This is a genomic window from Nesterenkonia haasae, assembly GCF_010119385.1.
Lineage (GTDB): Bacteria > Actinomycetota > Actinomycetes > Actinomycetales > Micrococcaceae > Nesterenkonia > Nesterenkonia haasae.
This window is the reverse complement of sequence record NZ_VFIE01000018.1, coordinates 263,580-321,250: the sequence shown is the minus strand read 5'-3', so window position 1 is coordinate 321,250 and position 57,671 is coordinate 263,580. Positions and strand designations below refer to the sequence as shown.

55 protein-coding genes and 1 tRNA gene (1 of these 56 only partly in view) are annotated in these 57,671 nt (G+C 61.2%); 43 read left to right on the top strand and 13 right to left on the bottom strand.

The window, feature by feature from the left end; translation table 11 throughout:
• The 11 genes from FH975_RS04835 to katG all read left to right on the top strand — a co-directional run.
• A protein-coding gene (locus FH975_RS04835; RefSeq protein ID WP_162320316.1) for a response regulator transcription factor crosses the window boundary here: on the top strand, positions 1-127 show its 3' portion. It extends 554 nt beyond the left edge of the window; only the last 127 of its 681 coding nucleotides appear in the window; its start codon lies off the left edge, out of view; the stop codon is at positions 125-127.
• 71 nt (positions 128-198) lie between these two features.
• Positions 199-1,833, top strand: a complete 1,635-nt coding sequence (gene purH / locus FH975_RS04830; protein WP_162320315.1) for a bifunctional phosphoribosylaminoimidazolecarboxamide formyltransferase/IMP cyclohydrolase — start codon at positions 199-201, stop codon at positions 1,831-1,833.
• 141 nt (positions 1,834-1,974) lie between these two features.
• A complete protein-coding gene (mgtE, locus tag FH975_RS04825) occupies positions 1,975-3,309 on the top strand; it encodes a magnesium transporter (RefSeq protein WP_162320622.1) in 1,335 nt (444 codons plus the stop codon).
• A 60-nt stretch (positions 3,310-3,369) separates the two neighbouring features.
• Positions 3,370-5,589 carry an NADP-dependent isocitrate dehydrogenase gene (locus FH975_RS04820; protein WP_162320314.1) on the top strand — a complete coding sequence of 740 codons (2,220 nt, stop codon included), beginning with the start codon at positions 3,370-3,372 and terminating at the stop codon, positions 5,587-5,589.
• Between the two features lie 32 nt (positions 5,590-5,621).
• Positions 5,622-6,164: a gamma carbonic anhydrase family protein gene (locus tag FH975_RS04815; RefSeq protein WP_162320313.1), complete on the top strand. Its 543-nt coding sequence runs from the start codon at positions 5,622-5,624 to the stop codon at positions 6,162-6,164.
• A gap of 94 nt (positions 6,165-6,258) precedes the next feature.
• Positions 6,259-7,239 carry a TIGR03885 family FMN-dependent LLM class oxidoreductase gene (locus FH975_RS04810; RefSeq protein WP_162320312.1) on the top strand — a complete coding sequence of 327 codons (981 nt, stop codon included), beginning with the start codon at positions 6,259-6,261 and terminating at the stop codon, positions 7,237-7,239.
• A complete protein-coding gene (locus FH975_RS04805) occupies positions 7,239-8,930 on the top strand; it encodes an alpha-amylase family protein (protein ID WP_162320311.1) in 1,692 nt (563 codons plus the stop codon). The genes FH975_RS04810 and FH975_RS04805 overlap by 1 nt, the downstream gene beginning before the upstream one ends.
• A gap of 154 nt (positions 8,931-9,084) precedes the next feature.
• On the top strand, positions 9,085-9,954 hold the full coding sequence (locus tag FH975_RS04800) for a hypothetical protein (RefSeq protein WP_162320310.1): 870 nt from the start codon (positions 9,085-9,087) through the stop codon (positions 9,952-9,954).
• A 27-nt stretch (positions 9,955-9,981) separates the two neighbouring features.
• Positions 9,982-11,001, top strand: coding sequence for a hypothetical protein (locus FH975_RS04795; RefSeq protein ID WP_162320309.1), 1,020 nt, complete (start codon positions 9,982-9,984; stop codon positions 10,999-11,001).
• A gap of 111 nt (positions 11,002-11,112) precedes the next feature.
• Positions 11,113-11,559 (top strand): Fur family transcriptional regulator, encoded by a 447-nt coding sequence (locus FH975_RS04790; protein WP_162320308.1) that lies wholly within the window; start codon positions 11,113-11,115, stop codon positions 11,557-11,559.
• Between the two features lie 65 nt (positions 11,560-11,624).
• The gene (katG, locus tag FH975_RS04785) at positions 11,625-13,895 is read left to right on the top strand and encodes a catalase/peroxidase HPI (protein ID WP_162320307.1); all 2,271 of its coding nucleotides are present in this window, start codon (positions 11,625-11,627) and stop codon (positions 13,893-13,895) included.
• 142 nt (positions 13,896-14,037) lie between these two features.
• Here katG and FH975_RS04780 read toward each other — a convergent pair whose 3' ends face one another.
• The 4 genes from FH975_RS04780 to glyA form a co-directional block, all read right to left on the bottom strand.
• A complete protein-coding gene (locus FH975_RS04780; protein ID WP_162320306.1) occupies positions 14,038-14,241 on the bottom strand; it encodes a hypothetical protein in 204 nt (67 codons plus the stop codon).
• A gap of 358 nt (positions 14,242-14,599) precedes the next feature.
• Positions 14,600-15,637 (bottom strand): LLM class flavin-dependent oxidoreductase, encoded by a 1,038-nt coding sequence (locus tag FH975_RS04775; protein WP_202923025.1) that lies wholly within the window; start codon positions 15,635-15,637, stop codon positions 14,600-14,602.
• Between the two features lie 13 nt (positions 15,638-15,650).
• Positions 15,651-16,538, bottom strand: a complete 888-nt coding sequence (locus FH975_RS04770) for a bifunctional methylenetetrahydrofolate dehydrogenase/methenyltetrahydrofolate cyclohydrolase (RefSeq protein WP_162320620.1) — start codon at positions 16,536-16,538, stop codon at positions 15,651-15,653.
• Between the two features lie 11 nt (positions 16,539-16,549).
• A complete protein-coding gene (gene glyA, locus FH975_RS04765) occupies positions 16,550-17,821 on the bottom strand; it encodes a serine hydroxymethyltransferase (protein WP_162320305.1) in 1,272 nt (423 codons plus the stop codon).
• 111 nt (positions 17,822-17,932) lie between these two features.
• On the opposite strand from glyA, the gene FH975_RS04760 reads away from it, so the two are divergent.
• Positions 17,933-19,096, top strand: coding sequence for a serine hydrolase (locus tag FH975_RS04760; protein ID WP_162320304.1), 1,164 nt, complete (start codon positions 17,933-17,935; stop codon positions 19,094-19,096).
• 141 nt (positions 19,097-19,237) lie between these two features.
• Here FH975_RS04760 and FH975_RS04755 read toward each other — a convergent pair whose 3' ends face one another.
• Positions 19,238-21,037: an ABC transporter permease gene (locus FH975_RS04755; protein WP_235928455.1), complete on the bottom strand. Its 1,800-nt coding sequence runs from the start codon at positions 21,035-21,037 to the stop codon at positions 19,238-19,240.
• Positions 21,030-22,037, bottom strand: a complete 1,008-nt coding sequence (locus FH975_RS04750; RefSeq protein WP_162320303.1) for an ABC transporter ATP-binding protein — start codon at positions 22,035-22,037, stop codon at positions 21,030-21,032. Before FH975_RS04750 ends, FH975_RS04755 begins: the two co-directional genes overlap by 8 nt.
• Positions 22,038-22,224: 187 nt before the next feature.
• Here FH975_RS04750 and FH975_RS04745 point away from each other — a divergent pair, with 187 nt between their 5' ends.
• The 4 genes from FH975_RS04745 (at position 22,225) to FH975_RS04730 (ending at position 26,543) form a co-directional block, all read left to right on the top strand.
• The gene (locus FH975_RS04745; protein WP_162320618.1) at positions 22,225-23,019 is read left to right on the top strand and encodes an ABC transporter ATP-binding protein; all 795 of its coding nucleotides are present in this window, start codon (positions 22,225-22,227) and stop codon (positions 23,017-23,019) included.
• Positions 23,016-24,299: an ABC transporter permease gene (locus FH975_RS04740; protein WP_162320302.1), complete on the top strand. Its 1,284-nt coding sequence runs from the start codon at positions 23,016-23,018 to the stop codon at positions 24,297-24,299. Before FH975_RS04745 ends, FH975_RS04740 begins: the two co-directional genes overlap by 4 nt.
• Positions 24,300-24,362: 63 nt before the next feature.
• Positions 24,363-24,989, top strand: coding sequence for a hypothetical protein (locus tag FH975_RS04735; protein ID WP_162320301.1), 627 nt, complete (start codon positions 24,363-24,365; stop codon positions 24,987-24,989).
• An 81-nt stretch (positions 24,990-25,070) separates the two neighbouring features.
• The gene (locus FH975_RS04730) at positions 25,071-26,543 is read left to right on the top strand and encodes an MFS transporter (RefSeq protein ID WP_162320300.1); all 1,473 of its coding nucleotides are present in this window, start codon (positions 25,071-25,073) and stop codon (positions 26,541-26,543) included.
• On the opposite strand, the gene FH975_RS04725 is transcribed toward FH975_RS04730, so the two are convergent.
• Positions 26,536-26,874 (bottom strand): hypothetical protein, encoded by a 339-nt coding sequence (locus tag FH975_RS04725; protein WP_162320299.1) that lies wholly within the window; start codon positions 26,872-26,874, stop codon positions 26,536-26,538. The two genes, FH975_RS04730 and FH975_RS04725, sit on opposite strands and share 8 nt — an antisense overlap.
• 69 nt (positions 26,875-26,943) lie before the next feature.
• On the opposite strand from FH975_RS04725, the gene FH975_RS04720 reads away from it, so the two are divergent.
• From FH975_RS04720 to menC, 4 genes are all read left to right on the top strand, one after another.
• Positions 26,944-27,510 (top strand): hypothetical protein, encoded by a 567-nt coding sequence (locus FH975_RS04720; protein WP_202923024.1) that lies wholly within the window; start codon positions 26,944-26,946, stop codon positions 27,508-27,510.
• Between the two features lie 90 nt (positions 27,511-27,600).
• Positions 27,601-28,488, top strand: a complete 888-nt coding sequence (locus FH975_RS04715; RefSeq protein WP_328821783.1) for an exodeoxyribonuclease III — start codon at positions 27,601-27,603, stop codon at positions 28,486-28,488.
• Positions 28,489-28,646: 158 nt separating this feature from the next.
• Positions 28,647-28,925, top strand: coding sequence for an Lrp/AsnC ligand binding domain-containing protein (locus tag FH975_RS04710; protein ID WP_162320298.1), 279 nt, complete (start codon positions 28,647-28,649; stop codon positions 28,923-28,925).
• A gap of 5 nt (positions 28,926-28,930) precedes the next feature.
• Positions 28,931-30,043 (top strand): o-succinylbenzoate synthase, encoded by a 1,113-nt coding sequence (menC, locus tag FH975_RS04705; protein WP_162320297.1) that lies wholly within the window; start codon positions 28,931-28,933, stop codon positions 30,041-30,043.
• 33 nt (positions 30,044-30,076) lie between these two features.
• Here the strand turns inward: menC and FH975_RS04700 are convergent, their stop codons facing one another.
• Positions 30,077-30,913: a hypothetical protein gene (locus FH975_RS04700; protein WP_235928452.1), complete on the bottom strand. Its 837-nt coding sequence runs from the start codon at positions 30,911-30,913 to the stop codon at positions 30,077-30,079.
• Between the two features lie 195 nt (positions 30,914-31,108).
• Here FH975_RS04700 and trpS point away from each other — a divergent pair, with 195 nt between their 5' ends.
• Together trpS and FH975_RS04690 are read left to right on the top strand one after the other, a co-directional pair.
• Positions 31,109-32,176, top strand: coding sequence for a tryptophan--tRNA ligase (gene trpS, locus FH975_RS04695; RefSeq protein WP_407938612.1), 1,068 nt, complete (start codon positions 31,109-31,111; stop codon positions 32,174-32,176).
• Positions 32,177-32,181: 5 nt separating this feature from the next.
• Positions 32,182-33,306: a YihY/virulence factor BrkB family protein gene (locus FH975_RS04690; protein WP_162320295.1), complete on the top strand. Its 1,125-nt coding sequence runs from the start codon at positions 32,182-32,184 to the stop codon at positions 33,304-33,306.
• A 71-nt stretch (positions 33,307-33,377) separates the two neighbouring features.
• On the opposite strand, the gene FH975_RS04685 is transcribed toward FH975_RS04690, so the two are convergent.
• The 4 genes from FH975_RS04685 to sdhC form a co-directional block, all read right to left on the bottom strand.
• Positions 33,378-34,166, bottom strand: a complete 789-nt coding sequence (locus FH975_RS04685) for a succinate dehydrogenase iron-sulfur subunit (RefSeq protein WP_162320294.1) — start codon at positions 34,164-34,166, stop codon at positions 33,378-33,380.
• On the bottom strand, positions 34,166-35,953 hold the full coding sequence (gene sdhA, locus FH975_RS04680; RefSeq protein ID WP_162320293.1) for a succinate dehydrogenase flavoprotein subunit: 1,788 nt from the start codon (positions 35,951-35,953) through the stop codon (positions 34,166-34,168). The genes FH975_RS04685 and sdhA overlap by 1 nt, the downstream gene beginning before the upstream one ends.
• A 64-nt stretch (positions 35,954-36,017) precedes the next feature.
• A complete protein-coding gene (locus tag FH975_RS04675) occupies positions 36,018-36,527 on the bottom strand; it encodes a succinate dehydrogenase hydrophobic membrane anchor subunit (protein WP_162320292.1) in 510 nt (169 codons plus the stop codon).
• A 1-nt stretch (position 36,528) separates the two neighbouring features.
• Positions 36,529-36,933 carry a succinate dehydrogenase, cytochrome b556 subunit gene (gene sdhC, locus FH975_RS04670; protein ID WP_225973219.1) on the bottom strand — a complete coding sequence of 135 codons (405 nt, stop codon included), beginning with the start codon at positions 36,931-36,933 and terminating at the stop codon, positions 36,529-36,531.
• A gap of 243 nt (positions 36,934-37,176) precedes the next feature.
• Between sdhC and FH975_RS04665 the strand changes: the two genes are divergently transcribed.
• The 21 genes from FH975_RS04665 to ilvA all read left to right on the top strand — a co-directional run bounded on the left by FH975_RS04665 (position 37,177) and on the right by ilvA (position 57,079).
• Positions 37,177-38,346, top strand: coding sequence for a mannose-1-phosphate guanylyltransferase (locus FH975_RS04665; RefSeq protein ID WP_328821782.1), 1,170 nt, complete (start codon positions 37,177-37,179; stop codon positions 38,344-38,346).
• On the top strand, positions 38,336-39,619 hold the full coding sequence (locus tag FH975_RS04660; protein WP_162320290.1) for an amidohydrolase: 1,284 nt from the start codon (positions 38,336-38,338) through the stop codon (positions 39,617-39,619). The genes FH975_RS04665 and FH975_RS04660 overlap by 11 nt, the downstream gene beginning before the upstream one ends.
• Positions 39,620-39,628: 9 nt before the next feature.
• Positions 39,629-40,033 carry a cytidine deaminase gene (locus tag FH975_RS04655; RefSeq protein WP_162320289.1) on the top strand — a complete coding sequence of 135 codons (405 nt, stop codon included), beginning with the start codon at positions 39,629-39,631 and terminating at the stop codon, positions 40,031-40,033.
• Positions 40,030-41,346: a thymidine phosphorylase gene (locus FH975_RS04650; RefSeq protein WP_162320288.1), complete on the top strand. Its 1,317-nt coding sequence runs from the start codon at positions 40,030-40,032 to the stop codon at positions 41,344-41,346. The genes FH975_RS04655 and FH975_RS04650 overlap by 4 nt, the downstream gene beginning before the upstream one ends.
• Before the next feature lie 10 nt (positions 41,347-41,356).
• Complete coding sequence (locus FH975_RS04645) at positions 41,357-42,088, top strand: DedA family protein (RefSeq protein ID WP_162320287.1); 732 nt, start codon at positions 41,357-41,359, stop codon at positions 42,086-42,088.
• Between the two features lie 30 nt (positions 42,089-42,118).
• The gene (locus FH975_RS04640) at positions 42,119-43,258 is read left to right on the top strand and encodes an adenosine deaminase (RefSeq protein ID WP_162320286.1); all 1,140 of its coding nucleotides are present in this window, start codon (positions 42,119-42,121) and stop codon (positions 43,256-43,258) included.
• A complete protein-coding gene (locus FH975_RS04635) occupies positions 43,255-43,656 on the top strand; it encodes a MazG nucleotide pyrophosphohydrolase domain-containing protein (protein ID WP_162320285.1) in 402 nt (133 codons plus the stop codon). The genes FH975_RS04640 and FH975_RS04635 overlap by 4 nt, the downstream gene beginning before the upstream one ends.
• Positions 43,657-43,715: 59 nt before the next feature.
• Positions 43,716-45,008 (top strand): phosphopyruvate hydratase, encoded by a 1,293-nt coding sequence (eno, locus tag FH975_RS04630; protein WP_162320284.1) that lies wholly within the window; start codon positions 43,716-43,718, stop codon positions 45,006-45,008.
• A 229-nt stretch (positions 45,009-45,237) separates the two neighbouring features.
• On the top strand, positions 45,238-45,864 hold the full coding sequence (locus FH975_RS16890; RefSeq protein ID WP_162320283.1) for an FtsB family cell division protein: 627 nt from the start codon (positions 45,238-45,240) through the stop codon (positions 45,862-45,864).
• 11 nt (positions 45,865-45,875) lie between these two features.
• Positions 45,876-46,496 carry a DUF501 domain-containing protein gene (locus FH975_RS04620; RefSeq protein WP_162320282.1) on the top strand — a complete coding sequence of 207 codons (621 nt, stop codon included), beginning with the start codon at positions 45,876-45,878 and terminating at the stop codon, positions 46,494-46,496.
• A complete protein-coding gene (locus tag FH975_RS04615; RefSeq protein WP_202923023.1) occupies positions 46,493-47,467 on the top strand; it encodes a Ppx/GppA phosphatase family protein in 975 nt (324 codons plus the stop codon). The genes FH975_RS04620 and FH975_RS04615 overlap by 4 nt, the downstream gene beginning before the upstream one ends.
• Positions 47,464-48,948 (top strand): S8 family peptidase, encoded by a 1,485-nt coding sequence (locus tag FH975_RS04610; protein ID WP_162320281.1) that lies wholly within the window; start codon positions 47,464-47,466, stop codon positions 48,946-48,948. Before FH975_RS04615 ends, FH975_RS04610 begins: the two co-directional genes overlap by 4 nt.
• A gap of 87 nt (positions 48,949-49,035) precedes the next feature.
• Positions 49,036-50,412: an NAD(P)/FAD-dependent oxidoreductase gene (locus FH975_RS04605; protein WP_162320280.1), complete on the top strand. Its 1,377-nt coding sequence runs from the start codon at positions 49,036-49,038 to the stop codon at positions 50,410-50,412.
• Positions 50,413-50,468: 56 nt separating this feature from the next.
• Positions 50,469-50,542: transfer RNA gene (locus FH975_RS04600), tRNA-Leu, on the top strand.
• Between the two features lie 71 nt (positions 50,543-50,613).
• Positions 50,614-51,132, top strand: coding sequence for a TetR/AcrR family transcriptional regulator (locus FH975_RS04595; protein WP_162320279.1), 519 nt, complete (start codon positions 50,614-50,616; stop codon positions 51,130-51,132).
• 79 nt (positions 51,133-51,211) lie between these two features.
• The gene (locus tag FH975_RS04590) at positions 51,212-51,835 is read left to right on the top strand and encodes a biotin transporter BioY (protein ID WP_162320278.1); all 624 of its coding nucleotides are present in this window, start codon (positions 51,212-51,214) and stop codon (positions 51,833-51,835) included.
• Positions 51,832-52,542 (top strand): energy-coupling factor ABC transporter ATP-binding protein, encoded by a 711-nt coding sequence (locus FH975_RS04585; protein WP_235928450.1) that lies wholly within the window; start codon positions 51,832-51,834, stop codon positions 52,540-52,542. Before FH975_RS04590 ends, FH975_RS04585 begins: the two co-directional genes overlap by 4 nt.
• Positions 52,539-53,177 (top strand): CbiQ family ECF transporter T component, encoded by a 639-nt coding sequence (locus tag FH975_RS04580; RefSeq protein ID WP_162320276.1) that lies wholly within the window; start codon positions 52,539-52,541, stop codon positions 53,175-53,177. Before FH975_RS04585 ends, FH975_RS04580 begins: the two co-directional genes overlap by 4 nt.
• Positions 53,178-53,225: 48 nt before the next feature.
• Positions 53,226-54,182, top strand: coding sequence for a Bax inhibitor-1/YccA family protein (locus FH975_RS04575; RefSeq protein WP_235928448.1), 957 nt, complete (start codon positions 53,226-53,228; stop codon positions 54,180-54,182).
• 135 nt (positions 54,183-54,317) lie between these two features.
• Complete coding sequence (locus FH975_RS04570) at positions 54,318-55,811, top strand: AI-2E family transporter (RefSeq protein WP_162320275.1); 1,494 nt, start codon at positions 54,318-54,320, stop codon at positions 55,809-55,811.
• Positions 55,808-57,079 carry a threonine ammonia-lyase gene (ilvA, locus tag FH975_RS04565; protein ID WP_162320274.1) on the top strand — a complete coding sequence of 424 codons (1,272 nt, stop codon included), beginning with the start codon at positions 55,808-55,810 and terminating at the stop codon, positions 57,077-57,079. Before FH975_RS04570 ends, ilvA begins: the two co-directional genes overlap by 4 nt.
• A gap of 21 nt (positions 57,080-57,100) precedes the next feature.
• Here ilvA and greA read toward each other — a convergent pair whose 3' ends face one another.
• Positions 57,101-57,604, bottom strand: coding sequence for a transcription elongation factor GreA (gene greA / locus FH975_RS04560; RefSeq protein ID WP_162320273.1), 504 nt, complete (start codon positions 57,602-57,604; stop codon positions 57,101-57,103).
• Between the last annotated feature and the right edge of the window lie 67 nt (positions 57,605-57,671).

The window sequence follows — 57,671 nt, the reverse complement described above, 5'->3', positions numbered from 1 at the left end:
CTACGTCGGAGATACCAAAACCCTTGATGTGCATGTGAAGCGGCTGCGGTCCAAGGTGGAAACGGACCCCGCCAACCCCCGTCTGCTGGTCACCGTTCGTGGCCTCGGCTATAAGTTCGACGACTGAGGCTCCGGAACAGTCTGGGCATCGGGCTAGACTGGCCCATGGTCCAGTTCGGAGATGTATAAGGAGAGACGATGACCAGTTCAGAAGGCTTCCACCCGATCAGGCGGGCGCTCATCTCCGTATTCGACAAGACGGGTCTTGCGGAGCTCGCCGCTGGTCTGCACCAGGCCGGAGTTGAGATTGTGTCCACTGGGTCCACCGCGGCGCGGATCACGCAGGCGGGCATTCCGGTCACCGCAGTGGAGCAGGTTACCGACTTCCCGGAGATGCTCGACGGCCGAGTCAAGACCCTGCATCCGCGCATCCACGGCGGCATTCTGGCTGACCGGGACAATCCGGAGCACGTGAAAACCCTGGAAGATCAAGGCATTGCCGCGTTCGATCTGGTGGTCGTCAACCTCTACCCCTTTGCCGAAACCGTGGCCTCCGGTGCGGCTGAGCAGGAGATTATCGAAAAGATTGACATCGGCGGTCCATCGATGGTCCGCGCCGCGGCCAAGAACCACTCCTCCGTCGCAATCGTGGTCGACCCGCTGCGCTACCGCGAGACCGTCTCCGCCGCTCAAGGCGAAGGGTTCAGTCTGGTGGCACGGAAGCGGTTGGCCGCACTTGCCTTCGCCCATACCGCGAGCTATGACACCGCAGTCGCCCGCTGGACCGCAGCAGAGTTCGCTGATGATGTGGACACCGCAGACATTCCCGCGCCGGCAACGCTGAGCGAGGGCAGGAAAGTGGAGTTCCCGCGGTTCGCGGGGCTGGCGCTGGACCGCGTCCAGACTCTGCGCTACGGAGAGAACTCCCATCAGCCGGCAGCACTGTACGCCGAACACAACGGCACCCCGGGTCTGGCCCAGGCCAGCGTGCTGCACGGCAAAGAGATGAGCTACAACAACTACGTCGATGCAGACGCCGCAGTACGCACCGCATATGACTTCGACGGCCCTGCTGTGGCCATCATCAAACATGCCAACCCCTGTGGGGCGGCAGCTGCGGCCACAATTGCTGAGGCGCACCGAGCGGCGCACGCCTGTGACCCGCTCTCCGCATTCGGTGGCGTCATCGCCGCCAACCGCGAGGTCAGCGCGGAGATGGCATCAGCCATTGCAGACATCTTCACCGAGGTCGTCGTCGCCCCTGCCTTCGAGTCGGAGGCACTGGACATCCTCAAACGCAAGAAGAACGTTCGGCTGATCCAACTCAGCCCAGAGCACAGCCGTGACCCCGTCGAGTACAAGCAGATCTCCGGCGGCATGCTGCTGCAAGCATCGGACCGTTTCCAAGCCTCCGGGGATGAGCCTTCAGAGTGGAGGCTTGCCGCCGGACCCGCAGCGGAAGGGGCCCAGCTTCAGGATCTTGCCTTCGCCTGGCGGGCGGTGCGTTCGGTGAAGTCCAACGCTATTCTCCTGGCCAAGAACCAGGCCACGGTGGGGATCGGCATGGGGCAGGTCAACCGGCTTGACTCCTGCCGCCTCGCAGTCCAACGGGCCAACACCCTGGGCGGAGACGGGGTGGAGCGCGCGCGGGGATCTGTCGCCGCTTCAGATGCGTTCTTCCCCTTTGCCGACGGACTGCAAAGTCTCATCGCGGCCGGAGTCAGCGCAGTTGTTCAGCCCGGCGGGTCCCAGCGCGACGCCGAAGTGGTCGCCGCAGCTGAAGAGGCCGGGCTGACCATGTATCTCACAGGAACCCGACACTTCTATCACTGAGAGTTTAGGTAGGCTACCGAAATGAGCCGATCGAGTAGCTAGCCCCACGGTGCGGAGATGTGAAGTCACGGCACCGACTGGGGCGTTCTGTGACCACAGCAGACCTCAAACCTGACCAAGGGCGGCGTTGCCATGACCGACATGACCGAACAGCTGGATGACCTTGCGGACCTGATTCGTGATGAGCGTCTGACCGATCTGCGGGTAGCTCTCGATGAGCTCAACACCGGCGATATCGTCGACTTTCTGGAACGTCTGGGCGTGAAGGACCGTGCTGTCACGTTCCGCCTGCTTCCCAAGGACACTGCTGTTCATGTCTTCGACCAGCTGGATCAGGCACTCCAGCATGAGATTGTTGAGGGCCTCAAAGACGGCGACGTCGCGCACTTCTTCGAATCCCTCGACCCTGATGACCGTGTGCGGCTCATGGATGAGATGCCGGCCTCAGTGGCCCGGAAGATGCTGCGCCACCTCGACGCCCGGGAACGTTCACTGACCAATATCGTCCTTGGGTACGCCTCCGGGACAATCGGCCGCGCCATGAGCCCGGAGTTCGTGGCCATCCCCGAGCACTGGACCGTGAAACAGGCGATGGAGAAGATCCGTCGAGCTGGAGTTGATGCGGAGACCATCTATACGCTTCCGGTCGTTGACGGACATCGCCTGCTCAAAGGGGTGGTATCGCTGCGCGAGCTGATGTTCAGCGACGAAGACACAGTGGTAGACACCATCATGTCTGAGGCGGATTCAGTCGATGCCGACCATGATGCAGAGGATGCAGCGCGCCGCTGCGCTGACCGTAAGCACCTCGCGGTGCCGGTCACGGATAAGGAACACCGAGTCGTGGGCATCTTCACTGTCGACGACGCGATGGACATTCTGGAACGAGCAGAGACAGAGGACGCCGCCCGTCACGGTGGTGCCGAACCGTTGCACCGGCCGTACCTTTCGACCCCGGTGCTGACTATCATGCGCTCACGAATCGTGTGGCTTCTGGTGCTGGCACTGGGCGCCACGCTGACCGTGCAGGTACTCGACACGTTCGAAGAGACGCTGGAAGCAGTTGTGGTGCTGGCCCTGTTCGTGCCGCTGCTGATCGGCACCGGCGGAAACACCGGCAACCAGGCTGCCACCACGGTGACCCGTGCGCTGGCTTTGGGTGATGTGGCCACCCGCGATGTCTTCCGTGTCCTGTGGCGTGAAGTGCGAGTGGGGATCACGCTAGGTTCTGTACTGGGCGTGCTGGGTTTCCTGCTCGTCAGCTGGCGCTGGGACTGGGACGTGGGCGCTGTCATTGGCCTCACGCTGCTGGCGGTCTGCACTCTCGCAGCATCAGCCGGCGGAATGATGCCCCTCCTGGGCAAGAAGATCGGCGCCGATCCCGCCGTCTTCGCCAATCCCTTCATCTCCACATTCGTAGATGCTACGGGCCTGATCATCTACTTCCTGATCGCCATGGCCGTCCTCGGACTCTGACAAGTTGATAGATTGACCTCATACTGCAAATTCGTTCGACCTCAAGGGAGCTGCCGCTCTATGGCAAAGATCATCTTCACCAATACTGACGAAGCGCCCATGCTGGCTACTTTTTCGTTGAAGCCCATCGTGGAGGCTTTCGCCTCAACTGCGGGCGTGGAGATTGAGACACGCGACATCTCACTGGCGGGGCGCATCATTGCGCAGTTCCCCGACTACGTAGGTGAGGACAAGGCCGAACCGGATGCGCTTGCTGAGCTGGGCCAGCTCGCTAAGACTCCCGAGGCGAACATCATCAAGCTGCCCAATATCTCCGCCTCCACCCCGCAGCTGAAGGCCGCTATCGCAGAGCTTCAGCAGCACGGATACAACCTCCCAGAGTTTCCCGAGTCTCCTGAGAGTGAAGAGGACAAGGACGTCCGCGCCCGCTACGACAAGGTGAAGGGCTCGGCAGTCAACCCTGTGCTGCGCGAAGGTAACTCCGACCGGCGCGCCCCGGCCTCGATCAAGCAGTACGTTCGTTCGAATCCGCACCGCATGGGGGATTGGAGCAGCGAGTCGAAGACCGCTGTGGCCACCATGGGTGAGCATGACTTCGCCGCCAACGAGCAGTCAGTCGTCATCGAGTCCGCCGACGAACTCACCATCCAGCACGTGGCCACCGACGGGACAGTCACGACGCTGAAAGAAGGCTTGGGCGTCCAAGCCGGCGAGGTGGTGGACGCTACCTTCATGTCCGCCAAAGCGCTGGACACGTTCCTCCGCGAGCAGGTCGAACGCGCCAAGAAGGACGATGTGCTCTTCTCCGCCCACCTGAAGGCCACCATGATGAAGGTCTCTGACCCCATCATCTTCGGCCATGTGGTCCGGGCGTTCTTCCCCACCATCTTCGAGAAGTTCGGCGACCAGCTCGCCGAAGCCGGACTCTCAGCAAACGACGGCCTGGCCTCTATCCTCTCCGGGGCCAAGAAGATGGGCGCTGTGGGTGAGGAAATCCAAGCCGAGTACGAGCAGGCCCTCCAAGACGGCCCGAAGATGTCAATGGTTGATGACCGCAAAGGCATCACCAACCTGCACACTCCCTCCGACGTCATCGTGGATGCCTCGATGCCCGCTATGATCCGCAATGGCGGTCAGCTCTGGGGCCCCACCGGCGACACTGATGACACTCTGGCCGTCATCCCGGACTCCTCCTACGCGGGTGTCTACCAGGCCGTCATCGACGACTGCAGGGTCAACGGTGCGTTCGACCCGACAAAGTTGGGCACAGTGCCCAATGTGGGACTGATGGCCCAGAAGGCCGAAGAGTACGGATCTCACGACAAGACCTTTGAGATCTCCGCTGACGGGAAGGTCCAGGTGCTCAACTCGGCCGGCGATGTGCTCCTCGAACACGAGGTGGAGGCCGGTGACATCTGGCGCGCCTGCCAGACCAAAGATGCCCCCATCGCCGACTGGGTCAAACTTGCCGTCAACCGCGCACGGGAAACCGGATGGCCCGCAGTCTTCTGGTTGGACGAGAACCGCGCCCATGACGCCAACCTCATAGCCAAGGTCAAGACCTACCTGGCGGATCACGACACTGAGGGGCTGACCCTCGACATCCTCAACCCAGTGGACGCCACAAAATACTCTGTGGACCGGATACGCCGCGGAGAGAACACCATCAGCGTCACCGGCAATGTGCTGCGGGACTACCTGACCGATCTCTTCCCCATCCTGGAGTTGGGAACATCTGCCAAGATGCTCTCCATCGTGCCGCTGATGGCCGGGGGCGGCCTGTTCGAAACAGGAGCCGGCGGCTCCGCCCCCAAGCACGTCCAGCAGCTCACGGAGGAGAACTACCTGCGCTGGGACTCCCTGGGCGAATTCTTCGCAATAGTTCCGTCGCTGGAGAAGTACGCCGAGCAGGCCGACGCCCCGCGAGCCAAAGTCCTGGCAGCCGCCCTTGATCGGGCAACCGCGACTTTCCTCATGGAAAACCGCAGCCCGGGCCGAAGCCTAGGCACCATCGACAACCGCGGCAGCCACTTCTACCTGGCCCAGTACTGGGCCCAGGAACTCGCTGAGCAGAACGACGACGCCGACCTGGCGTCGCTGTTCAAGCCCGTGGCGACGGCGCTGGTGGAGCAGGAAGACACCATTCTTGAGGAGCTCAAGGAAGTCCAGGGAAGCCCCGCCGATATCGGTGGCTACTACCGGCCTGATGAGCAGAAGGCGTTCCGCGTTATGCGCCCCTCCGCAACCCTGAACAAGATCGTCGACGACCTGGTCAACTGACCGAGCCGGTTCGGCTGGGAACGGAGGAGCTCTTGGCTCATGTGATCACCGTTGCGGGGAACACGCCCACGCTGGGGCAGCGAGTGTTTCTCGCCCCCACCGCCTCCATCACCGGCGAGGTCGTGATGGAGGATGACTCCAGCGCGTTCTACGGGGTTTCGGTCCGTGGTGACCGGTCCCGGATCGTCATCGGCGAAAAGACAAACCTTCAAGACAACGTCTCCGTGCACTCAGACTCCGATGCCCCATGCATCCTTGGTGCGAGCGTCTCAGTGGGGCATGGGGCGGTAGTTCACGGATGCACCGTGGGCCATGGAGCGCTCATCGGCATGAACGCCACCGTATTGTCCTACTCCACGATCGGAGAGCAGTCGCTCATCGCGGCCGGCTCGGTAGTCCTCGAAGGCACCGACGTTCCGCCCCGGTCCCTTGTGGCGGGGATCCCGGCGAAAGTCCGGCGCGAACTGTCAGATGAAGAAGTTGCCGGACTGCAGGAGAACGCTGAAGTCTACCTCGCGCTGAAGGACCAACACCTCGAGGCCCTGATAAGCAGCAACGGTGAGACCTCCAGCTGATATCCAGGTGACGCTCACTTTTCCTTGCAAGGTCTCCCATAGTGTGCTCTAGACGCGACGGAGTACTCAACACCGGAGATGAGGGTTAGCACGCGTGACCACATACGGATTTCACGCCTCCCAGGAGCAGATTGCACCTTCGCAGCTGCTGCGGGACGTCCAGCATGCTGAAGCGGCGGGTTTCGACGCTGCGATGAGTTCAGATCATTTCTTTCCCTGGTCTGAGCGCCAGGGCCACTCGGGATTCACTTTTTCCTGGCTGGGAGCTGCGTTGGCATCAACGAGCTTCCCGATCGGGTCCGTCTGCGCACCGGGTCAGCGGTACCACCCCGCGATCGCTGCACAGGCCACGGCCACACTCGGAGAGATGTTCCCCAACCGCTACTGGGTAGCCCTCGGAGCTGGTCAAGCCATGAACGAACACATCACCGGAGACAAGTGGCTGAGGCTTTCTGAACGCAGGAGCAGACTGGAAGAGTCCGTTGACATCATCAGGCGGCTGCATGCCGGCGAATGGGTCACTGACCGCAGCGGCATAGTAGAGGTCGAAGATGCCTACCTCTTCGATCGGCCCGCAACCCCGATTCCTCTCTACGCAACCTGCATCACGCCAGCCTCCGCCCGGCGCGCCGCCCAGTGGGCCGACGGGATTGTGACGCTCAACCAACCTGGCGGGGTCCAGTACGAGACGCTCAGCGCTTATCGTGACGCTGGCGGGCAGGGACCCGCGATGCTGCAGGTCCACCTCAGCTGGGCCCCCACAGACAGAGCGGCGCAGGACATGGCCTTCGATCAATGGCGGACCAATGTCTTCGGCTCTCCGCTGGACCAAGACCTTCCCACGCCGGAGCACTTCGACGCAGCGGCTGCGGAAGTCAGTCTCGACACAGTCCTGGAGGCGGTATGGACGTCGTCGTCGCTCACCGCCCATACCGAATGGATTGCCGAAGCGAGTGAAAGCTTCGACTCCGTCTACCTACACCACGTGGGGCAGGACCAAAAACCTTGGTTGGATGCCGCTGGGGAGCATATCCTCCCGGTACTGGCCCGCGACACACCCCGAACAGGAGCCTGATGCGCGTCACCGAAACCGCCGATCTCTGGTACAACAATGCCGTCTTCTACTGCATCGACGTTGAAACCTACCTAGACTCCACCGGCAACGGCACCGGCGACCTTCACGGCATCACCCAGCGGATCGACTATCTGGCAGAGATCGGCGTCACCTGTCTGTGGCTCATGCCCTTCTATCCGTCCCCGCGGCGCGACAACGGATACGACATCTCCGATATGTACGGGGTTGATTCTCGATACGGAGACCACGGTGATTTCGTCGAGCTCGTCAGAGTGGCCCACGACCGAGGCCTGCGGGTGATTGTTGATCTCGTCATCAACCACACCTCCGACCAGCATCCGTGGTTCAAAGCTGCGAGGCGCTCCATAGACAACCCCTACCGGGACTACTACGTCTGGCGCAGCGAGGACCCCGGTGACACCAGCGACCAGGCCATGTTCCCAGATGAGGAGGACGGGATCTGGACGCTGGATGACAAGACCGATCAGTGGTACCTCCACCACTTCCTGCACACACAACCGGACCTCAACACTGCGAATCCGCAAGTGCGTGACGAGATCGCCAAACTCATGGGCTTCTGGCTGCAGTTGGGTGTGGATGGGTTTCGGGTGGATGCTGTGCCGTTTGCCATCAACCAGCGGACGCTGCTCGGAGTCGGTGAGCATGAGTTCGAAGAACCGCACGACTATCTGCGGGCGCTGCGAGGATTTCTTCAGCGCCGCGCCTCGGGCCAGGGGTCGGCAATCCTGCTGGGTGAAGTGAACCTGCCCCACGAGGACCAGATGGCCTTCTTCGGTGGAGAGAATGGTGACCAGCTCACCATGCAGTTCGACTTCTTCACCAACCAGAGGTTGTTCCTGGCTTTGGCCCGGCGCGATTCTGCTCCCTTGGCGGAGGCCCTTCGCTCCCGACCCGCCGGCATGCGCGTGGAGTCCCAGTACGCCAACTTTCTGCGTAACCACGACGAACTGACCCTGGATCTGCTCGAACAGGAAGAGCAGGAGGAGGTCTTGGACGCGTTCGCTCCGCAGGAGCACATGCGATTCGCCGGCAGGGGCCTGCGCCGCCGCCTCCCTGGGATGTTCAACGGAGACCCGCGCCGGCTGAAGATGGCATACTCACTGCTGTTCACCCTGCCCGGAACCCCTGTGATGTTCTACGGAGAAGAAATCGGGATGGGGGAGAACCTGGATGTGCCAGGCCGCGAAGCCGTACGAACCCCCATGCAATGGACTTCGGGCAAGAACGCAGGCTTCTCCACCGCGAAGCCTTCCCAGCTGAGCCGCGCCGTGACTGAAGGGCCATTCGGTCCAGAGCACGTCAATGCCGCTCAAGCCCGGAGAGATGACGACTCGCTGTTGCACCACATCGCGCAACTGGCCAAACGCTACCGCGAATGCCCCGAACTTGGATGGGGTGACGCCACCATCATTGATACTGATGTTCCTCAGGTGCTGGTGCATATGACCACATGGGAAAAGCGGTCTATGGTGCTGCTGCACAATCTGGGTTCGGAGCCGATCACAGTACCGTTCACACTCGAGAGCGTGGAACCAGGGACGGTCCTGGTGGACCTGCTCAGCGAGGAGACCTGTGAACTCGACTCCGAGCGGTCCAGCCGAATGCCCGTAGACGGATACGGATACCGCTGGCTGCGAGTCGCAGCTGAAGGTGATTATCGTCTCCTCTGATAATGCTCTGCGTGTCAGTGTGCCGATGCTACGGATTCAGTGTCTCCGGCCTACCCTGGTAAACAGCATTCCTGCTTCGCATCCTCGGTGAACACCAAGGGCCCATCCAGGCAGAACGAATATTCTCGCGAACACTTACCTGCAGAGGAGGACCGTGCAACGCATTTCCGTCGTATTCACTGCACTCACGGCCCTAGGCCTGGCTGCTTGCAGCAACCCTTTTGATGCGCGTGACGCAGAAGATCCGGGCTCAGACCTACAGGACACTGATGCCATGGAGGCTGAGGTCCCCGCATTCGGCGATATCCGCGACGATATGTTCTCCGCAATGCTCGCGGCAGAATCCGTGACCATCGACGGTGAGGTTGAAGCTGGTGAGGCTGACCTCGATGAGCTCTTCGACGGCCTCGACGACGACACCACAGGTTCGCTGTCGATCTCAGGTGCCCTGGATGGCAGCGAATCAGAGATGAGCTTCTCCGCAGGGGGATCGAGCTTCACCCAGCGCGCAGTCGACGGACAAGAATACTTCCGGGGCGAGGACTTTGCGGCACTGTTGGTCAGCGAACTTGATGATGAAGTCGCTGACCTGGTGGAGGAAGACTTCGTAGAGGAGACCATCTCTGACAGTTGGGTGCTGTTCGAAGACTCGGCAGGGTCGGTCTTCTCTGCAGAAGAGTTCATCACCACCTGGCAGAATGAACTGACAGGCGAGGACGTAGACGCCATGGCCGCCCACGCTGAGGAACGCGACGGCGAGACTGTATGGGTCTATACCGCAGATGGTGGGGAGAGTGAGTTTGTCGTCACGGCAGAGGACGGACCATACCTGCTGGAGATCACCGACGAAGACTCCCACTACGAATTCACCGAATGGAACGCTTCCGGACCTCCGGAGGCTCCCGAGAACGTCATCACTCTGGATGAGATCTTCGAGGCCATAGCCGAACAACAGGGCTGGGACCCGGACGCACTTGAAAACGAAGAGAGCGATGACGGCGGCGCCGAGGAACCCGACGCCTGATCCGCTGCAGTCACTTTAGGAGGAACAATGTCGAAGCACGCTCTATACAAAACGACCGGTATTTTCGGTGTGGCGGTACTGGCGCTGACTGCTTGCGGCCCCGAAGATGAGGGTGCCCAAGAAGACGTGGATCACGGCGGCCAGGAAGATGTGGATCCAGATGGTGCTGAGGACCAGGGAGACACCCCCGGCGAAATCGCCGATGAAGACGGGGATGAGCCCGACCCGGATGAGGACGAGGACGCCGAAGCCGGCGACGCACCCGATCTGGCCGATATCGAAGACAGCGTCTGGGAAGCTTCAAGCTCCCAAGAATCGGTCACCATCACCTCTGAAGTCCCGGCGTCAATGTTGGGAATGGATGAGGTGACTCATCAGGACGAGATCGACGATCTCACCGAAGACGACGAGGAAGCGTCCGAGGGAGAGGCCGAGGAGGTTGCTGAGGAGGAGGAAACTCTCCAGGTGGTGGTCGCTGGAGACATGACCGGGGACGGGTCAGTCTGGCAGCTTGAAGACCTGGTGGATTACCTGCTGTATGACGGCGGGGACTCCATCTACCAGACCGTGGATTCGTTCATTGAGGAGTACCGAGAGTTTCAGCCGGATGAGGCTGCCGGTCCTGACCCCGAAGATCTTCGGGAAGCCCTGGAGCCTGAGGGTTCCTGGGTAGATGTCACCACCACACTGGGCGGACAGATCGAAACACCTCAGCAGTACGTAGAGAACTTCCGGACAGAGATGTTGGCTTCGGCTGGGATGGATTCCCTGGCCGAATCGGGGATCACTGGTGAGACCGATACACGTGATGGTGAGGATGTCTGGGTATACCGCGAGGAGATGGAGGACGAATTCATAGAGTTCGTCATCACCGCTGATGAGGATGAGCCACTTCTCTCGGAGATCTCCATGGATTCTGAAGGTGCAGAGATCTCCATCAGTTTCACCGAGTGGAACGAATCCGACGACGTAGCTGAGGATGAGCCCGCGGAGGATGAAATCATCACCGAAGATGAGCTCGAGTCCATCGCGCAGGGCTTGATGTAGTCACCTCCAAGATCCCTCTGAAAAAGGCCGCCTCAGATTCTGTGAGGCGGCCTTTTTCTGTCTCAGAGAGTCTAATTGTGAGTTATTCATATGTAGGGCAAAATGAAGGCTATGACAACCACGTTCAATTGGTCGCAGGCGCTTCGGGAACGTGGCCTGCGCGTCACTCGCCAACGTTTGGCTGTGCTTGAGGTTGTCGCTGAGCATCCGCACCAGTCCGCTGAGGCAATCCATGCTCAGGTAGCGCGAGTGCTTCCTGTCATTACCGTGCAGTCGGTGTACACCGTGCTGCACGACTTAGCGTCTCATCGGCTTTTGCGCCGATTCGACCCACCCGGCTCCGCCGCTCGCTACGAAACCCGCACCGAGGATAACCATCACCACGCCGTCTGTACCGAATGCGGACGGATCGAAGATGTCGACTGCGTGCACGGCGAAGCGCCATGTCTCGAACCGCCCGCCTCCCTCAGTATGCAGATCAGCGTGGCCGATGTGGTCTTTCGGGGCGTCTGTGAAGAATGCGCAGCCAGGATGGCAAAAGAGCCTTCGGCCCCTTAAGTGACGAGGACACGGCCGATCCCACTGTCCACCCAAGAGTCATCACCACCCAAGAGAGGAAACATATGACCGAACAGACCAACGGCTGTCCCGTGGCACACAATGACGGTTCAGGGGCCGTTCCCACCGCTGAAGCGCCGTCGGGCCCTGCCCACCCCACAATGGGAGGAGGGAATCGATACTGGTGGCCGCACCAGCTGAATCTGAAGGTGCTGGCGAAGAACCCAGCCGTCGCCGATCCCTTCGGCGGTGAGGATTTCGACTACGCACGAGAATTCCTCACACTCGACCTCGACACGGTGAAGAAGGACATTGAAGAGACGCTCACCACATCGCAGGACTGGTGGCCAGCGGACTTCGGCCACTACGGGCCCCTCATCATCCGGATGGCCTGGCACTCCGCCGGCACCTACCGAGCAGTCGACGGTCGCGGCGGCGGCGGAACAGGCCAGCAGCGGTTCGCCCCACTGAACTCTTGGCCGGACAACGTCGGGTTGGACAAGGCGCGTCGGGTCCTTTGGCCCGTTAAGAAAAAATACGGCCGTCGACTCTCGTGGGCCGACTTGATGATCCTGGCAGGCAACGTGGCGCTTGAGTCCATGGGAATGCAGACCTATGGCTTCGCCGGCGGGCGCGCCGATGTGTGGGAGCCAGAGGATGATGTCTACTGGGGAGCCGAAGAAGAGTGGCTCGGCAGTGAGAAGCGCTTCGCCAAGGGTGACGAGCGCGACCTGGACAAGCCACTCGGAGCCACGCACCTGGGTCTGATCTACGTCAATCCAGAGGGCCCGGAAGGCGAGCCAGATCCCGTCAAAGCAGCACACGACATCCGGGTCACTTTCGCACGCATGGGCATGAACGACGAGGAGACAGTGGCGCTCAACGCCGGCGGTCACACCTTCGGCAAAGCTCATGGGGCCAACACCGACGATCACCTGGGGCCCGACCCGGAGGGCGCCGACGTAGACCTGCAGGGTCTGGGGTGGAAGAACGCCAACGGAACGGGCAAGGGGGATGACCAAATCACCTCTGGACTGGAGGTGACGTGGACATATAACCCCACGCGCTGGGACAACGAGTACTTCGATGTCCTCTACGGATATGAGTGGGAGGTGTACAAGGGTCCGGGCGGCGCCTGGCAGTGGCGGCCCACCAATGGCGAGGGCGCAGGCACAGTCCCTGAGGCTCACAGTGATGGCAAGCGCGAACCCCGCATGCTCACCACTGATCTCTCCATGCGCTTCGACCCCGAGTATGACAAGATCTCCCGTCGGTTCCACCAGAACCCGGCGGAGTTCCATGAAGCCTTCGCTCGCGCATGGTTCAAGCTCACTCACCGGGACATGGGACCCAAGGCTCGGTACCTCGGTCCCGAAGTGCCCGATGAGGACTTCCTCTGGCAGGATCCGCTTCCCGAGGTCGATCACGACCTGATTGACCCCCAGGACGCAGCGGCGCTGAAGCAGCAGATCCTGGACTCGGGACTGAGCGTCTCAGAGCTCGTCTCCACCGCATGGGCTTCGGCATCCACGTTCCGCCATGGCGATAAGCGAGGCGGTGCCAATGGCGCACGAGTTCGCCTGGCACCTCAGAAGGACTGGGAAGTCAACAATCCCCAGCAGCTGGCAAAAGTCCTCAGCACTCTGGAAGACATTCAGGCCTCCTTCAATGGGAACGCCGAGTCGTCAACCAAGCGGGTCTCCTTGGCAGACCTGATAGTGCTGGCTGGCAACGCTGCTGTTGAAAAGGCAGCCGCTGATGCAGGCGTTGCGGCCGAAGTGCCCTTCAACCCCGGTCGAGTGGACGCCACACCGGAGCAGACCGATGAAGAGTCATTCGCCTACTTGGAGCCGGTGACCGATGGTTTCCGCAACTATGTGGGACCAGACAACTCGCTGCCCGCAGAACATGCCTTGGTCGACAAGGCCAACCTGCTCTCCCTCTCCGCACCAGAGATGACAGTGCTGGTCGGTGGCCTCAGGGTTCTCGGAGCCAACTGGGATGGGTCAGACTACGGAGTATTCACCGACCGCGTCGGGGTGCTGAGCAATGACTTCTTCGTCAACCTGCTTGACCTTGGTAAGACGTGGAAGGCTCTGGATTCAGACAGGAAAGTATTCCAGGCCACATATGACTCCACCGGTGACGTATTCGGTCGCGGAACCCGTGTCGACTTGGTCTTCGGGTCGAATTCGGAGCTGCGAGCAGTCGCTGAGGTCTACGCAGCTGATGACGCTCAGGAGAAGTTCGTCAAGGACTTCGTTCGAGCCTGGGCGAGAGTTACGGAGCTTGACCGCTTCGACCTGCGCACGCCGGCCGCTAAGACAGCAGCTTAGAGCGCACTAGCCAGAAGAGGCCCCCGTGGGAGTCACTCCCACGGGGGCCTCTTTATCATCCGCGGTATCTTGGGGTGGCTGGTTAACGGAAAGGTCCCCGCGGGAAACCCGCGGGGACCTTTCAACGACTAGAAGTCGAGAATCAGAGGTCGCCCTCTTCCTCTTCTTCCATGCCGTCATCTTCCATGCCATCGTCCTCGACGCCGTCGTCGCCGTTCTCGACGCCGGTGTCCTCGGTGTCATCTGCGGCACCGTTGTCATCGCAGGCGGAAACGCCGACGAGAGCCAGGGAGCCGATTCCGAGGACTGCTGCGATTGAACGAAGCTTGTTATCGGTGGTAGCCATAAGCCTGTTACCTCCGTAAATAAACTGCATCGCTATGGATGCTGGGCGGGCTTTCCGCCTTGCACCCGGTCTGCGGTTTCTGCATCCCTGGGTGAACTGACTCCATCATGACCACATACCCCGCCCCAACGGAAGCCAAAATGGGGGTTTTTGGGAAAACTATGGGGAGACTCTAGGGAAGTGTCCAGGTAACGTGCACCACAGGGCCATTCGCTAAGGCTCTGTCCAGCTGATTCGCCGCGTCCCAGGGTTGGTCTGCTGCAAGCCCCCGGGTTCGCCGTGGTTGATCACATAGGCCAGATCTGGGCCCATCAGTGTCGTGGCATCACCCTCAGGGATGAACGCTGGCAGTGAGACGTCAGCGCCAACCCAGAGGCTTGGCGACGTGTTCGAGGATGCTGCTCAGCACATGGGCGTTGTAGTCGACTCCGAGTTGATTGGGCACTGTGACCAGGACAGTGTCGGCTTCGCGAATGGCCTCATCCTCGGCCAGCTGCTGGACCAGATCATCGGGCTCTGCTGTGTAGCTGCGGCCGAAGACCGCCCGAGTATTTTCGTCGATGTGGCCGAACTTGTCCTGGCTGTCGCGCTGCCCAATGAAATAGGCACGGTCCTGGTCGGAGACGATGGGGATGATTGAGCGGCTGACGGAGACTCGGGGGTCGAAGCCGTGGTCGTGTCGGGCCCATTCATCTCTGAACGCCCGGATCTGCTTCCGCTGCTGGACGTGCAGTGGCTCGCCGGATTCGTCGTCCTTCAAGGTGGAACTCATCAGATTCATGCCCTTTTGTGCGGCCCATTCGGCTGTCGCATTTGAGCCTGCACCCCACCAGATGCGCTGACGCAGGCCCTCTGAGTGAGGTTCTAGGCGCAGCAGTCCGGGCGGGTTGGGGAACATCGGGCGCGGATTGGGCTCAGCGAACCCTTCACCTTCAAGCATTCTGAGCGCCACCTCGGCGTGCCTGCGGCCCATATCAGCATCAGTTTCCCCTTCTGCGGGCTTGTAGCCGAAGTAGCGGTAGCCCTCGATCACCTGTTCTGGAGAGCCGCGGGAAATTCCGAGTTGGAGTCGACCCTCGGCGATCAGATCGGCTGCGCCGGCGTCCTCGGCGAAGTACGCAGGGTTCTCATAGCGCATGTCGATGATTCCGGTGCCGATGTCGATTCGCTGGGTCTTCGCCCCCACGGCGGCCAGCAGCGGAAATGGACTGGCAAGCTGCCGTGCAAAGTGATGGACACGGAAGTAGGCGCCGTCGGCCCCCAACTCCTCTGCAGCTACGGCCAAGTCAATGCTCTGCAGCAGCGCATCCTGGCTCGATTGAGTATGGGAGTGCGGGGAGGGGGTCCAGTGTCCAAAGGACAGAAAGCCGATTTTCTTCACAGTCTGGGCAACCATTCTGCCCGCCCACTCATTCCTTCGCGGACTGGAGTTCCGCGCTCTGGACAACGTTCTGCAGCAGCTCTACCCTAGTCATCGGCCCGACACCGCCGGGGTTAGGGGAGTACCAGCTCGCTCGCGATTCGATCCCAGGAGCGAGGTCTCCGTAGATTCTGGCCTTGCCAGTCTCGGAGCCCACCTCACGGGTCACCCCGACATCCAGGGCGATTACGCCGTCTTTTAGATCAGCCGGATCAATCATGTGTTTGACGCCTGCCGCCGCCACTACGACGTCTGCTTCGCGCAAGTGCCGCGGGAGATCCTGGGTGCCGGTATGACAGAGCGTCACTGTGGCGTTGACGGCGCGCCGGGTCAGCAGCAGTCCAATCGGCCGCCCGATCGTCACGCCACGCCCCACCACCACCACATGCTTACCCGCCAGGTCGATTCCGTAGTGCGCCAGCAAGTCCACACACCCTTTCGGGGTGCACGGCAGGGGAGAAGTCAGATCCTCATTGACTCCAGCTACGAGACGCCCCAAATTCATGGGATGCAGGCCATCAGCATCCTTATCCGGGGAGATGGCCTCGAGGACCTTCTGCTGATCCAGGTGCTTGGGCAGGGGGAGCTGCACGATGTAGCCGGTGCAGGCGTCGTCGTTGTTGAGCCGATCCAGCTCCGCGAGGAGATCCGTCTCGCTGATGGTCTCAGGAAGCGTCACTTGGATGGACTCAATCCCCACTTGCTGACAGTCCCGGTGCTTACCCGCCACATAGGACTCACTTGCCGGATCCGAACCGACCAAGACAGTCCCCAGTCCGGGGGTGATTCCCCGTGCTTTCAGGGCGCTGACACGTTCGGTGAGATCGGACTTGATGGCCTTAGCCGTGGCGCGGCCGTCGAGCAGCTGAGCAGTCATAGAAGTACGGGTCACCAATCCTCAAGGCCTTCGTAGAGCGGGAAGTCGCCGGCCAGCTTAGCCACCCGTGCGCTCAGCGCATCGATATCAGCCCCGGGTTTCAGCGTTTCGGCAATAATGTCAGCCGTCTCCCTGAACTCGGCTTCCCCGAAACCGCGGGACGCCAGGGCAGGTGTACCGATCCGCAGTCCTGAGGTCACCATCGGTGGTCGAGGGTCGTCAGGGACCGCGTTGCGGTTGACGGTGATTCCGGCCTGGTGAAGCAGGTCTTCGGCCTGCTTACCGTCCAGTTCAGAGTTCCGCAGATCGACCAGGATCAAGTGCACGTCGGTGCCTCCGGTAAGCACCGAAACACCGGTTTCGGCGACGTCGTCGGCGGCCAGCCTTTCTGCGATGATCCGGGCGCCCTCTACAGTGCGTGCCTGGCGCTGGGCAAACTGCTCAGTGGCGGCGATCTTGAAGGCGATGGCCTTGGCGGCGATGACATGCATCAGCGGCCCACCCTGCTGGCCGGGGAAGACCGCAGAGTTGATCTTCTTCTTGTGCTCCTCCTTGCAGAGGATCAGACCGGAACGCGGTCCGGCAAGGGTTTTGTGCACCGTGGTGGTCACCACATCGGCGTAAGGAATCGGGTTCTGGTGCAGGCCAGCGGCCACCAGCCCGGCGAAGTGCGCCATATCTACCCAGAGGATGGCGCCGACTTCATCAGCGATCTCGCGGAATGCGGCGAAGTCCAGTTCACGCGGGTAGGCCGACCAGCCCGCGACGATCATGTCCGGCTTCTCCGCCAGGGCCATCTGGCGGACCTTTTCCATGTCGATCAGTCCGGTTTCCGGATCCACCTCATAAGCGGCGATCTCGTAGAACTTTCCGGAGTGGTTGAGCTTCATACCGTGGGTCAGGTGTCCGCCGTGAGCCAATGAGAGGCCCATCAGTTTGTCGCCAGGTTTGAGGAATGCGGTCATCACGGCCACGTTCGCCTGCGCACCAGCGTGGGGCTGGACATTGGCGTGATCAGCCCCGAAGAGCGCCTTGGCCCGCTCAATGGCCAGATTCTCGGCCACATCCACAAACTCGCATCCGCCGTAGTAGCGGCGACCGGGGTATCCTTCGGCGTACTTATTGGTCAGGACGGAACCTTGAGCTTCCAGGATGGCGCGGGGTACGAAGTTCTCCGAAGCGATCATCTCCAGAGTCCCGCGCTGACGGCCAAGCTCGTCAGCCAGCGCCTGAGCGATCTCAGGATCGACCTCGGAGAGCGGGGCGGATTGGATGTCAGACAAAAGGGTCCTCCTACGGATGTGGTGCCGTGAACTGTGCTGCGCGATGCCGCAGGTTAGTCTATCTCCTCTGCCCGTGGCGCCGTCGGGCTTCACCGACTAGTCTCATCCGTTGTGGACCGCCACCTCATACCGCGATTCGGTGCCGCAGCTGCGATGCTGCTGGTTCTCGCCGCCTGTGCCGAGGAAGACGTAACCGGCCAGCGCAGTCAGCAGGAGATCGCCCTCGATGGCGGTCATCAGCCCACCAATTCTGATCCCGCTGACTCTGACGCCCCTGACGCTGAGGCCGCAGAACAGGAAGAGGACGACGCCGCCGCAGAACCCGATTCGGAGACGGAACTGCAAGAGTCCGCAGAAGGGTTTGAAGAGATCGCTGAGCGGATGGAGGAGCTGCCGGGCAGGGTGGAGGCGCTGGTGGTGGAGGACGGGGACGTTCTCCTTCAGTGGGGGCGCGGAGAACCGGCGCCTCTGGCCTCGGTGTCCAAGCTGTACGTGTTGGCGGCCCTGGTCGAGGCTGTCGACGCCGAGGATGTCGAGTGGATGGACGAACTGGAGCTTACTGACGAGCTGCGCAGCCTGCCCTCCGGCACCCTGCAGGACCAGGCCGATGGTTATACGACGACGGTCTATGATGTGGCGCATCGGATGGTTTCGATCAGCGACAACACCGGAACCGATATGCTCATGGCCCTGCTCGGACGCGAGGCGGTGGAAGAAGCTGCTGAGGAGTTCGGCCATCATGATCCGGAGCTGCTGCGCCCATTCCTCAGCACGCGGGAATTGTTTCAGCTGCGCTGGGGAGTGCCTGAGCTTGGGCAGGACTGGGCGGATATGGATGGTGACACCCGGCTGGATGTCCTGGATGAAGTCGCCGAGCAGGAATTGGAGATTACGTCAGAAGACACCTCGCGGCACGATCTCGACGATGCGATCGATTGGTATGCCACGGCAGAGGATGTAGCTGCTGTGATCCAGGGCCTCGCCGCACGAGCTGAAGACCATCCGGAGGTGGGGGAGATCCTCACCGCAAATCCCGGACTGGTGGACGAGGTGGAAGACGCCTGGTGGGACAGCTTGGCGTTCAAGGGCGGTGGTCTGCCGGGAGTGGTGACCGGCACATGGCATGCGCAGAGCGAAGACGGTACGGAGCGGACTGTGGTGCTCATGCTGAGCACCGATGATACTGAGAACATCGCTGATCACCGCGCTGAACTCTTCTCACTTGCTGTAGACGCGCTGATTGCCTCCACCGACAGTGAGCGCGAAGATTCCTGAGGCGACCCCTCATAGGTTCGGTCGCGCCCCTGCGGCAGAGCGTCTCGGGATGTGGGGAACGAGGGCCGCTCCAGGCAGTATTTCCTACATCCCGAGACGCTGTGAGTTGAATGCTCGTGACAGTCCCGCCAGGTAAGCGATCTATCGTAAGAAGAGAGCCTTCATGCGATAGGCCGCGAGCGCTCCGCCGATACCGATCATCACCAGGTAGTAGCCGATGTGCACGAGAGTCACCAAGCTGAAATCCCAGAACGCAATGTCACGCATGAGCTCCACACCGTGCCACAGCGGAAGTGCCTGGATGACGGCTTGGACTCCCACTGGGTAGACGCTGATGGGGAACAGCGTCGCTGAGAACAGGAACATCGGAATGAGCACCATCATCATCCAGTCCATCTGCTGGAAGCGTTTCATGAAGCTGGTGGCTGCCATGCCGATGCAGGCGAACCCTAGAGCGATGAACAGCGCCGTGAACCACATCAGTACGGCCGAAAGCGGAGTTACCAGGCCAGTGGCAAGAAGGACCCCGAGAAAACCGAAGGCATAGATGCCGCCGCGGAACAGGGCCAGGCAGATCTCCCCGACTGCCACGTCCACCGGACCCAGCGAGGTCGACATCATAGTTTGGTAGAGCTTGGTGATCTTCAGCTTGAAGAACACGTTCCATGTGGAGTCGAACACAGCCCCGTTCATGGCAGCAACGGCCAGCAGCGCCGGTGCGATGAAGGCCGCGTAGCTGATGGTGTCCTGACCGGCCACCCCAGCCTGCTCAGCCTCAATCCCAGAGATCATGGGGGAGACGCCCAGTCCGAAGCTGGTAAGAAACAGCACGGGCTCGAGGAACCCGGAGAGGAAAATGATGCCGCGGTTGTTCCGAATAGCCGCCATACCGCGGCTGAACACGGCACGGATATTACCGGAGTAGTAATTGGCACCGACGCCGCGACGGAAAGTCGCTTCCGGGCGACCTTCGCTGCGTTGGTAGGTCCCACCCTGAGCTTCCTTGGCGTCCTGCTTGGTCTGCCGCCGCTGGTCTGCCTTGAGGCCAGGGATTCGGCCACGCCACTCCTCATAGCCGAGACGACGGATGAAGACATGGCGGACGGCGAGCCATGCCACGACGACCACTGTCACCAAGTAGCCGGCGTGGACCAACACCAACCACAATGGCGTCGGCTGTCCAAAGGCGAAGGTGCGGCCGAGTTCGTTCGCGTGCCACATAGGAGAGATCCACCCGATGACCTGCAGAAACTGCGGAAGATTGGTCAGGGGATAGAACGTGCCGGAGAACAGGAACAGCGGCATAATCACGAACCGCTGGATCATTGCAGCATGACCCTTCTCATCACGCAGAGTCGAGATATAGGCCATGATGGGCAGGCCCATAGCCAGGCCACCGAGCACCGCCGAGAAGATCATCAGGATTGCAGCGGGTGAGCTCAGCGCTCCGAAGGCGAACAGCACCCCGGTGAAGATCAGTGCGTGAATTCCGAACCGGCAGCAGACACCCAAAATATGCCCGGCGGCAACCTGTTGAGGGGACAGTGCAGTCGCCTGGGCGCCGAAGTACTTGCGTCGCCACCTGAAACCCTCCATCACCGGAAAGGTGAACTCTATCCCGGCGGTCATGGCGACCGTGGAGGCGAGAATGGCAGGAGCGATATACATCAGGTAAGAGTCGGCGCCGTAGGCGGAGAAGTCCGTCTCGGCCCCGACGAGCACCCCCAGCCCCAGGCCCATCGCCAAGATGTACATGATCGGCTGGAAAGTCGAGGAGAAGAGGATCACGCCGCCGTAGGCGCGCATCGAGCGCAGGGTTGCCTCGGCCTGATAGAGCGCACCGAACCGGCGAACGCGCCGGCTGAGCACGTCCTTATCAGCCGCCTGAGAGCCAGCGCGGCGGGCTACAGAGTCCTGCGGCGTCGTCGTTGTATCAGTCAATGAGCGACCGTCCTGTCAGCCGGAGGAACACATCTTCCAGTGAGGACCTGCGGACCAGTGAGGTCATGGGATGGTGGCCGGCGGCATGGATCTTCTCCAGGGCAGATTCGGCCTGCGCGGCGTAGACCATGAGCCTGTCGGGAAGGACCTCCACGTGGCTGAAGCCGACGTCGCCGGACCCAGCGTCTGTGTTGGTGAGCAGCTCTTCGAGAGTCTTTGCCTGCTCAGCGTTGCGATCGGTCCCGAAACGCAGCTCCAGCACCTCCCGGGTGGAGTGGTCGCGAATGAGTCCCGCCGGAGCGCCTTCGGCCATGATGGTGCCGTGATCGACCACGACGAGTCGGTCGCAGAGCTGTTCAGCCTCGTCCATGTGGTGAGTTGTCAGCACCAGGGTTGTGCCGGATTCCTTGAGCCGGAAGAGCCTATCCCACAGCACATGCCGAGCCTGCGGGTCCAAACCAGTGGTGGGCTCATCCAGCAGCAGAACCTCAGGCTCGTTCACCAGGGCGCGGGCAATCGTCAGCCGGCGCTTCATGCCACCTGAGAGGTCTTCCACTCGGGAGTTAGACTTATGACTGAGCTGGGCGAATTCCAGCAGCTCATCCGCCTTAGCCGCCAAATAGCGACGTGGCAGGCCGAAGTAGCGGCCGTACATGATGATGTTCTCCCGGACGGTGAGTTCCTCGTCCAGGTTGTCCTGCTGGGGGATAACACCGAGCCGGGCACGGACCTCTGGGCCCTGACGTTCCGGGTCCAGGCCGGCAACCCGCATCTGGCCGCTGGTGCGTGCGGCAACTGCGGCGACCATCCGCATAGTGGTGGACTTTCCGGCACCGTTGGGCCCCAGCAGTCCGAATGACTCACCTTTGGAGACGCTGAAGGTGATGCCATCTACGGCGGTGAAGTCTCCATACTTCTTGACCAGGTCAACGGCGTGAATAGCTGGTTCAGGTGTGGTTTGTGAGGGCACACTGGACTCCAGTGCAGAAGAAATGGACATGCGAAATAGTTTACACGCCGAACTAACTAATTTGCTAGCATGCTAGGCATCAGCGTTCTCGAGAAAAGCACTTGATGCCCCCGGAACTCTGGAGCATTCCTGCTGCATTTCATCCTTACGGTCGATGCGCAGACGCCTCTCATCCGGAAGACTGATCCCAACACTGAAGAGCAATTGAGAGGCAATGATGAGCACACCCGTTCTAGAGACGGAGAATTTGGTCAAGGTCTACGGCCGCGGCCCTGCGCAGTTCCACGCGCTCAAGGGCCTGACCTTCGAAATCCACCGGGGCGAATCGGTGGCTATTGTAGGAAAATCCGGATCGGGCAAGTCCACGTTGATGCATTTGCTGGCCCTGCTCGATGAGCCGACTTCTGGGGTGGTGGCCCTTGACGGCCGGCCGGTCAGCAAACTTAAGCCCAAGACGGTCTCTGCGCTGCGCAATGAGACCTTCGGCTTCGTCTTCCAGCAGTTCTTCCTCAATCCCAACCAGACGGTTCTCGAGAATGTCACTCTGCCGTTGAAGATAGGGGGCGTCTCCAAGTCAGAGCGGGACAAGCGAGGCATGGATGCTCTGGAGCAACTTGAAATGGCGGACAAGGCCAAGAACAAGGCCACCGATCTCTCCGGCGGACAGAAGCAGCGCGTGTGCATTGCTCGTGCGCTCATCAACAACCCAGAGGTCCTCTTCGCCGATGAACCAACCGGCAACTTGGACAGTGCCACCAGCGAGACAGTAGAAGACATCCTGCTCAACCTTCAGCGCAACCATGGAATCACCCTCGTGGTAGTGACTCATGATGAAGATCTGGCGTCGAAGTGTCAGCGCCGACTCATTATGCAGGATGGCGAAATTGTCGAAGAGCAGACGGGGGTTCGGGCCTCCTCCTCCCATAAGGCTCCGGTGACTGCCGGGCACGGTGCGCCAGAGTCACGGCGTCGCCGGCGTATCCTCCCGTTCGGCAAAGGAGCGGCACGTTGAAATCACTGGATGTCACCAAATCGGCGTTGAGCAATACGCTCCGCTCGAAGCTGCGCACCGCACTGACCGTCATTGCGATCGTCATTGGCGCCTTCACCCTGACCCTGACCTCCGGTCTTGGAGCAGGGATCAACCAGACCGTCGACCGCATCTTCGGAGGCTTCGGCGAAGACGACGCTATCTACGTTGTTCCGCAGGTCGAGGCTGACGCCCAGGAACAGGACGGGCCAGCCGAATACGATCCGGATGCCGGGGCGGAGATGGACTCCGGATTCGGAACGGGAATGCTCTCTGCGTCCGACGTCGAAACCATTGAGGGCTTGGACTATGTGGTCGGGGTCGACACTGAGGTGGCGGCACAGATCGAATACGTCGAGGCTCCGGATGGAACCCAGTACCAGGCGCAATTCGACTTCGCACTCAACGACGTTCTTGCCGAGTTCGCTGCCGGTGGCGCGCCGGACCGCACCGCCATGGAGATCACCATTCCCGAGGACTGGCTGGAAATCTACGGCGCTGACGACCCAGACGATGTGCTGGGCGAAACGCTCATCGTGGCCGCGCCCAACGCAGTGGGCCAAACCAGCGATATCGAAGCTGAAGTCGTCGGCGTCACCCAAGGCACTTTGGCAGGAGTGGGATTCACCCCCATACCTTCGGTGGCACTGGCTGAGGAGGTTGCCGATATCAACGCCGAGGGGTTCGAAGGACAGATGCCCGAGGCCTACATCATGGCTGCCGCCGAGATCGAGAATCTTGAGCAGAACGAGGAAGCCGTCAAGGAAGCGCTCGCAGAAGAGGGGCTATGGGGCCTGACCGTTGAAGATCAGATAGCGATGTTCGAGGCGGTCATTGACGCCATCACCTGGATCTTGTCCGGATTTGCCCTCATCGCCCTGTTGGCGGCTAGCTTCGGCATTGTCAACACTCTGCTGATGAGCGTGCAGGAGCGTACTCGCGAAATCGGTCTGATGAAGGCTCTGGGCATGTCCCGGGCGAAAGTCTTCAGCTTGTTCTCGATGGAGGCGGTGATGATCGGAATCATGGGCTCTGTGGTCGGCGTCGGTCTAGGCCTTGCCACGGGTTTCATCACGGATGGATTCCTCACGGCCGAAGACGGGCCTCTGGGAGGATTCGCTGAGCTGAGCGTCTTCGGGGTTGATCCGCTGGCCATCGGCGGTATCTTCCTGCTCATCATCATCATCGCCTTTTTGGCTGGCACGCTGCCGGCAGCACGTGCGGCCAAGAAGGATCCGATCGAAGCTCTGCGGTACGAATAGCGGCTGTGCAGCAGATCTGAATAAATGGAGAATGACAGTGACAACAACACAGGAGGAGGAACAATGAGCAACCCGCCCCAGGACAACCACTCGCAGTGGGGGCCCGCCTCGGAACACGGTGCATCGCAGCCGGGAGGGGAAAATCCTTATGCGGGCCACAACCCCTCAAAGTTCGGAACTGAGGCGTATGACCCGAATGCCTACGGGGGTCCGTTGGAGCAGCCGGATAAGTTCCGCAAACTCAAGATGTTCACTCTGGTGTCGTTGGCGATCTTCGTGATCAACCAGCTGGTCAGCTTTGTCATGATGAGCTCCTCTGAGTACCGCAACGAGATGATCGATGAGATCGAACAGCAGATGTCGGCCACGGGCCAGACTGTAGACCGAGGCCAGATCGAAACCTATGTCGACGCCGTCGTCGGTGTCGGCGTGGCAATCGCTCTGATTGGTCTCGCCCTCTACCTGTTGGTCTACTTCGGTCTGCGGGCCAACAAGAACTGGGCCAGGATCGTGGGCATCATCTTTGCCATCCTCGGGGCAGTGATCAGTCTCGGTGGGTTCGCCTTCGGTGGTGCGACCGATATCGTCACCATTGTCGTCACCCTGCTCTGGGTCGGCGTGAACATCTACTGGCTGATTCTGGCATTCAGCCCAGATGTGACTCGGTACCTCCGGGAGGCCAAGCGCTGAGGCCTTGCCTGCAGTTACCCGATGGGGAGGATTTCGTTGCCTTTCGCAACGGACCCTCCCCATCGGTATAGAGTGCATTCAATGAGTCAGGAACAGCAGAGCTCCCAGGAAGCGCCGAGCGTACGCGTTCTCATCGCCCTGCTGCTTCCCCTGTTTGCCTCTCTCATGAGCATCTCCTTAGTGATGGTCGCGCTCCCAGCGATCGAAGAGGGGCTCGGTGCCACCTCAGCCGACCTGCAGTGGGTGCTGTCTGGGTACGCGTTGGCCTTCGGTGTGGGTCTTGTCCCGGCCGGCAGAGCTGGAGACCTCTGGGGCCGCAGACGCTTCTTCCTGATTGGCACAGCAGTCTTCGCCGCCACCTCTTTGGCGGCGGCATTCTCTCCGAATCCCTTTATCCTCAACGCCATGCGCGTCGCCGCAGGTTTGGGCGCTGCGATGCTGGTGCCGCAGATCATCGGGATGATTCAGCGGCTCTTCACAGGCCAGGCACGAGGCCGTGCCTATGGCTTGATGAGCACAGTCATCGGAGTCGCTGTGGCGATCGGTCCGCTGCTGGCCGGCGGACTGATCGACGCAGCACCCGCTGACACAGGCTGGCGACTGGTCTTCCTGCTCAACGTCCCGGTCACGGTAGTTGCGCTGATCGCAGCTGTTCTGTGGCTGCCGAAGTTCCAGGACCGCGACTCTGCAAAGGCCACATCCGCTGGCGCTCTGCGCGGACTGCTCAAACTAGATCCGCTTGGGGCAGGGTTGTTGTCCGTGGGCATCGTCTGCATCATGCTGCCCGTTATCCAGTTCGCGAATCTGCTGGGCGTAGCGATGGGCGTTTGCGGAGTGGCGCTCCTGCTTGTGTGGTTCTGGTGGGAGAAGCGCCTAGGAGAGCGTGACCCGGAGGCGCCGATGGTCAATCTCAAGCTCTTCACGCTTCCCAGCTACACCTGGAACTCCGCAGTGATCATTCTCTACTTTGCCGGTATGCCAGGCATTTGGGCTGTGGTGGCCATCTACATTCAGCAAGGTTTGGGTCTCGGGGCACTGACTGCGGGGCTCGTCATGCTGCCCAGCGCGGCTATGGTCATTCTGCTGGCCTCCCAGGTGGGGCGCCGGGTGGAGCGAGTGGGGCCGCAGATGCTGGTCCTCGGCAGCGTTGCCGCGTTCGTCTCCATGCTCGTGCTCGCCGGCGCGGCCCTGCTGCAGAGCACCGAATGGGCCTCGATCGGCTGGGTGGCGCTTGCCCTGGGGGTCAACGGCTTGTCACAGGCTCTGATCATTCCTAGTGCCCAGACGCTCTCCATGCAGGATGTGCCTGAAAGTATGGCCGGCGCTGCAGGAGGCGTGGCGCAGAGCGCTCAACGCGTTGTCACAGCGATCGGTCTGGCCGTGGTGACGGCGGTGTACTTCATGGTTCTCTCCGGCAGTGACCACCAGACAGCCATCCTGGTGGCTGCCTTGGTGATTGCCGGAATAATGCTCACCTCAGTCGCCGCCGCAGTGGGCGCGGCCCGGCGCGCCGCAGCCGACAGCAAGATCGGGCGAGGCGTCACGGTCACCTAAGACGGGTAACTTCACGGACATCTTTGTCCGTCACGTACTTCGGCGTGCCAGCAAAGATCTCAGCACGCTCATCAGATTCCTCCCACGCCCGCTCAGCTGCGGCGAACTCTGCTGAATCGCCCAATCGGGAGACAAACCAGGTCAGCTGGGACTTATCGTCGTCCAACCAGACAGACTCCACAGTGAACCCGCGGCCCTCGCGGGCGGGAAAGACGTCTCTGGCGAGAAACTCAACAAACTCCTCGGCCAGCGCGGGGTCCAGGGTGTAGCGGCGCATCCACGTGGTGCGATCAGCAGCATCAGCAGTCATGGTCTCCGGCAGTTCTGTCACGTCTCGCTCCTCAGGTTTGCTTTCGGGGCCTTTCGATCTTATCCCCGCAGTCTGGAACAATAGTCCTTTGTGAGCAATTCTCTTCCCTCCCCCCAAAGAGCGCACGAGGCTTTGCGCAACGCAGGCCGCAGAGGCACCAGCATCGTCTTTGCGGTGATGATCACCGTTCTGCTGGTCGCGCTGATCTTCGCCGCCAATGAGAATGACATCATCGGATGGATTCTGGTGGTGATCGCCGGTGGCTGGCTGCTGCTGGCTACTGTGGTGGTGACCGCGTTCTCACGCAGCGCCAAGAAGTTCGGGCAAGCGGTCGACTCTGCCAGGGCGGACGTCGCAGCTCAGCGCGGGCCCAATTCCGGGGGCACCGCCGTGGTGGATGAAGATACCCACACCCGGCACCTGAAGTTGGACCACTCCTTCAAGATTGTCCAGGTTCAGACCCGCGTCATCCAACAGGAGCTGGCCAAAGACCAGGAGGCCGACACTGAGATGGTGGACCGTGCGCTCGAAACACTCGAGATCACCGCTCACAACGGCCGCGATATGCTCGCCGAGCACGTGGGTCGGAAGACCAAGAACAGAGACCAGCACGACGACGGCCAAGGCGAAACGATCGAAGGCGACGTCGTGCGCTAGAGCGCTCTTCACCCTTGCCTTGTTGAGATTTCAGGCTCTTATAGGAGGCTCATCTCTCAACAACCGCCTGATAACCACAAAGGAGACCCAGTGAGCGAGCCCACAGAGCACCCGCACCGAATTGTGGACCCCAAGCCGGCAGATGTGACCCGGATTGCCTCTGTCAACGTCAATGGCATCCGGGCCGCCGCACGCAAAGGCATGGGCGAATGGTTGGCCTCCCGCGAGGTGGACATCTTGGCCTTGCAGGAGGTCCGGGCCTCCCCAGATATCCTCAGCAAGCTGGCGACCGAATTCGCTGAGCAAGCGGGGGCTGAGGACCCGGAGTCGGAATGGCATGTTCTTGAGAAGGAGGCGGCGGACAAGGGCAGGGCCGGAGTGGCCATCCTCTCTCGACGGCCCCCAGTAGCCACCCGCACCAGAATCGGTGAAGGGCACCCAGAGGACGAGGGCCGCTGGATCGAAGCTGACTATGAGCTCGGCGACGGAAGTACCCTCACCGTGGTCAGCGTCTACGTGCACTCCGGAGAAGTGGGAACCGTCCGACAAGAAAATAAGATGCGCTTCCTGCAGGACATGGTGGACTACCTTCCGCAACGTGCTGAACGTTCCGATCATGTGCTGGTTCTGGGAGACCTCAATGTGGGCCATACGGAGCTGGACATCAAGAATTGGAAGGGCAACGTGAAGAACTCCGGGTTCCTGCCTGAGGAGCGTGCATTCTTCGATACCTTCTTCGGTGACGCCGGCTACGTTGACGTGGCTCGTTCCCTCGCCGGCGAGGTGGACGGCCCGTACACCTGGTGGTCCTACCGCGGAAAAGCTTTCGACAATGACACTGGCTGGCGTATTGACTACCACATGGCAACCCCCGGGCTTGCGGAGTGGGCTGCCAACCCTCAGGTAGACCGCGCGTCCGACTACTCGCTTCGCTGGTCAGACCACGCTCCGCTCGTTGTGGATTACAAACTGCCCTGACTGATCGGCGGTTCTCACACTGTGCGGGGGTCCCGGGCGCCGGTGCCTTAGAGTATGAAATGGGTCTCCCTGATGGGAAACGGCCCAGATGTGTCGATGCCTCTAGGGCGAGCAGTGCGTAAACGGTCGTCCAGCCCCGAGACTCTAAGGAGTGCACAGTGATCACCGCGATTACCCTGTTCAAGACTGATCCACAGAAGATCCCAGAGACCGCCCAGGAGATCGCGGCGATCGAGGAAGTCGATGCGGTCTACTCGGTCACCGGTGCCTGGGACCTGGTCGCAGTCGTAAAGACGCAGAACTTCGAGGACCTCAGCGAACTGGTCCCGGGAAAGATCTCCAAAGCTGGGGCCATCATCAGCACCGAAACTATGGTCGCCTTCCGCACATACTCGCAGCGGGACTTGGAGGCCGGGTTCGCCCTCGGGGGCGACTGACAGCGATGATTCTCACATCTATTACGGTGCGCCGGCTGACCATCGAGATGCTCACCCCGTTCACGACAAGCTTCGGAACTCAGACTCACCGGGACCTGCTGATCGTGGAAGCCCACGACGACGCCGGCACAGTCGGGTACGGAGAGTGCGTAGCGGGTGCCGAACCCACCTACTCAGAAGAAGCCACCAGCACCTGTGAGGTGGCCCTGGCCGAGTACATTGTGCCCCGACTGACGAATACCGCTGTAGAGCACCCGGAGGACATCAGCCGGCTGCTGAGGCCGATTAAGCGCAACAACATGGCCAAGGCCTCACTGGAAGGTGCAGTATGGGATCTCTGGGCCAAACAGCAGGGAATCTCCCTAGCTCAAGCCTTCGGCGGTACCAAGAGCCGGGTAGACGTCGGCCTGAGCATCGGTATCAAACCCTCTGATGCGGAGCTCATTGAGGCAGTGGGGGACGCTGTGGATGCCGGGTACCGGCGCATCAAGATCAAGATTGCTCCCGGCCGGGACCTGTCCATGATGCGCGCAGTCCGGCGGGAGTTCCCCGATGAGGCGATCATGGTGGATGCAAACTCCGCCTACACCCTGGAAGACCGTGAACTTTTCTCAGCGCTCGATGACCTGAACCTGATGATGATCGAACAGCCGCTGGCGCACGACGATATCGTGGACCACCGGCATCTGCAGGCGGCCATCAGGACTCCCATATGTCTTGACGAGTCCATCCACTCCGTTGACGACGCACGCAAAGCGCTGGAGCTTGGCTCTGGCGAGATCATCAACATCAAGATCGGCCGTGTAGGCGGGATTGCGGAAGCCCTCAAGATTGAGAAGCTCTGCCGTGACTCCGGTGTGGACACCTGGTGCGGTGGCATGCTCGAAACGGGCATCGGTCGAGCGCATAACGTGGCGATTGCTAGCCTGTCCGGGTTCACCCTTCCGGGTGACACTGCGCCCTCGGCACGCTACTGGTCAGAGGACATCATCACCCCTGAGGTGACCATGAATGAGGGCCAGATCGAGGTGCCCACTGCGCCGGGTCTGGGCTATCAGGTGAGAACATCCATGCTGGAAGAGCTGACGACCCGGAAGTCCACTGTCGAGCTGAGCTGAGACAGCGAGCCTCCGGGGTCGGTCCCGCTGCTGCTAGAAGACGATGTGGCCCATCAGGAGCTCTTCCAGCTCTTGCTCGGTCATGATGTCGTCTTCTGAAGGCTCCTCCGTCTCCGGAGCTTCATTCCAATTGGAGTAGCGCTCCGTGACGTGGGCGTCGTCGTCGTAGTAGCTCAGCTCCACGAAGTATGGCGCGTCGGCGTCTGCCAAGACCACAAGCTCGGCCTCATCTTCACCGTCGTAGACCCACACCGAGGTGCCGTCGCGCTCCTGCAGTTCGCCTTCACTGGAGTACTGCTCGGCCAGGCTGGGGGCGTCGTCGAACCCGTACTCGTTCAGCAGGCCGTCGATCTCCAGCTCTTCCATCTCCGATTCGGGAATGTCCTCGATGATCAGCCAACGGTCGCCGGCCTCTTCGCGGAAGCCCTCTGCGTCGATGAACGAGTTGATGTCATCGCCTTCAGCCTCTGCGCCGAGCTCCATGAGGTCAACGAACGCCGAGACCGGCATATAGGCAACACCTTCGGAGCGCAGGAACAACATGTCCCACTCCACGTCCAACACATGGGCCTGCATGAAGACGCGATCCCCACCATCGGTGAAGTGCACGAGGACTTCTTGGTCGTCTTCGTCCACGTCCATATCGTCAAGCATCGGGTCAGAGGCGAAGGCCGCATCCCAGTCCCCGTCGCTGAGCACAGTGAAGGACTCCGCCTGTTCAACTGATTCCAGAATGTCTTCGGCGAGATCCTCCAGCGGGGGTGGATCCTCGTCCCCACAACCGGTCAGGACCAGCAGCCCTGCTGTTGCGATACCCACACCTGCGGTCCTGCCAGGCCGCCGCGCAACTGAATACAATGAAGTCACCATTCCTCCTGCATATGTATCAAACCCTCAGGGGCTTATGTACCCAACACACTGTTGGTTCGGTGCAACTCTAGCGCGAACCCAGCTGGCATTCAGAGTCATGCGCGTCCAGGCGCAGCCCTAGAACTTTGGTGGTTTTCTCCAGGGCCATAGAATGACCGCAGACTCGCCCCGAACTGAACAGGACAAGGACCCTTCGTGACCGACGACGCCACCTCAACTTTCGAGCAGCAGGGCACCACCCGGAAGACCCCTGAAGCGGGAGCCCGTGTGATTTCCGGGATGCAGCCATCGGGGGAGTCACTGCACCTGGGGAACTATGTGGGGGCCCTGGTCAATTGGGTGAAGACCCAGGAGCAGTACGAGTCCTTCTTCTTCATTCCGGACCTGCATGGCATCACCGTGCCGCACGATCCACAGTTCCTGCGCGAGCGGACCCGGAACACTGCAGCTCAGTTCATCGCCGGAGGAATCGATCCTGACCGGGCGACGCTGTTCGTGCAGTCTCACGTGCCGGAACACGCGCAGCTCGCCTGGGTCCTGACCTGCATCACAGGCATGGGCGAGGCAGCACGAATGACGCAGTTCAAGGACAAGTCAGCCAAGCAGGGAACCGACGCTGCCTCCGTCGGTCTGCTGAGCTACCCGATGCTCATGGCTGCCGATATCCTGCTCTATCAGCCTGATGGCGTTCCGGTAGGTGATGATCAGAAGCAGCATGTGGAGCTGACCCGGAATCTCGCCCAGCGCTTCAACCACCGCTTCGGTGAGACGTTCCGAGTGCCCGAACCCTTCATTCCTGAAGTGGGAGCACGGATCTATGATCTCCAAGAACCTCGTGTGAAGATGTCCAAATCGGCATCGTCTCCTAACGGACTTCTCAACATTAATGACACGGATAAAAAGATCGCGAAGAAGATCAAGTCGGCTGTCACTGACGATGGCACTGAAATTCGTTTCGATCGAGAGGCCAAGCCGGGAGTCTCCAATCTGCTGAGCATCTACTCCGCCGTGACCGGAAAGACCATCTCAGAGCTGGTCAGTCAGTACCAGGGGAAGATGTACGGGCACCTCAAAGTGGATCTGGCTGAGGTGGTCGTAGCCACCATCGGACCGGTCCGTGACCGAACACAGGAACTGCTCGCGGATCCCGGAGAGCTGGACGCCCTGCTCGCCAAAGGCGCGGCAAAGGCGCGGCAGACTGCGGCAGAGACACTGGCTGAGGTCTACGACAAAGTGGGCTTCCTGCCTGCTGTTCCGGTATAACTCTGATGCCCCGCAGCTCCCGTCTTCGGCCGCAGAACCAAGCAGCACTGCGTGGGCACCAGCGCGGGAACACAGGCGCTATCTTTGATGCGGCCAGAGCGCGCGTGGAGAAACTCGACGACCGTCACGAGGTGAGGGCCCGGAACAATCCCCTGGACCACGACCTCCTGAGGCGTGAAGAGCTGCAGGCCCGCATGGCCTATGGTCGCGCCAAGCGTGAAGGACAGGAAGGGACTGCCAGATTCCTTCCGCTGCTCGAGTGGGGCCTTACCCGGGTCAACAGGACGCGTGTGGTGCGGTCCCTGAATCTCTTCTTCTTCCACTACGGAACTGTGATGGCGGCCGGAGCCGCCTACATGATGTTCTTCTCCGTGACCGCCATGCTGTGGGCGGGGTTCTCAGTGGCTGGCATTGTCATTGGTGGAAACCCTGAATATCAGGAGTTCATCATCGACAGTGTCCAAGAGGCTGTCCCTGGCGTCATCAGTGAGGGTGGGCTCATCACGGAGACCCAGGCTCGCGGTCTGTTCAACCCTGAAGGGCTCAACGCATCCCTGGCGATCGCGGTCGCCGTGGCACTGGTGACCTCCTTGAGTTGGCTGCACGGCCTGAGGGCTGGCATACGCAGTATCTGGGAGCGGCCACTGATGGCTGAAAATGTCATTTTCGTCAAGCTCAAGGACTTTGGAATGCTCATCGTCCTGGGTGTGGTCGCAATTGCTTCGGCAGTGCTGGGACTTCTCAGCCACGGCCTGATCACACAGGCGGTGGCATTTCTCGGGTGGTCCTCCGGAGGTGGGACTGAGGTTGTCCTGCAGCTGGTGTCCTTCAGCATATCGTTCCTCCTGGACATGATGATCGCGGTCATCCTGATGCGCGTCGCCTCCCGCTTGGTGATGCCGGTCGCGGCACTGTGGCAGTCGGCTCTCATTGCAGGAGTCGGGGCGTCGCTGCTGCGTTTGGGCTCCAGTCAGCTCCTGCAGAACTTTGTCGACAGTCCGAACCCGCTGCTGAACACCTTCGGTACGGTCCTGGGAGTATTCTTCTACTTCTTCCTCTTCGGCCTGGTGTACCTCTTTGCGGCCAGCTGGGGGGCCATCGCGGCATCGGACCAGGCTGATCGAAGCTGAGGACCGCCTTTAACGACGGAGAGGGGGCCTACTGCGCAGAGCAGCAGGCCCCCTCTCCGTACTTCACGAGCTCACAGAGAGCGAGTCAGGATCGCAGTCTTGACCTCTTGGATCGCCTTGGTGACCTCAATGCCGCGGGGGCATGCCTCGGTGCAGTTGAAGGTGGTGCGGCAGCGCCACACCCCTTCCTTGTCATTGAGGATCTCCAGCCGCATATCGCCAGCATCGTCACGAGAGTCGAAGATGAAACGGTGGGCGTTCACGATGGCGGCAGGACCAAAGTACTGACCGTCAGTCCAGAACACCGGGCAGGAGCTGGTGCATGCCGCACACAGAATGCACTTGGTGGTGTCATCAAAGCGTTGCCGCTCCTCCGGCGACTGCACACGCTCGGCAGTCGGGGCGGGGGAGTTGTTGATCATGAAAGGCATGATCTCCCGGTAGGACTGGAAGAACGGCTCCATGTCCACGATCAGGTCTTTCTCCACGGGTAGGCCCTTGATCGCTTCGACCACAATGGGCTTGGAGGTATCGAGGTCCTTCAGCAGCGTTTTGCAGGCCAGGCGGTTGCGTCCATTGATCCGCATCGCGTCTGATCCGCAGATGCCGTGAGCGCACGAGCGGCGGAACGTCAACGTCCCGTCCACGTCCCACTTGACCCGGTGAAGGGCGTCGAGCACGCGATCCGTGCCGAACATGGTCAGTTCCCATTCATCCCACCAAGCATCCTCAGCACGCTCGGGATCGTAGCGTCGGACCTTGAGGGTGATATCAAATTCCTGCACCGCACCGGCGCCATCGCCAGACTCAGCGAGGTCGACCTTGGAAGCGGGTTCTTTCTCAACAGTGGGAGTGCTCATCAGTACTTACGCTCCATCGGCTCGTAGCGGGTGAAGGTGACCGGTTTGGTGTCGAAGCGAATGCCCTCGACACCTTCGGTCACGAAGTCGGGATCCTTGTACAACATCGAATGCAGCATGAAGTTATCGTCGTCCCGGTCAGGATAATCCTCACGGTAGTGACCACCCCGGGACTCTTTGCGGTGCATCGCGGAAACAGTCATCACTTCAGCCATGTCCAGCAGGAAACCGAGTTCAAGGGCTTCCAGCAGGTCCAGGTTGAAACGCTTGCCTTTGTCCTGAACAGTGATCTGGTGGTAGCGCGCCTTGAGCTCGTAGATCTTGTCGAGGGCTTCCTTAATGCTCTCCTCTGACCGGAAGACCTGCATATTGAGGTCCATAGTGTCCTGAAGCTCAGCTCGGATGGTTGCTACCCGCTGCTCACCGGTGGAGTTGCGCAGCATGTCCAACTGCTCAGTGACGAAGGCCTCGGGAGCCTCCGGAAGCTCGACGAACTCAGCACTGCTGGCGTACTCGGCGGCGTAAAGACCGGCGCGCTTGCCGAAAACGTTGATGTCGAGCAGGGAGTTAGTGCCCAGCCTGTTGGAACCGTGAACCGATACGCAGGCCACCTCGCCAGCAGCGTAGAGACCCGGGACGACGGTGTCATTGTCCTGGAGCACTTCGGCCTTGATATTGGTGGGCACACCGCCCATGGCGTAGTGGCAGGTGGGGAACACCGGTACAGGTTCAGTATGCGGTTCGACCGCGAGGTACGTCCGAGCGAACTCAGTGATGTCCGGAAGCTTCGCGTCAATATGCTCTGGCTCGAGGTGCGTCAGATCCAGATACACGTAGTCCTTATTGGGGCCTGCTCCGCGTCCTTCACGGACTTCCTGCGCCATGGCACGGGCGACAATATCGCGTGGAGCCAGGTCCTTGATGGTGGGGGCGTACCGCTCCATGAAGCGCTCGCCCTCACTGTTGCGCAGAATGCCGCCTTCTCCTCGGGCTGCCTCAGAGAGCAGCACGCCCAAGCCGGCCAGGCCGGTGGGGTGGAACTGGACGAACTCCATGTCCTCCAGAGGGATGCCCGCGCGGTAGGCGATGGCCATGCCATCAGCAGTCAGGGTGTGGGCATTGGAAGTCGTCTTGAAGATCTTGCCCAGACCACCGGTAGCGAAGACGACTGACTTGGCTTGGAAAATGTGCAGCTCGCCGGAGGCAAGATCGTAGGTGACCACACCTGCGACTCGCTTCTGCTTGAAGGTGGTCCCGTCTTCGCGGGTCGCGTCCTCTTCAACTGTAATGAGGTCCAGAACGTAGTACTCGTTGTAGAACTCCACATTGTGCTTGACGCAGTTTTGGTAGAGCGTCTGCAGAATCATATGACCGGTGCGGTCAGCAGCGTAACAGGCCCGGCGCACGGCGGCCTTGCCGTGATCACGCGTGTGTCCGCCGAAACGCCGCTGGTCGATCTTGCCCTCTGGCGTGCGGTTGAAGGGAAGCCCCATCTTCTCCAGGTCCAAGACGGCGTCGATGGCCTCTTTGGCCATGACCTCGGCGGCATCCTGGTCCACGAGGTAGTCGCCACCTTTGACAGTGTCAAAAGTGTGCCACTCCCAGTTGTCTTCTTCGACGTTTGCCAGTGCGGCGCACATACCGCCCTGCGCGGCGCCGGTGTGCGAACGGGTCGGGTAGAGCTTCGTCAGCACCGCAGTGTGCGCGCGCTGGCCTGATTCGATGGCAGCGCGCATGCCTGCGCCGCCGGCGCCGACGATCACAACGTCGTACTTATGAACCTGCATGTTCTGTTCGGCTCTTTTCTCTTGGTGCGTGTGGGTGCGTGCGATGCGGAGGCGTCGTCGTGTACTAGTTGACGATGTTCTCGCAGAACGACGGTGCGTAGTCCATCAGGTTTCCGGCGTCGTCGACCAGGCAAGGCTCGAAGGTGAAAATCACCAGGGTGCCGAGAATGATGATGACCGTGCTCGCCAAGTAAAGGATCGACTTCAGCCAGAGCCGAGTCGAGTCCTTCTCCGCGTAGTCGTTGATGATGGTGCGCATGCCGTTGGTGCCGTGCAGCATGGCCAGCCACAGCATGGTCAGATCCCAGAACTGCCAGACAGGATTGGCCCACTTGCCGGCCACGAAGGCGAAGTCAATCTGGTGAATTCCCTCTCCGACCATCAGGTTGGAGAACAGGTGCACGAAGATGAGCACCACCAGTGCCGCACCGGAGACTCGCATAAAGACCCAGGCGACCATCTCGAATGAGCCGGACGACGGGTTTGAGCGCAGATATTTGGGATCGATTCTTCCTGAGCGGGGGGCCTCGATGCCCTGCGCTGGGAGTACTGCTTCAGAGTTCGTGGTGGTCATCTCAGAAACCCTCCCAGCCTTCGAAAAAGATCATCAGGTGGCGGATTGAGAACGCCACCATTGTCACGAACCACAGGACCATGACGGCCCAGAGCATCTGGCGGTGATACCGGGTGCCCTGCTTCCAGAAGTCCACCAGAATGATGCGCAGACCGTTGAATGCGTGGAAGACGATAGCGCCCACCAGGCCGATTTCGCCCATGATCATAATGGGGTGCTTATATGCTCCAATGACCGCGTCGTAAGCCTCAGGTGAGACGCGGACCAGCGAGGTGTCCAATACATGGACTAGAAGGAAGAAGAAGATTCCGACACCGGTGATTCGATGTCCAACCCAGGACCACATACCTTCGCGGCCTCTGTAGAGCGTCCCCCGTCCACCGGAGGTGCTTTTTGTCTGCGTCACGTTCAGTTACCTTTCCAGCGTCGTCGCATGGCACTGAGGTCCATCCTAATCTTTTGAGGTGCAGCTTTGTTTTCTACACGTTGTAGAAAAGGCCTCTGCGCCGGCTTGTCGTATAATGGCCCAGGTCAGCCCCGGGTGGCTCCTGTCGTCGCGAAAGTTTGACCCCAGCCGTTCCGCCAGTGCGTCATGATCTGTTTCACACAGTACGCAGGGAGATCCTGCTCAGGAGATACGCTAGGTCGAGTGACTTCCAGCTCCGACTCCACACAGGCCAGTGTCCGCCCATCAGCACTGGAACGATTCCACGCAGTGATCCCCGCCGGTGGTGTTGGCACAAGACTCTGGCCTCTCTCGCGCGCAGGCGCACCGAAATTCCTGCACGACCTGACGGGAGCGGGAACCACTCTGCTCCGATCAACCTACGAGCGCCTGCTCCCTCTATCAGGGCACGCGGTCATGGTGGTCACCGGGGAGGCCCATGGTGAGGCCGTGCTTGGTCAGATCCCAGAGCTGGACGCTGAGGATCTGGTGCTTGAGCCGGAACCCAAAGATTCTGCGGCGGCTATCGGCCTGGCGGCCGCGATCCTTCACGCCCGAGATCTGGCTGCGGGACGTACCGCTTCCCAGGGGACCATCATGGGGTCGTTCGCGGCCGACCATGTGATTGCTCCGGTGCCGATCTTCCAGGATGCGGTCGGTCAGGCTGTAGCCACGGCTGCCACCGGAAAGATCGTCACCATCGGCATCAAACCCACTCACCCCTCAACAGCTTTCGGATACATCCGCACCGGTGAGACGTACCAGGTGGCGGATGCCCCCGATGCGCACCACGTTGTTGAGTTCGTGGAGAAGCCCGGCGATCAGATCGCACAAGAATATGTGGCCAGCGGAGATTACCTCTGGAACGCGGGAATGTTCGTCGCTCCGGTCTCCCTGCTGCTCGATCATCTGGCTGCCGCCGAACCGGAGCTTCACGCGGGGCTGACCGAGATCTCCGCTGCGTGGGGGACGGCGCGCCAGGAGGAGACCCTGGCTCGCATCTGGCCGACCCTGCCGAAGACGTCCATTGACTACGCCGTGGCCGAACCGGCCGCCGATGCCGGAGACGTAGCCGTCATCCCAGGAAACTTCACCTGGGACGATGTAGGCGATTTCGCCGCTATAGCGCGGCTCAATCCAGCTGCTCAGCAGGAGAACATGACCGTCCTGGGCAAGAAGCCGAGAGTGTATTCCGAAGACTCCTCAGGCGTCGTCGTTTCCGAAACTCAACGAGTGGTGGCGCTGATCGGTGTGAAGGACATCGTCGTGGTCGACACTGAGGATGCTCTGCTGGTCACCACCACTGATCATGCCCAGTCCGTGAAACAGGCGGTCGAAGCGCTCAAAGAGAAGGGAGACTCCGATGTCCTCTGACGCGGAGGCATCCGGGCGGGAGACCACGGCACGGGTCGATGCCGAAGTCACGCGCCTCACCACCCCAGCCGCGGCCACAGCAGATCTCATCGCTGAACTGGAAAGTGATCTGATCTCCTTCCGCCGAGACCTCCACGCCCATCCTGAATTGTCCTGGAAGGAGAAGCGCACCACCGCCAGCATCGCCGCCCGCCTGAGTGAGGCTGGGCTGGCACCTCAGCTGCTGCCGGAGACCACCGGTTGCTACGTGGATGTCGGGCCGGCTGACGCGCCGATCGCCGCAGCCTTCCGGGGGGACATCGACGCGCTGCCCATCACCGAAACCACCGGGCTGGACTACGCCTCGCAGAACGCCGGAGTCGCGCACTCCTGCGGCCATGACCTGCACACCACTGTCATGATGGGCCTGGCCTGGACTCTGCAGCGGCTGCACACCGAGCATTCGTCACGGTCGGACGGAGGCGGAGGGCTCGGCGCCCGGATTCGCATCATTTTCCAGCCAGCTGAAGAACACTTTCCCGGCGGCGCCCAGGAAGTCGTGAGGCAGGGGGTGCTGAACGGTGTGCCTCGAATCTTCGCCCTGCATGCGGATCCTAAGCTCACCGTCGGCTCAGTCGGCACCCGTATCGGTCCCATCACCTCCGCCTCCGACCTTGTACGCGTTGAGGTCTCCGGGCGCGGCGGGCACACGTCACGGCCCCACCTGACGGAGGACGTCATCGGCGCACTCGGGCATATCGCCACAAGCGTGCCAGCCATCCTGGCCAGACGGATTGACGTCCGCAGCGGAGTCTCCCTGGTGTGGGGACATGTCAGTGCCGGAAACGCTGCCAACGCCATTCCCTCCACCGGTGCACTGCACGGCACGATGCGCATTCTCGACGCCGATGCGTGGAAAGAGGCCGGTGGCGTACTGGTGCCGATCGTTGAGCAGGCAGCTGCTGCATACGGGGTCAGTGTCACTCTGGACCATGTACGAGGGGTGCCCCCCGTGGTGAACGACGAGGACTGCACCGGCATCATCGACCGCGCGGTGAAAAGAGCCCTCGGGGAATCCAGCCTGACCCTCGCCGAGCAGTCTATGGGGGGCGAGGACTTCGGATGGATGACCCAGGAAGTCCCCGGCTCCATGTTCCGACTCGGCACCATGACCCCTGGCGGGGAGGCCTACGATTTGCACCGTGGGGACTACATTCCAGACGAGCGCGCCATTGCGATAGGCGTCAAAGTGATGGCAGAAGTGGCGCAGAGCTGCCTCTCTGCCAGCGCTTAGGATTGATCCATGGCTGACGACGTCGATTTCAGTGTGCTCACGGCTGCTGCAAACCAGGCAAGAGGGCGCGCGTATGCACCTTATTCCCAGTACCAGGTGGGGGCTGCCGCACTGACCACTGACGGTCGACTGATCACCGGATGCAACGTGGAGAACGCCTCATACGGCGTCGGCCAGTGCGCTGAGAACACGCTGGTCGGCCAGCTACACCTCACAGGCGGTGGTCAGATCACAAAGTTCACCTGCGTCAACTCCCAGGGGGAGACCATCATGCCGTGCGGACGGTGCCGCCAACTACTCAACGAGTTCGCCGCTGACACGTTCCAGATCCTGACCCCTGAGGGAATCACGGACATGGAGGGCATTTTGCCCCAGGCCTTCGGCCCAGCAGACCTAGGAAAGGTGGCTCCATGAGCCCGTCGCATGACGTCGTCGACCTCATCCGCGCAAAACGCGACGGTGACACTCTGAGCCAGGAGCAGATTGACTGGCTCATCAACGCCTACACCGATGGCACCGTGGCTGAGGAACAAATGAGCGCCCTGGCCATGGCAATACTGCTGCGTGGGATGGATCGGACAGAGATCCGGCAGTGGACGGCGGCGATGATCGCGACCGGTGAAAGGATGAACTTCAGTTCTCTCACAAGGCCGGACGGTAGCCGCCGGCTCACCGCAGACAAGCACTCCACCGGCGGTGTCGGCGATAAGATCACCCTGCCGTTGGCCCCATTGGTCGCCTCTTACGGCGTGCCAGTCCCGCAGTTGTCCGGCCGGGGCCTGGGCCATACCGGTGGAACCCTGGACAAACTCGAAGCCGTCCGCGGTTGGCGTGCTCACCTGTCCAATGCTGAGGTCCTCCACCAGCTGGACACGGTCGGTGCAGTGATTTGTGCTGCCGGTTCCGGTCTGGCGCCAGCCGATAAGAAGCTCTACGCGCTGCGCGATGTCACCGGCACCGTGGAATCCATTCCGCTGATCGCCAGCTCCATCATGTCCAAGAAGATCGCAGAGGGCACCGATGCGCTGGTGCTCGACGTGAAGGTCGGCGCAGGAGCGTTTATGAAGAACTACGACGACGCCTTCGAACTGGCCCAGACAATGGTCGCGTTGGGCACTGACGCCGGGGTGCACACCACCGCGCTCCTCACCGAAATGGATACCCCACTGGGCCGCACAGCCGGCAACGCTGTGGAGGTCCAAGAATCCGTGGAGGTACTGGCTGGCGGGGGCCCTACGGACGTCGTCGAACTCACCGCAGCGCTGGCCGCAGAGATGCTTGCAGGGGTGGGCCTGACCGGTGTAGATCCGCTGGATAATCTGAAAAACGGCAAGGCGATGGACTCCTGGCGGGCCATGATCGCCGCGCAAGGGGGCGACCCCGACGCACCGTTGCCTGAGCCGCGTCACCAGCACACCCTGCACGCGCCGGAGACTGGCACCGTGACTCGGATGGATGCCTACGCCGTGGGCATCGCGGCGTGGCGGCTGGGAGCTGGGCGAGCCCGCAAGGAGGATCAGGTGCAGGCCGCGGCCGGGGTCCGCCTGCACGCCAAACCCGGAGACACGGTCACGGCCGGAGCGCCGCTGGTGACCCTGCTGACAGATGATGATCAACGCATCCAGCGTGCCGAGCAGGCGCTCGCCGGAGCCATCGACATTTCCGAGGGTGCTGACACCGCGCCGGCGACGTTGATTAAGGCCCGGATCGCTGCCGCGGACATTTGACGCAGCAGCCATGGGACTTGGTGAACTCCTCGACCAGCTCAACGAGCTGATTCTCACAGCGGCCTCCGGGTGGTGGACCCTGGTGGGTCTCTTCGTCTTCTGTGTGGGCGATGGGGTCTTCCCGGTGCTCCCCTCAGACGCTTTGGTTGTGGGCCTCGGGTCAGTGCAGGATTCAGTTGGCACACCGCACTGGGTGTGGGTCATTCTGGTGGCCGCCGCCGGAGCAGTGGTGGGCGATTTTATCGCCTGGAACTTGGGGCGCTGGATTGGTACCCACCGGTTCCAGTGGATGCGTCAACCCACTCCGCAGAAGACGCTTGTCTGGGCCAGACACGAATTGGACAAGCGCGGAGTGCTGCTGATCTTTGTCGGCCGGTTTATCCCAGGAGCTCGAGTAGCCATCAACTTTGTGGCAGGCTCCACGCAGTTTTCGCTGCGCCGATTCCTGTTGATCGACAGCGCCGCATCGCTGCTCTGGGCCAGCTGGCTGACCGGGCTCGGGGCGCTCGGCGAAGCCATCTTCGGGAACATGCTCATCGCCATGGTGGTCGGTATCGGAGTTGCGATCGTGCTGGGGTGGATCAGTGAGCGGCTGTTCAAGATGTTCACTGCCTGGCTGGACCGCCGCGGCTACCACCTTGACCCGGAAGGGTACCAGGATATTGGCGAGGTTCCGGTGGAGCCGCCCATCCACCTTCGCCGCAGACACCGTGACAAAAATGACGACGACGACACCGTCTGAGAGGTGAAGCCCACCGGTAGGCTAGGGGCTATGAGCACTCACGAGGGTTTTGAAGCCCAGCTGCGCGACCTGCCCAAAGTTTCTCTGCACGACCACCTGGATGGGTCTCTACGCCCCTCCACGCTGATCGAGCTGGCCGCAGAAATCGGCCATGAGTTACCGAGCTCTGACCCGGCCTCTCTGCAGGAGACTTTTCGGACAAACGCCAATTCCGGCGACCTGCTCAAGTACCTGGAAGCCTTCGCTCACACCACTGCTGTTATGCAGTCCGCTGCGAATCTGCGCCGAGTGGCCCGAGAATACGTGGAAGACCTGGCTGCCGATGGTGTGATCTACGCGGAAGTTCGGTGGGCTCCTGAGCAGCACATCGCCGGCGGTCTGACATTGGATGAGGCCGTCGAGGCGGTCCAGGACGGGCTCAACGAAGGTGCCGAGGCGGTCGAAGAGAATGACGGGGTGATCGCGGTCGGGCAGTTGCTGTCCGCCATGCGTCAGGCTGATTACGCCGAAGACATCGTAGAGCTGGCGCTGCGGCACCGCGACTCCGGGGTGGTGGGCTTTGACATCGCGGGACCCGAGGCCGGATTTCCGCCATCACAATTCGCCTCCAGTTTCACGCGCTTAGCCGAGCAGATGCTGCCGGCCACCGTCCACGCCGGTGAGGCTGACGGTCTGGAATCAGTGCGCAGCGCCCTAGTGGACGGGCGAGCCCAACGGCTCGGTCATGGAATCCGCGTTGCGGAGGACATTATTCTGACCACTGGTCCTGATTCTCGGTCCAAGACCGGTGATGGCGGTGAAGACTTGATCGAGGTCGAGCTCGGCCCAATTGCTGCCTGGGTCCGCGATAGGCAGGTGCACCTGGAGACCTCGCCCACCTCGAATCTGCAAACCGGCGCAGTGACTGCCCTGACCGGGGAGTCACCGGCGGAGATGACCCACCATCCATTCGACATGCTGTATCAGCTCGGCTTCAACGTCGGTGTGAACACTGATAACCGGTTGGTTTCCGGTGTCACACTCAGTGGGGAACTCGCCGCGCTCGCTGAAGCGTTCGACTACGGCTTGGCCGAATTGGCCGATTTCCAGGTCAACGCCATTGAGGCGAGTTTCCTGGGCTATGAAGAACGTGAGGTACTCGCCGCCCATATCCTCGAGGCCTGGCAGTGACGGCACTTCCGCATATGGAGCAGCTCAGAGACATCATCTCTCAGCTGCGTGAGCACTGCCCCTGGACGGCTCAGCTGACCCATGAAGCGCTCACGCCGTATCTGATTGAGGAAGCACAGGAGGTCGCCGAGGAGATTGATGCGGGGATCACCGGAGAGCCGTTGCGCAAGGAACTCGGTGACATCCTGCTTCAGGTGGCGCTGCATGCTGCGATTTCCCAAGAGCGCGGCGAGTTCGATTTAGACGGCGTGGCCGAAGCGCTCTGCGCCAAGCTCATCCGGCGCAATCCGCATGTCTTCGATCCGCACGGGGCACTCAATCCCAAGCCGGCCACTGTGGATGAGATCGATGCCGCATGGGACCGGATCAAGGCCCAGGAGAAAGCTGAACTCGACTAGGCTGGAGTCCAGTCAATGGTGACCGTTGTTCCGTCATCCCTTTAAGGCAAGGAGAATCCATGTCCCTGATCGCAAGCGTCTTCGGCCGCGAAATACTCGACTCCCGCGGAAACCCCACGGTGGAGGTTGATGTCCTCCTCGACGACGGAAGCTTCGGGCAGGCCGTCGTGCCCTCAGGTGCCTCCACCGGCGCCTTCGAAGCTGTGGAGCGTCGCGACGGTGACAAGCAGCGTTACCTCGGAAAGGGCGTTACCCAAGCAGTAAATGCCGTCAATGAAATCATCGCCCCAGCCCTGGACGCCCTGGACGCCACCGAGCAGCGGTCGATTGACCAGGTGCTTCTGGACCTCGACGGTACAGAGAACAAGGGCAGCCTTGGAGCCAACGCCATCCTGGGAGTCTCCCTGGCCGTAGCCAAGGCAGCCGCCGACGCCTCGGACCTTCCGCTCTACAAGTATCTGGGCGGGCCGAACGCTCACCTGCTTCCGGTGCCCATGATGAACATCCTCAACGGAGGGTCGCACGCCGATTCCAACGTGGACATCCAGGAATTTATGATCGCCCCCATCGGGGCTGCCACCTTCTCCGAGGCGCTGCGCTCCGGCGTCGAGGTCTACCACGCGCTCAAGGCTCTGCTGAAGGAAAAAGGCCTGTCTACCGGGCTGGGCGACGAGGGCGGATTCGCCCCCGACCTGCCCTCCAACCGGGCGGCGCTTGACCTCATCACAGAGGCCATCAAACGGGCGGGCTACACGCCGGGTCAGGACATTGCCCTCGCCCTTGATGTTGCTGCCAGCGAGTTCTACTCCGAAGGCGCCTACACCTTCGAAGGCGAACAGAAGACACCCGAGCAGATGAGCCAGTACTACAAGGAACTTGTCGAGGCTTATCCGCTGGTCTCCATTGAGGATCCCCTTGATGAAGACGATTGGGAAGGGTGGAAAACACTCACCGATATGATCGGTGCCCAGGTCCAGTTGGTCGGCGACGATCTCTTCGTCACCAACCCCGATCGGCTCGCGAAAGGCATTGCGAACGGCACGGCCAACTCGTTGTTGGTGAAGGTCAACCAGATAGGTTCGCTGACGGAGACACTGGACGCCATCTCACTGGCCCAGCGCAGTCAGTACACCACCATGATCAGCCACCGTTCCGGTGAAACTGAGGACACAACAATCGCTGACATCGCTGTGGCGGTGAACGCGGGACAGATCAAAACGGGCGCACCCGCGAGGTCCGAGCGAGTCGCTAAGTACAACCAGCTGCTGCGGATCGAAGAGGAGCTCGGCGACGCGGCCCGTTTCGCCGGCGCTTCAGCATTCCCGCGTTTCTCCGCTGATTCCTCAAGCTAAACCAGACAGTGAAACGAACGGCCTGATTGCCCGAGCCCTCGGGTGATCAGGCCGTTCGTCGTTTAAAGCGATGAATCCAGGATCCTCTGCGTGTCCTAGGGGCGGCTTATACTGCCCCGCCAGTACGCTGAGGTTCTGTAACAGAACGCTTCCCATCAGTGGTGTGCTCGCCGGTTCGGCCTTCCACAGCTGAACCGGCGAGACATACCTAGTTAAGGCGGTGACGGCCGTGCCTCGACACGCACGCAGCTCAGATGCGTCCACCGCTGCACCCGAAAGTCCCAGCACCGGCAGCCAGCGACGCGCTCAGGCCCGAGCAGAACGCGCCAGGGCTCGGCGCCTGCAAGAGCGTGAACAGGTCTCAGGCGAGATCCGCACCCCTGATGAAATCACCGCGCGACGTGCTCGCAGGGCCGACAGGCCTCAGCAATCCGCCCAGCGGCCATCAGTTAAGACCCCAGTCTCTGCTCGAACGCTTGTGCCTGAGAGGACCTTCTCCGGTCGCATGATCATGCTGACCATCGTCACCCTGGTGGTGATCTCCTTCCTGGTGCCCACTGTCCGGACGTACATGCAGCAGCGGGCAGAGATCAACGAGCTTGCGGGACAAATCTCCGAGGAGCAGCAGCGGCAGGAAGAGCTGTACTCAGAGTTGGCCCGCTGGGACGATCCGCAGTTCGTCCAGCGCCAGGCCAGGGAACGAATAAACCTCATGGTGCCGGGTGAGCGCCGGTACCATGTGATCGGTGATCTCGAGGATCAGGAGATCCAGACGGATTCGGCCGACGACTCTACCGAAGACCAGGATTGGACTGACGATCTCTGGGAATCTGTCATCGACTCCGCGGAGCAGTAAAGTAGTGTGCTGTGAACCGCGCACCTGTACCTTCTGAACCTTCCCCCACACCCTCCCCACGGGACCTTGACACGCTCAGCCTCCAGCTGGGCAGACCGGTGCGCGACGTCGTCGAGATTCCTTCCCGCTGTGTCTGCGGCAATCCACTGGTCGCCGCAACATCACCGCGGCTATCCAACGGGATCCCGTTTCCCACGACCTTTTACCTCACCCACCCCACGGTGACCGCCGCAGTCTCAAGGCTCGAAGCGGCTGGTGTGATGACGGAGATGACGGCGCGCCTCAGCGACGACCCGCAGCTTGCCGAGCAGTACCGAAATGCCCACGAGCATTACCTGGCGGAGCGGGAGCGGATTCGGAAGAAGGCAGGCGTGGATCCGGTCTGGGAGATTGAGGGAATCACCGCTGGCGGGATGCCGACCCGAGTCAAGTGTCTTCACGTCCTTGCAGGACATGCTCTCGCCGCCGGTCCCGGTGTGAACCCATTGGGGGATCAGACACTGGATCTGATCAGTTCCGAATGGACCGCGGACACCTGCACATGTGAGACTGCGTGGGACCACAGTGCCGAAGTCCCCGCTAAAGACCTTTCGCGCCACGTGCGCCGTCTTGAGGAAAGAGAAGCATCATGAGAGTTGCCGCTATTGACTGTGGCACAAACTCGATCCGCCTGCTGATCGCTGACGTCGACCTGCCCGGCAGCGGCGCGCTCACCGATGTGGTGCGTCGGATGACGGTGGTGCGCCTGGGGGAGGGAGTCGACCAGACCGGCGAGTTCTCTTCCGGAGCGCTCCAGCGCACGTTCGCTGCCGTCGATGACTATGCAGCACTCATTCGCAAACACCACGTTCAGGCCGTTCGGTTCGTCGCGACCTCGGCCTCCCGAGATGTCAGTAACCGAGCCGAGTTCATCTCCGGAGTCAGAGAGCGCCTGGGCGTGGAGCCGGACGTCATTCGCGGTTCCGAAGAAGCCGGTTTTTCCTTTTCCGGTGCGGCTTCAGTCCTTGACTGGGATTCTGAGCGAAAGGTCCTCGTGGTGGACCTCGGAGGCGGGTCCACGGAGTTCGTCCTGGGCACCTGCAATGGTGCGGAGCATGCGATCTCTACCGATATGGGCTGTGTCCGCTTCACCGAACGCCATATGCGCACCGACCCGCCGACAGAGACGGAATGCTCCATGGCGGTTTTCGAAACTCTCAGTTTCCTCGAAAATGTCGCTCAGGTGATGCCGTTGCATGAGACAGAGACCGTTATCGGCGTGGCCGGGACTGTCACTACAGTCACCGCTCATGCGCTCAAACTTGAAGATTACGACGCCGAGACTATCCACGGTGCCGAACTGTCCCTGGATGCCATTCACCAGTCGGTGGAGCAACTGGTGCACAGCACCCGGGACCAGCGGGCAGCGATGCCCTTCATGCACCCAGGCCGTGTGGACGTCATCGGTGCCGGTGCGTTGATCTGGGGCACCATTCTCGACTACCTCAATAAAGTCACAAAGGGCCGGGTCACGAGTGCGATCGCCTCGGAGCACGACATTCTTGACGGGCTTGCGATGTCTGTTGCTCGCGGGAAGGTTGATGCCCCGGAGGTCGCCAGTTGAGCCGGCTCAGTCGTAGGATCTGCTCAGTCGGCGCCGTCGGGATTTTGGCCGCGCAGCTGGTAGCGACGCCGGCCTATGGTCAGGGAACTCGAGGGGAGGAGTTCTGGCTTGAAGACTACGGAATCACGGAAGCTTGGGAGACCACCCAGGGTGAGGGTGTCACCATCGCGGTGATCGACACCGGTGTTGACGCCGATCACCCTGCACTCGAGGGTGCCATGGTCGGTGGCACTGATGTCTCAGGCGGTGGTGATGGCAGTGGTGGTCCGGTCTCGCAGACCAACACAGAGCACGGCACATTGGTGGCATCCCTGGCCGCCGGACGCGGCGAAGAGCTGCCTGAACCCGAGGAAATCGAAGCAGAGAATTTTGACGACCTCTCCGACGATGAGTGGGACGAGTGGTTCGATGACTTTCTCGCCGACCTCGAGGACATCTACGGCGAAGACTGGGAGGACGAGATCGATGAGGATGCCCTCGACGAGTTCTACGACTCACGTGTCTTCCCAGGGATCGAGGACGCTGAAGAAGAGGACCCAGATGAGGAGCAGGACGACTCCTCGCCGTGGCCGCAGCGTCCAGCCGGAGTAGTGGGTGTGGCTCCTGAAACGGATCTTCTCTCCCTGTCGCTGGTATTGGAAGACCCCAATCCCTACGGGCCCGGCACCGAGGACCAAATTGCCCAAGCCGTAATCTGGGCGGTGGACAACGGAGCTGACATCATTAACATGTCCATAGGCTCAGGGTCGCAGGACTGGCCTGAAAGCTGGGACGAGGCGTTCCTGCACGCTGAGCAGAACGATGTGCTGGTCATCGCTGCGGCAGGCAATCGAGCGGCCGGACACTGGTCAGTCGGGGCCCCGGCCACGATCCCAGGCGTGCTCACCGTTGCCGGTGTCGACCAAGAGCGCAACATCAGCGAGGACTCATCCTCCCAGGGCATCGCCGTCGACATCGCTGCTGCGTCCGAACCACTGGTCGGCGCGCTTCCTGGAGGGGGTTATGCGACGTGGACCGGGACATCCGGCGCCACACCCATCGTTGCCGGGGCGGCGGCGCTGACCATGGCTGCTCATCCGGAGCTGTCGGCCCAAGAGGTCAAGCACCGCCTGCTCACCTCCGCTGATTCGGCAGGAGCCGACGGTATAGACCCGGAATACGGCCATGGTGTGTTGAATGTTGAGGCAGCAGTCAACGGCAGCGTCCCAGAGTTCAACGCCGCTGACTACGACACATTGGAAGACTGGATTCGGGTACACCGCCGCACCGATGCGGACGAGCCCCAGTCGGAAGGCGTACCGGAGGACTCCGATGTTGTGGCAGGTCCTGAAGGTGATCCTCGTCAGCTGCCGCAGGCCGCTGAGGTGAGGTCAGCCCAGGATTGGGCAGGACCCGTCACCATAGGCGTCGGCGCACTCGTGCTCGCGGCTCTCATGACACTGGCGGCAGTCCACCTGCTCTCCCGCCGCGACACCGACTGATCAACTTTTCGGCAATGGCGCCGTGCCAGGTTGACCTCGGAAGCAACACCGATCACCCCTGATTGAAACCGATATAGGATGGAGCCCATGGCACTGAAGCTCTCTGAGAAACCCCGAATTCTGATCGTAGGCGGCGGCTACGTCGGCCTGACGGTCGCCCAACAGCTACAGAAGAAGGTCAAGGCAGCCGGGGGGATCGTCACTTTGATTGATCCGCTGCCCTATATGACCTATCAGCCGTTCCTGCCCGAGGTGGTGGGCGGCCACATTGAGGCTCGTCACGCAGTGGTTCCACACCGCAAGCACCTGAAGGACACCGAGGTGATCACCGGCAAGGTCACCTCCGTAGACCACGAAGCCAAGGTGGCGATGGTCGGTCTGGACGAAGGTGAAAGCGTGGAGGTGCCCTACCAGGACATCGTCATGGCCGCCGGTGCGACGACTCGCACATTCCCCATCGAAGGTCTTGCTGAGAACGGCATTGGCCTGAAGACCATCGAGGAAGCGCTCGGCCTGCGCAATCACATCCTGGAGCGCCTCGAGTCGGCGTCTGTGATGACTGATGAGTCTGCAAAGAAGCGCGCCCTGACCTTCACCGTAGTTGGCGGTGGATTCGCCGGCATTGAGTGCGTGGCGGAAATGGAAGACATTATCCGCGCAGCAGTGAGCCAGAATCCGCGCCTGTCGCAGTCCGATGTGCGCATCGTGCTCGTCGAGGCAATGGGCCGCATTATGCCGGAAGTCACCGAAGACCAGGCAGTCGGCGTAGTGGAGCATCTGCGCGGCCGCGGCGTCGAGGTGCTGCTGAACACATCGCTGGGCTCGGCAGTCGACGGCGAACTCACCCTGATCGCGATGGCAGATAAGTCCGAGGTGGACGTCTTCGCCTCGGACACTCTGGTGTGGACTGCAGGGGTGGCAGCCAACGCCGTCGCACGCAGTTCGTCGTTCCCAGTGGATGAGCGGGGTCGGCTCACCGGCTCTGCCACGCTGCAGATCCTCAACGAGGACGGCGACGTGATCGATGGGGCCTGGACCGCTGGCGACATCGCCGCCATTCCCGACCTCACCGGCGCCGGCCCGGGCGGATTCTGTGTGCCCAACGCTCAGCATGCCTGGCGCCAGGCGAAACTCCTCGCCAAGAACCTGTTCTCCGCCCGGTTCGGCAACGGCAGCATCGCAGAGTACAAGCATGATTCCTTGGGAGCTGTGGCTGGCCTGGGTCTCTACAAGGGCGTTGGCAACCCGATGGGTGTCAAGATCAAAGGCATCGTCGCCTGGGCAGCCCATCGCGGCTACCACGGCATGGCGATACCGACCGTGGAGCGTAAGGTCCGTGTCGCTGGCGGATGGGTGAACGAACTGGTCTTCGGACGCGATGTCACCCCTCTCCGTGACCTCGAGAACCCTGCTCAGGCGTTCTACGAAGCAGCCGGTGGGAAAAAAGAAAAAGCCAAGAACTAGCTGGACTTTGTGTTCATAGGACGGAAGAGCCGCGTTGCCCCGCGGCTCTTCCGCTTCCCCCTATAGCCCAACTGGTAGAGGCAGTCGACTTAAAATCGATACAGTCTGGGTTCGAATCCCAGTAGGGGGACCGTTGGCTCCCTGCCGCGCTGTGCGTGCCGCGTGGATGAACAGCCTCACTATGGCCCTTATGCTGGTCGAATGGCATTGACGGCTGGGGAGATCGTGGGGGCTGCTCATGGTCTGGTGGCCCAGTACGGGGTGCAGGACGTTTCCATGCGGAGGGTCGCCGCCGAGCTCGGAGTCCAGCCGGGTGCCCTCTACTACCACGTGCCCAATAAGCAAGAGATGCTGCGGCGTGTGGCTCACCGCGTACTTGAACCTCTTTTAGGCGTCGCAGGCGAACCCTTGGAACTTATGCAGCACCTACGCAGGTTGGTCCTCGCGCTGCCGGACGGCGGCGACCTAATACTCATCGCCTACGCGCTCGATTCCGACCTCCCTCCAGTGCCGGCCCTGCGCAAGGCACTCTCGAACCGAACCGAAGACCCAGCTGAGGCCATTGCCGGTGCTGGCGTGCTGATGCGTTACGCGCTTGGCGCGCTGGCTGTCGAGCAGAACTCTCGTCTGTTCGGCCGCCGAGCGGAGGATGATGAGCCGCTCTATGAGCGAGGAATCACAGCCATCCTCAACGCAGAGGTGGGAGCAGCCCTGGAGTAATTTGAACGCTGTTCAATCACGGTCTAGAGTGCTCAAAGCAGAACGTTCAGACTCGAACATCCACCGGAGGGTGCGCACCATGTCCCAATCACCATCGGAGACTTCTCATGCCAGAGAAGGAACTCGACGAACTCGAGGTCGCAACTCCTCTCAGGACATTGCGCTCATCGGCGTGTTCGCCGCGCTCATTGCCGTGCTGGCGTTTACTCCGCCCATCCCAGTAGGAAATTTTGGAGTGCCCATCACCCTGCAGACCCTGGGCGTCGCGATCACTGGCCTTGTCCTGGGGCCGTGGCGTGGTGCCGCCGCTGCTGGCCTCTACCTGGTCCTCGGCCTATTAGGGCTGCCGATCTTTGCCGGCTTCGTCGGCGGCTTCGGCGTATTGGCCGGGCCATCCGCCGGTTATCTGCTGGCTTTTCCCCTCACAGCGCTGATCACCGGTCTCCTCGCGCGCTCGGTGCTGCGCCGGGGCACCGTGCGCTGGCAGGCGCCGCTGCTATTCCTTGCCGCTCTCGCCGGCAGCTTTCTGGCCACGCATCCTTTGGGGATCCTAGGGATGAGCATCAACCTGGAAGTCTCCCTGCGCGAAGCCTTCTTCTTCGACATCGTCTTCTGGCCAGGAGACGTGATTAAGTCACTGGTTGCGGCCGGGGCAGCTGCTCTGGTCCACCGCGCCGCCCCATGGATCTTGGCCATGCGATGACGTCCGCCGGTTCGGTAGAAATCGACTTCAAAGAGGTCCGTGTCTTTGCAGGAACCCGTCTGCTGCTGGGCATTCCGCAACTGCAGCTCACCGAACGGCGAATCAGTGTGATCGGCCCCAACGGCGGCGGAAAGTCAACCCTGCTGCAGCTGGTCAATGGGCTGGTGGAGCCCACTGAGGGCTACGTCAGGGTTGACGGTCGGGACACCATAGAAGAAGGCAGGGCGGTCCGGCAGCGGGCCGGTTTCGTCTTTTCCAATCCGGCCGCTCAACTGGTGATGCCCACACCCCTAGAGGACGTGGAGCTTTCATTGCGACGCATCGTCCGTGACACGTCAGCGCGCCGTTCGGCGGCCCTGTGTTGTCTGGACGAGTTGGGCATCGTTGAGCTGGCAGAGCGAAGCTCCCAAGAACTTTCCTCTGGTCAGCAGCAGTTGGTTGCCCTGGCCACGGTCCTCGCTCTGAAGCCGCAGATTCTGCTGCTCGACGAGCCCACGACGCTGCTTGATCTCGCCAACGCTCAACGTTTCAACCAGCGAGTGCAGAGACTGGCTCAGCTGCACGGGATCATGACGCTCACTGCCACTCATGACCTCGATCTTGCCGCGCGCGCCGAGCGGACGTTGCTGATCGATGGCGGCAGTGTCGTGGCTGATGGGCCACCTGACACGGTAATCACCGCCTACCGACATCGCAGCTCAGTATGAGACTGCGCCGCCGCCCGTTGCGCCCACGTGAGCAGGTTCTGGGTCGTCGCGCGCCGGGAGACAGCTTTCTGCACCGAGCGCCCGCTGGAGCCAAAGTGCTCGTGCTTGCCTTGGTGACGGTTGTGGTGCTGCTGCTTCGTGACCCGTTAGTCGGCGTGGCCGTCGTCGGACTGGTGCTCGGCCTCACCCTCCTGGCGCGGATTCCTGTCCTGATGCTCCTGGTCCTGATCCGTCGACTCTGGATCGTGCTTGCCGTGCTCGCGGTCTTGCAGTGGATACTGAACGACCCTGCGACCGGAACTGAGGTCCTCGCCCGAATCCTGGCTTGCCTGTTGGCCGCTCAGCTGCTCCTGCTGACCACAGATCCGGTTGAGCTTGTGGGGGTCCTGCGTCGGGTTCTGCAGCCGTTGCGATTCCTTGGTCTGCGCCCCGGACGCGTCGCACTGGCTGCGCTCATTATGCTGCGTGCGGTCCCATATCTGGCTGACTCGTTTCATATGGGCGCACAGCAGGCCCGAGCCCGCGGATTGGAACGCGACCTGCGTGCGCGTACCGTACCGCTGCTGCTGGGGGCGGTTGACCATGCCCGCAACACCGGTCGTGCGTTGAATGCGCGCGGTATCGAGGAAGCCTGAGTCGATTCGTCGCGAGGCATAATACGCAGTGACAAACAGTTAGAATAGATGCAGCCGACGAAATTCTACGTGGACGACGAACCTTTGAAGGAGCGCGGAACCCTTATGGCCATGCAATTTGGCAGCTCGAGCAACCCGGTGTTCAAGTCGGGTGCGATGCCTGACCAGTTCAACGCGGATAAGCGCCGCCGGTTCTATATGGATTCCGGGTCTGGCACTGTACGTGAAGAGCAGCGTCAGCAGCAGACCTACGCCCAGCAGCACGGTGTGCCGCAGGCGGCCGATCTTCAGCGGCAGTACAACTTGCCTGAGCACTCCGGCCTCGAGGGCACTCCGATGACGTATGACGACGTCATTCGCAAGACCGTCACCAGCTTCGCTGTGCTTCTGGTCGGTGCCGGTGCGGCCGTCACACTGGCGACCATGATGCCCGGTGTGGTCATGGGACTGGCGCTCATCGCAGTCCTCGGCGGCCTGGTGCTAGGCCTGGTCAACGCCTTCCGACGCGAGCCGAACCCAGCTCTGATCCTGGCCTATTCCGCGACTCAGGGCTTCTTCCTGGGAGCATTCACCTGGATCCTTGAGATGGCCTACCCAGGTGTTGCTGTTCAGGCGGTCACCGCGACTCTGGTGGTGTTCGGCACTGTGTTGGCGCTTTTCAAGTCAGGAAAAGTGCGCGCCACCCCTAAGCTCAACAAATTCTTCTTCACCGCTCTGATCGCCTACATGGTGTTCAGCCTGGTGAACTTCGGAATGGTGATGTTCACCGATATCGGAATGTTCGGTATGCGTGCAGGGTGGCTCGGTGTCGCGATCGGCGCGTTCGCTATCCTGCTCGCCACCTACTCGCTGGTGTTGGACTTCACCAATATCCAGGATGGCGTGGAAGCCGGCGTGGAGCAGAAGTACGGATGGGCAGCCGCGTTCGGCCTGACCGTCTCCCTGGTCTGGCTCTACATCGAGATCCTGCGAGTGATCGTGATCCTGCGGTCCATCGCAGATTGAGCTGAGCCCCTCAACATCAACCTCGAAAGGCTGCCATGCGTCGGAGCGACGCATGGCAGCCTTTCGCGTGGTAGTCCGTTGTGACCTCGCTTCAAGCACAAAGGAGCTGGGCTGTTCCGTGACAAGATGGATGCCATGAGCACTGGTCACACACCAGAGAACCCGGCAGGATCCGCCACCACCTACGCTGTGGACCATCCACCAGCTGGTGACTCTGTACCCCCACCCGGCGATCAGCCGCCATTAGCGTCCAAAGAGTCAGACGAGAGCCGCCTGCGCCAAGACATTCCCTGGGGAGTGCGCATCGCTGCAGAGTGGTCATGGCGGGTCATCATCATTCTCATCGCTGCTGGCGTGCTCATCTGGCTGCTCAGCCATGTGATGCTGCTGCTCATCCCGCTGCTGATTGCCGGGCTTCTGGCGTCATTGCTGCGCCCCCTGCACAATCTTTTCCGCAAGCTTAAGTTCCCACGCATCCTGGCTGCGATGGCCTCTATCCTCGTGCTGATGGGCGGCGTGTTCGCCATCCTGTTCCAGGTGGGTAGCGTCATCGTCGAGGGCTTCGCCGAGATGGCGGAACAAGTGGAGACAGGCATTATCGAGCTCATCGAATGGGCTGACGATCTCGCCAGGGATTGGGGTCTTGAGATATCCACCGAGCAATTCAACCAAGGCGTTGAGGAGGCGGTTACCTGGATCCAAGACAACTCGGACGCCATCATGTCTGGCGCCGCAGGCGTGGGATCAGTGGCCGGCAACATCGCAGTGGGCACCATACTTGTGCTGTTCACCCTGATCTTCTTCCTCTCCGATGGTCGCAGGATCTGGGACTTCATGGTGGTGTTCAGCCCCGCTAAGCACCGTCCCGCCATCCACGGAGCAGGCCGCAGAGGATGGACAGCGGTCAGCACATATATGCGGGTCCAAGTGTTCGTCGCCTTCGTTGACGCCGTCGGCATATTCATCGGCGCTGTCATCCTGGAAGTCCCGCTGCCCCTACCGATTGCTGTGCTGGTCTTCTTCGGCGGATTCGTTCCCGTCGTTGGTGCAGTTGTTACGGGTGCCGTAGCAGTCTTGCTGGCATGGGTTGCCCACGACTTCACGACTGCACTCCTTATGCTCGGCGTGGTGCTCCTCGTCCAACAGATCGAATCGAACGTGCTGCAGCCGATCATCATGGGCAAAGCCGTCAAACTCCACCCACTCGCCGTGGTTCTCGCGGTCACTGCCGGCACCACACTCCTCGGACTGCTCGGAGCACTGTTCGCGGTGCCGGTCCTGGCCTTCATCAAACGCGCCACTCAATACCTCAACAAGGAGGAGTGGCGAGGAGATCCCGAGGCTTTGAACATGGAGCGTACAGTTAAAGAGGAGGCACTGCGCCGAGCCGCCCAGCAAGAAAAACGCGAAGCGGAGGAGCAGGCAAGTATGGACACCCTGAAGCGCCGAATCTTTGAGACCATTCCAGTACTGGATCCGCAGAAGCACGGCACAGGCCGCAGTAAAGGCTCAGCGGAACAGCAGACCGGATCAGAGACCCCTGAACCAGTCCCCGCCACCGGCAGAGATACTGAGCGCACCCGTCGCGCCGCAGTTGACGACGAAGATAAGGACTCGTCCCAGAAATGACCGACACAGCCTCAATCGAGCTCCCCGGACGACAACTCAGTGTGCAGCTGAGCGACATCATCTCAGCCCGTGAACTTCTCGACGGGGTCATCGTTGACACGCCAATGGAGCACTCACGAGCCTTGGGCCGGATGCTCGGCGCCACGGTGCACCTCAAAGCCGAGAACTTGCAGCGCGCCGGGTCCTTCAAGGTGAGGGGCGCATACGTGCGCATGGCCCGCCTCACTGATGAAGAGAAGTCCCGCGGCGTCGTCGCGGCGTCGGCGGGGAACCACGCCCAAGGTGTGGCTTTGGCAGCCAAGAAGCTCGGGGTTGAGGCGACGATATTCATGCCTCGGGGAGTGGCGCTGCCAAAGTTGGCCGCGACGCGTGATCACGGAGCCGAAGTCATCCTCCATGGCTCGAACGTCGACGAAGCGCTAGCAGAGGCTCAGCAGTTCTCCGATGACTCGGGTGCGGTGTTTATCCACCCGTTCAATCACACCCACGTGGTGGCTGGCCAGGGGACTATCGGCCTGGAGATCCTCGAGCAGCAGCCAGATGTCGACACCGTGGTCATGGGAATCGGAGGTGGTGGACTTCTAGCCGGTGCCGCTGTGGCGTTGAAGCAGCAGGCCGCGAGGCAGGGCCGTACGATCAAGCTCATCGGAGTCCAAGCGGAGAACGCGGCCGCTTACCCACCCTCTCTAGCTGCCGACGCCCTGGTCCCACTGAAGGGCGTGCGCACTATCGCCGATGGCATCGCAGTCGGGCGGCCGGGCGAAATTCCATTCGAAATCATCAAAGAACTCGTGGACGACGTCGTAACAGTCAGTGAGGATGCCATTGCCAAAGCGCTGATCTTCCTCATGGAGCGCTCGAAGCTCATCGTTGAGCCCGCCGGAGCGGTGGGTGTAGCCGCGCTGATGGAGGGCAAGCTCGCAGAATTGGGCATTAATCCCCGCAGTGTGGTCGCCGTTCTGTCCGGCGGCAACATCGATCCGATGCTCATGCTACGGGTGATCCAACACGGGTTAGCCGCCGCGGACCGCTTCCTGACAGTGAAACTCATGCTCAAGGACAGGCCAGGCGAACTGGCGGTCATTTCCCGAATCATCGCCGACACGGACGCCAATGTCATAGGAGTTGATCACTCACGCATCGGCGGAGAACTCTCCATGGGCAATGTGTCGATCGTGATCAACATGGAGACCAAAGGGTCAGAACACTCGGCCCTGGTGTTGAACTCCCTACGAGCAGAGGGCTACGAGCCTTTGGTGATGAACTAGCGCCACACCACCGCTTACCGGCTAGCCGGCATAGGGCTGGGCGGAGAGGATTTCGACCTCGATGTCCTGGCCATTAGGCGCGGTGTAGCTGACCTTATCGCCTTCCTTCGCGCCATTGATAGCCTCGCCCATGGGGGAGGCGTCGGAGTACACCGAGAGATCAGTATCACCGGCAACCTCGCGGTTGCCGAAGATGAACTCCATCTCGCGACCCGCCACATTGGCTTTCACCAGCATCCCGGGCTCGACGACGCCGTCGTCGGGTGGAGTGCCGCCAACATTGGCGTTCTCGAGCAGTCGAGACAAGTAGGCGATACGTGCCTCGATCTTGCCCTGCTCCTCTTTGGCAGCGTGGTAACCGCCGTTCTCCTTGAGGTCACCCTCTTCACGAGCCGACGCGATACGGTCGACGACCTCTTGGCGGCCAGGTCCCTTGAGCTGCTCCAGCTCAGCAGAAAGGCGATCGTAAGCCTCCTGTGACAGCCACTGGGAGTTTTCCTCAACTTCTGTGGTGTGTGCGGACACGATGCTCTCCTCTTCTGATCTGCAGGCAGCAGGTCAGTTGCGCAGACCGCTACCTAAATAGAGACCC

Bases quoted from the DNA above. Each gene is read 5' to 3' on its own strand.
- purH (WP_162320315.1), top strand. From the start codon at position 199: ATGACCAGTTCAGAAGGCTTCCACCCGATCAGGCGGGCGCTCATCTCC.
- mgtE (WP_162320622.1), top strand. From the start codon at position 1,975: ATGACCGAACAGCTGGATGACCTTGCGGACCTGATTCGTGATGAGCGT.
- FH975_RS04820 (WP_162320314.1), top strand. From the start codon at position 3,370: ATGGCAAAGATCATCTTCACCAATACTGACGAAGCGCCCATGCTGGCT.
- FH975_RS04805 (WP_162320311.1), top strand. From the start codon at position 7,239: ATGCGCGTCACCGAAACCGCCGATCTCTGGTACAACAATGCCGTCTTC.
- FH975_RS04795 (WP_162320309.1), top strand. From the start codon at position 9,982: ATGTCGAAGCACGCTCTATACAAAACGACCGGTATTTTCGGTGTGGCG.
- FH975_RS04790 (WP_162320308.1), top strand. From the start codon at position 11,113: ATGACAACCACGTTCAATTGGTCGCAGGCGCTTCGGGAACGTGGCCTG.
- katG (WP_162320307.1), top strand. From the start codon at position 11,625: ATGACCGAACAGACCAACGGCTGTCCCGTGGCACACAATGACGGTTCA.
- FH975_RS04780 (WP_162320306.1), bottom strand. From the start codon at position 14,241: ATGGCTACCACCGATAACAAGCTTCGTTCAATCGCAGCAGTCCTCGGA.
- FH975_RS04775 (WP_202923025.1), bottom strand. From the start codon at position 15,637: ATGGTTGCCCAGACTGTGAAGAAAATCGGCTTTCTGTCCTTTGGACAC.
- FH975_RS04770 (WP_162320620.1), bottom strand. From the start codon at position 16,538: ATGACTGCTCAGCTGCTCGACGGCCGCGCCACGGCTAAGGCCATCAAG.
- FH975_RS04750 (WP_162320303.1), bottom strand. From the start codon at position 22,037: ATGTCCATTTCTTCTGCACTGGAGTCCAGTGTGCCCTCACAAACCACA.
- FH975_RS04745 (WP_162320618.1), top strand. From the start codon at position 22,225: ATGAGCACACCCGTTCTAGAGACGGAGAATTTGGTCAAGGTCTACGGC.
- FH975_RS04735 (WP_162320301.1), top strand. From the start codon at position 24,363: ATGAGCAACCCGCCCCAGGACAACCACTCGCAGTGGGGGCCCGCCTCG.
- FH975_RS04730 (WP_162320300.1), top strand. From the start codon at position 25,071: ATGAGTCAGGAACAGCAGAGCTCCCAGGAAGCGCCGAGCGTACGCGTT.
- menC (WP_162320297.1), top strand. From the start codon at position 28,931: ATGATTCTCACATCTATTACGGTGCGCCGGCTGACCATCGAGATGCTC.
- FH975_RS04700 (WP_235928452.1), bottom strand. From the start codon at position 30,913: ATGGTGACTTCATTGTATTCAGTTGCGCGGCGGCCTGGCAGGACCGCA.
- FH975_RS04690 (WP_162320295.1), top strand. From the start codon at position 32,182: ATGCCCCGCAGCTCCCGTCTTCGGCCGCAGAACCAAGCAGCACTGCGT.
- FH975_RS04685 (WP_162320294.1), bottom strand. From the start codon at position 34,166: ATGAGCACTCCCACTGTTGAGAAAGAACCCGCTTCCAAGGTCGACCTC.
- sdhA (WP_162320293.1), bottom strand. From the start codon at position 35,953: ATGCAGGTTCATAAGTACGACGTTGTGATCGTCGGCGCCGGCGGCGCA.
- FH975_RS04675 (WP_162320292.1), bottom strand. From the start codon at position 36,527: ATGACCACCACGAACTCTGAAGCAGTACTCCCAGCGCAGGGCATCGAG.
- FH975_RS04660 (WP_162320290.1), top strand. From the start codon at position 38,336: ATGTCCTCTGACGCGGAGGCATCCGGGCGGGAGACCACGGCACGGGTC.
- FH975_RS04655 (WP_162320289.1), top strand. From the start codon at position 39,629: ATGGCTGACGACGTCGATTTCAGTGTGCTCACGGCTGCTGCAAACCAG.
- FH975_RS04650 (WP_162320288.1), top strand. From the start codon at position 40,030: ATGAGCCCGTCGCATGACGTCGTCGACCTCATCCGCGCAAAACGCGAC.
- FH975_RS04645 (WP_162320287.1), top strand. From the start codon at position 41,357: ATGGGACTTGGTGAACTCCTCGACCAGCTCAACGAGCTGATTCTCACA.
- FH975_RS04640 (WP_162320286.1), top strand. From the start codon at position 42,119: ATGAGCACTCACGAGGGTTTTGAAGCCCAGCTGCGCGACCTGCCCAAA.
- eno (WP_162320284.1), top strand. From the start codon at position 43,716: ATGTCCCTGATCGCAAGCGTCTTCGGCCGCGAAATACTCGACTCCCGC.
- FH975_RS04615 (WP_202923023.1), top strand. From the start codon at position 46,493: ATGAGAGTTGCCGCTATTGACTGTGGCACAAACTCGATCCGCCTGCTG.
- FH975_RS04605 (WP_162320280.1), top strand. From the start codon at position 49,036: ATGGCACTGAAGCTCTCTGAGAAACCCCGAATTCTGATCGTAGGCGGC.
- FH975_RS04595 (WP_162320279.1), top strand. From the start codon at position 50,614: ATGGCATTGACGGCTGGGGAGATCGTGGGGGCTGCTCATGGTCTGGTG.
- FH975_RS04590 (WP_162320278.1), top strand. From the start codon at position 51,212: ATGTCCCAATCACCATCGGAGACTTCTCATGCCAGAGAAGGAACTCGA.
- FH975_RS04585 (WP_235928450.1), top strand. From the start codon at position 51,832: ATGACGTCCGCCGGTTCGGTAGAAATCGACTTCAAAGAGGTCCGTGTC.
- FH975_RS04580 (WP_162320276.1), top strand. From the start codon at position 52,539: ATGAGACTGCGCCGCCGCCCGTTGCGCCCACGTGAGCAGGTTCTGGGT.
- FH975_RS04575 (WP_235928448.1), top strand. From the start codon at position 53,226: ATGCAGCCGACGAAATTCTACGTGGACGACGAACCTTTGAAGGAGCGC.
- FH975_RS04570 (WP_162320275.1), top strand. From the start codon at position 54,318: ATGAGCACTGGTCACACACCAGAGAACCCGGCAGGATCCGCCACCACC.
- ilvA (WP_162320274.1), top strand. From the start codon at position 55,808: ATGACCGACACAGCCTCAATCGAGCTCCCCGGACGACAACTCAGTGTG.